Origin of the sequence: Paracoccus lichenicola (assembly GCF_009708075.1) — a bacterium.
Classification (GTDB): Bacteria; Pseudomonadota; Alphaproteobacteria; order Rhodobacterales; family Rhodobacteraceae; genus Paracoccus; species Paracoccus lichenicola.
In genome coordinates, this window is record NZ_WMBT01000007.1 from 112,868 (window position 1) to 167,817 (window position 54,950).

A 54,950-nucleotide genomic window follows, 5' to 3' on the forward strand; every position below is an offset into this window, starting at 1 on the left:
AAGACCCGCTTGACGCCCGGATCATCCTTCGGGTCCTGCTCGCGCGGGTGCGCCGGCCGTCAGTCCCAGGTGGGTACGCCGCTCGCGTAGCGTGCCCCGAACCCGCCGGTGGGCAGGATGTCCTTGATGCGCGCCAGGTCCTCGGCCGTAAGCGAAAGGTCGGCCGCGCCCACGTTCTCCTCGACCCGGACCGGGCTGCGGCTGCCGGGGATCGGCACGATGCGCGGCCCCTGCGCCAGAAGCCAGGCCAAGGCAAGCTGCGCCGCCGTGACGCCCTTTTCGGCCGCAAGCGCGCGAAGCTGCCCGGTGGCCGCAAGGTTCTTCTCGAAGTTGCCCGGCTGCCAGCGGGGATCGGAACTCCTGATGTCGCCGGGGCCGTATTCGCGGGCGGGCTTGGCCGCCCCCGTCAGGAACCCGCGGCCCAGGGGCGAGTAGGCGACAAAGCCCACGTCCAGTTCGTCAAGGGTGGGAAACAGCGCCTCCGCCTCGCGCTCGAAAAGCGAGAACTCGGTCTGCAGGGCCGTCACCGGCTGGACGGCATGGGCGCGGCGCAGGGTGTTGGGACCGGCCTCGGACAGGCCGAAGTGCTTGACCTTGCCGGCCGCGATCAGGTCGCGGACGGTGCCGGCCACGTCCTCGATGGGCACGTTCGGGTCCACGCGGTGCTGGTAAAGCAGGTCGATGATCTCGACGCCCAGATGGCGCAGGCTGTTGTCCACCACCTCGCGGATGTGCGCGGGCCGGCTGTCGGTGCCATAGTCGCGGCGTCCAGAGGCCCGCGAGGAAGAACAAGGGCCGGCTCTTGTCCAAGGCGAACCGGTGCAGCGGCTTGCGCTTCGTCCCCGGGTCCGCCCCGGTGCCGATAACGTTACCCTTGACGTTCTTGGTGGATGGCTGGTCCTGTGAATGGAGCCAGTGCCGCTTGACGGGAATATCGCGGACGCGCTGGCGGTTCGCACGCGCGGGCATCTGGGGAAACAGCCTGGGCGGCACGTTGGCCGCGCTTGCGGCGGCGACCGGCACCTTTTTCGACGCCGTCTGCGCGAACAGCGGATCCGCGCAGCCGTCCGAGGCGGGCGAGAGGTTTCCGCGTTTCCTGGACAAGATCGCCGCCATGATGGGCACGGCGGATCGGGCACGGGGCACGGACATGCTGGCGCGGCTTGATCTTTCGGAAAGGCTGCCGGACCTGTCCTGCCCGCTGCTGGTTCTCCACGGCGGAAACGACACGCTGTTCTCGCAACAAAATGTCCGGAAGATCCACGATCTGGCGGGGTCCCGCGACCGCACGATGCTTGTCTGGGACGATGGCGAACACTGCCTTTATTCCTATGCGGCCGAGCGCAATGCGATCGTGGCCGGCTGGTTCCGAACCAGGCTCGAACGCGAAGGAGGTCTGCAATGAACCTCGAATCCCTTGGCTACGTGGGGATCAGCACCCGGACCCTGGGGGACTGGTCGGATTACGGCATCAGGCCGAGGCCTGCAGGCCGTTGACCGCAGTGGCAAATCCCCGGCATTCCCGATGGACGACCGCAAGCAGCGCCTTCATGTCGAGGAAGACGGGCGCGACGGCTGCCGCTTCTTCGGTCGGGAGGTCGCGGACGCCGCGGCAATGGACCTTTTCGGCGCCCCTCTCGAACAGCACCGCATCCCCTTTGAACGGGGCAGCCGGGATCTTGCCGAAAGGCGCCGGGTGGCGGATCTGCTGATCCTGAAGGATCCTGCCGACAATCGACGGGAAGTCTTTCACGACGGCGAAAGCGCCTCCGATCCCTTCAAGCCCGGCCGTGCCACCACAGCCTCGCCTTTGTCGAAACCGGTCTCAAGGGCGTGCATCACCTGATGATGGAGCTGATGAGCCTTGATGACGTGGGCCAGGGATGGGATCTTGGCCCAAGGCGAGTTCCTGAGCGAAAGGGGCGAGCGTGTGGCTGACCGGAAAATGTCCGCTGCCGCGCCGACACGTCGCGGGCATCCTGCAAAGGCAGAACCCTCGGACATCAACTGCTCTCCGCGAGGAAGGATCGACGGTACGGAAGCGCAAGGCATGTCGCAAGGCTATCGGCACACGGTCCGCCCGATCCTGAGGGAAAAGCGGACCGATGCCCGCCGATCGCGACTTCGTCCATGATCAGTTTGCTGGCAGGCGGCACTTCGGGTCCCGAACGTGGTGGATCATCACCCGGGAATGCGGCGATCCCGACACGTCGATCTCGGGCGTGGCGCGGGGAGAAGGCAAGCGCGTCTGACGCCGCGCTTGCCTCAGAAGGAGCCGACATACGACAGCCCGAGAGCGCAACCGGCGATATGTCTCCGGGATCACCCGAAGCCCCCTTTTTTACGCCAGATCGGTTCTTGAGAAATCATCGCCCTTGTAGAGCAGCGGGGCGTGATAGGTTTTCGCGCAGGCGCAGGCGCAGGCGCAGGCGTAGGCGTAGGACAGCGCATCGCCCATGTTCAGCTGTGCCGGATGGCCGACCACCTTGGCTCTGTTGCACAAATCGCCTGAAGGGCACGCTTCCCCTTTCCCCAAGCGGCTCAGGCGACGGGTTCTGTGACGGGGATGCCAAGGGCGGTGAAGCGGTTCAGGATGGCAATGCGGACTTGAAGTTCGGCGGTCTGGCGATTGAAGTCTCGGGCCATGAGCTTCTGGCCGAGCAGCTTCATGCAGTTCATCTTGGTCTCGACACGGCTGCGGCGGTGATAGCCGCTCCAGCGGTGCCAGATCGTGCGGCCCAACCGTTTGATCGCGCGCAGGGCTTCGTTCCTGCCTTCTGCCCCTGGGCTGTCCTTCTTCCACGGCTTGGCATTGCGCCGGGGTGGAATGACGGCGTCCGCGCCCCGGTTCGCGATGGCGTCCCGGCAGCCGCGGGTGTCGTAGGCGCCGTCCGCGGTGACCGACGCGATCGGCTCGCCCTCAGGGATCTGGGCAAGCAGATCAGGCAACACGGGCGCATCGCCGACGCCGCTGCCGGTGATCTCGACTGCGCGGACCTCGAGCGTGCTCTCATTGACGGCGAGGTGGACTTTGCGCCAGACCCGCCCGCGTGACCCGCCATGCTTGCGCGCGTGCCATTCCCCTTCGCCCCGGACCTTGATGGCGGTGCTGTCTACAAGCAGGTGTAGCGGGCCGCTGCTGCCCCGGCAGGGCAGCTGCACCGCGAGCGTCTTCTGCCGGCGGCACAGGGTCGAGAAGTCCGGCACCGGCCAGTCAAGGCCTGCCAGCTTCAGAAGGCTCGCGACGAACCCCGTTGTCTGGCGAAGCGGCAGGCCAAAGAGCACCTTGATCGTCAAGCAGGCCTGGATGGCGGCGTCGCTGTAGACAGCCTGCCCGCCGCGCTTGCCCGATGGCGCCGCGTGCCAGGGCATCGACAGGTCCAACCAGACGGTCAGCGACCCGCGCTCACGCAACGACGCATTGTAGGAAGACCAGTTCAGGGTGCGGTAGCGGGTCAGGACAGGCTTGGACATGCCGCCCAGCTATGCCGCTGGACCTGCGATGTGAATCCCGGGGAGGCTTCGTGCAACAAGGCCTGGCAGGAGTGTCACGATGGTGATGTTGTCCGGGGTTCCCACGACGCTGCTGCCTGCAAGCAGCGTAATTGTTAGACCACAGCCTTAAAACCCCTTGCGAGGTGAGAACAATACCTGCAACCGCACGCTTGGCGTGTTGGTGAGCGCCGCAAGCCAGTCAAGGGAAACGAGGCCGGGCGACGACCAATGGCCTCGCCTTGGCTTCTGCAATACCCCTTTCTGCTTCAGCGCCGCTTGCGGCCTTTCCGGGAACCCATAGCCGCGGCAAAGGCCATGCGGCCTGCCATTATGGGCATGTATGACATCTCGGCTTTCTGCCGGCCAAGAACGGCCCCTGGCCGCCGGTCGGCCTTTGCAAACTGCGGCACTGCAGTTCCCCAGATCGGACGCTGGCGCAGAGCGCAGCAAGATCGATCATGAGTCGTCCGCACGGGACCGAGCTGCCGTTTGCAGGTGCAGCGCGCCTTGATCAACGATCGTTGCCGAGCTCTGGAAGTCGACAGTGAACTTCGCCTCCAATGATATGACCGCGCCCCTCTCGCGGACCCCCTGTGGCACATCGACGCTGTCTGGCAGTTGAACCATCAGGGATGTTCAAGATCATGTTCGCGATGGTCACTCACCGCGCAACGCGTCGCTCCTTCAACGGAAGCCGACGCGCTGCACGTCGATCCGGGCAACGTGATCCCGGCCGTAGGCGACGACGGCAACCGAGGTCAGGCTGGCGGGTCTGGGCACGCGGCGCAAGAGTGCGCCGGAGGGGGCGCAGGCCTCGAACGGCGGACGGATCTCGCCCACCCCTAGGTCACTTCGAAGCCGGCCTGACAGCATTGCCAGGGCAGGAGGGTACGCCGGTGTGCAGGTGCACGAAACAGCGCCGGTCATTGCCGCGCAGGACAAGCCGCCCGCCGGACGTGCCGTCCGGCGGGCGGCCTGGAAGCGCGATCCGCATCTGGATGAACCCGCCCCGGTTGGCGGTGCTGACGCGACCGGTCAGCCGCCGTATCGTCATGTCCCCGATGGACTCCGGCCGCCTGAGACGCGTGTCGCCTGGCAGCTTACCAATGCCGCGTTCCGGGCGCACCCTTGATCTGGCCCTCCAGATTGGGCGTGACCCATCCGCCGTAGAAGTCGCCCGGTTGCGGCATGACGCGCGACTCACCGACCCAGGCCTCGTCCATCAGCCCGGCGTAGAAGGCGACATGGCCGGCAAGAGCGGCAAACCCCGCGGTGGGGTGGTCATAGGCCCAGGCCGCGCGCGGGGCGGTCTTTGCTCCGGCGATCACGTCGAAGTAGCGCGCCACGCCCTTCCATTCGCAGAAGCTCGTCCCGGAAACCGGGCGAAGGCTGGCCTGCACGTCGCCTTTCGGCAGGTAGTAAGTCGGCGCATGGTGCGTCTCCAGAACCCGAAGGGCGCGGACCGTTTCGGCGACGACGGCGCCGCCCAGAACGACCCTGATCCGATGCTGCACCGGCTCGACCCTCGGCGGGCGCGGGTAGGATTGGACGTTTTCGCGCGGCAGGTCGGTCATGCAAAGGCCCCGCCGACAAAACGAGCGAGCACGGCTCCGGCGAGTCCGATATGGACCAGCGCCACAGAAAGGCCGCGCAGCCGCTTGAACCGGACCTTCGCCCCCGCATCTGTGGCGTAATTGATGACAAGCATCAGTACCTCGCGGGCTGCAAACCCGAAGGAATGGAGCACCATGCCCCCGAACAGCAGCGCCGTGGCCAAAAGGGCAAGGGTCAGCATGGGCAATCTCCGCTAGCGAAGTCAGGCTTGAGACAAAGGTAACGTCCCTTGCCGCGGTTTCAACGCGGCATCGTGGCGCGACGGCAATAGGCTTCCACCATCGGACGCAGGGCGACGCGCGCCTGCAGTTTTGCTGCCATCAGATACATGCCACCGATCTTGCGGTGCAGAAACAGTGTCGCGGCAGGGGGCACATGGGCAAGCTCGCGCTCATTGCCGATGGCAAGCCCCATGTCGCGCAGGCGCACCAGCAGGTCGCTGCGCCCGAAGTCGAACGGTCTCTCCTGTCGCAGGGGTGTCATCGCGATGTCGAACATCGACTGGATCAGCGCCTGATGATGCGGGGCGGTTGCCGGGCCGAAATACCCGATGCGCTCCATCGCGGCCCGAGTCTCCTCTGTCCCGCCATCGAGGGCCACCCGTGCAAGGGCGCGGAAATCGGCGACAAGCGGGGGCGCGATGGCTTGCACGGCCCCGAAATCCAGAAGCACGATGCGGCCCGTCCTGGGATCGTAACGGTAATTGGCCGGATTGGGATCGGTCTGCATGAGCCCGAAGGCAAAGAGCTCGCGCAGGACAAGGTCGATCAGTGCCGCGGCCAGACGGTCGCGCAGATCTTGCGGTGCCCCCGCCAGACTGTCCAGCGGCGCGCTGTCCAGATAGGTCATCGCCAGCACTTGCGGCGTGCAGAGATCTGCCTGCAGTTCCGGCAAGACGAAGATGTCCGAACCTGCAAGCAAGGCGCCGAACCGCCCAAGGTGCCCCGCCTCGGCCACATAGTCCGCCTCGACATGCAACTGGCGCTTCGCCTCGGCCATCAGGGGCGCTAGGTCCATTCCGCGCGGCAGCACCCCTGGAAGCCGCAGGAGGGTTGCCATGTTATCGACATCGCTGTCGATGCTCGCGCGCACGCCGGGATACTGCACCTTGATCACAAGGTCGCGGCCGTCGCGCGTGACCGCCCGGTGGACCTGCCCGATCGAGGCCGCCGCAAACGGGCGCACGTCGAACCGGGCAAAGCGCTTGTGCCAGCCCTCGCCCCATTCGGCGCTCAGCACGGTCTGCAGCTGCTTGGGCGGCATGTGGCGGGCATCGTCCCGCATCCGGCCAAGGATTGCCGTCAACTCGTCGGGCAGGACAAGCCCGGTATCCATCGACAGCATCTGCCCCAGCTTCAGCGCCGCACCCCGCAGATGCGACAGCCCGGCGGTGAGGCGCAGCATGTTGGCCGGCGTCAGCAGAAGCTGCGCTGCGTCGGGCCGTCTGCCCTGTGCCAGCGCCCGCAGCCCGCCCGCCGCGACGCCGCCCGCGATCGCGGTTGCGATGCCGCCGAACTGCAACAGCCGCCCGACACGGCCGGTCGGCACGGCGGCGCCGGCATCATCATGGTCCCGAGGCATGGCGGACCTATCCTTCAGCCCGAGACGGCGGGGGCCTGCCTGCGCAGCCGCCGCAGGTGCCGCCGATAGATGACAGGGGCCAGGACGACGTCGTAGATGCGGTTACGCATCCCGCAGATACCGCGCCGTGGGATCGCAGCCTTTGCATCCGCAAAGTCCGGGTGATCCGACACGATCCGGCTCGCGGCCTCTCCGACGATCATCAGGCTCATCACCATGGCGCGCTGCGTCCGAAGATCTGCCAGGAAATCCTCTTCGGCCATGCCTTCCGTAAAGGTGAGGGCATCGGCTGCTGCCGTCACCATCTGCAGGATGTAGTCTGAGAGTCGATTGTCTGCGCTCAAACCGGGAGCGCCTGCCGCAGGACTTCCGCACGGATGTGCGCAGGCAGGTCCATCGGGGTCTTCACATCGACCCGAACGCCAAGTGCTTCTTCCAGCGCATCCTGCAAGCCCCCAAGATCGAAGAGCGTGGTCTCCGGCAGAGGTTCGACCAGCACATCCAGGTCGCTGTCTGCCCGATCCCTGCCTGTCAGAACGGAACCGAACACCCGGGGATTGGCCGTGCGATGCCGGACCGCAAGTTCACGGATCAGGTTGCGCCCGTATTGCAGGGCTTGGGATGGCGTCTGGCTCTGCATCGCAAGGTTCTCCTGCAACTAATATAGGTGATCTGGGGGCAACAGCCAATCCGTGATCATGCCTCGGGAGGCACCAGGTTGTCAGGCTCTCTGTTCGCTGCGAGTGGCATGAACGACTGTTTGTCCAGGTTGCCGCAATCGCCATGCCGCATCGCCATGGGCTGCACAAAGCGACTCGGAAATCTCGTGATACCATTGAGCTTGTCGGATCATCCGAAGTCAGGGAGGGGGTGGAGGACAGGAGGTCACACCATGTCCATTGATCTTCTTCCTGCGCTCCGGCCTGAACGTCCTGCCTGGAACAAGGGGCGCATCGTCGGCCAGAAACGCCCGCTGCTGCCGAAACACCTCTGGTCGATCCGGGTTCGCCTGGAAATGGCGGACAACAAGCGCGATCTTGCGTTGTTCAACATGGCCGTCGACAGCAAGCTTCGAGGCTGCGACTTGGTCTGCCTGAAGGTCCGGGATGTCTTCGCTGCCGGAAGGGTGAAGGAGCGCGCCTCGGTCACCCAGATCAAGACGGGCAAGCCGGTCCGCTTCGCGCTTACCGAAACCACGCGTCATTCGCTCGAAAGCTGGATCGCCGATCCAGAGATGCTTGGGCTGGAATATCTCTGGCCCAGCCGACTGCACGGCAGCGTGCATCTGTCGACTAGGCAATATGCGCGGATCTTGCGCGGATGGGTTCTCTCGATCGGTCTCGAGCCGAGCGCCTATGGCACGCATTCGATGCGCCGGACCAAGGTGGCGCAGATCTACAGGAAGACGGGCAACCTGCGGGCGGTTCAGCTTCTGTTGGGCCGCACCAAGATGGACAGCACAGTTCGATACCTTGGTGTCGATCTCGACGATGCGCTGACGTTGTCAGAGGGGATCGACCTGTAATTTGGAAGCCGGCCGGCCCATTCCTGCCGCTCGGCCTCCGTCCACTCCTGCGGTGCCGCATCCCCAAACCAGCCGCTCGTGCTACTGCAGCATCTCGGGAACTGCTCCACGGACGGCTCCGATCCCTAGGATGACCGACGAGCCCGTAGCCCATGCTTCCCGATATCGAGCCGCTGCGCATCTTGCGCTTCGAGCTTGCCCGGCCGGTAGGAGGCTTCGTGGCACTCCTGCCCGATCTCATTGCTGCCCTGGTCGTTTTGGTTCTGACATGGTTGGTGGCGCGCTACGCTAAGGCGGGGCGAGGCCCGGCTTCTCCGGCCTTGGCACCAGCGCCCGGCGCTCATCGCGGAGGAAGGAACAAGATGCCTATGGCGAGTGTTCCAAAACAGACGGTACCAAAGCATGGGAGAGGTCTGGAATGAAGATGCGTATATGGATAGGCGCCTCGGCGCTGGTTGTGGGAGCGCTCTTCTTTGGACCGGCGGCTCAGGCCGATGATCTGGCCAGGATCCGGGAGGACGGCAAGATGAGCGTAGCGCTGTCCGGTGCCTTTCCGCCCATGAGCTTTGTCGACGAGAACAACGATGTCGTGGGCTTCGACGTCGATATCGGCTCCGAGCTTGCGCGCCGCATCGGAGTGGAGCCAGAGATTGTCACCACCGCCTGGGAGGGCATCATCGCCGGTCTGGTGACCGGGCGGTTCGACACCATCGTTGGATCGATGGGCATAACCGAGGAGCGCAAGCAGGCGGTCGATTTCGTGGGCCCTTACTACCGCTCGGGCCTGGCGGTTTTTGTCATGCCGGATTCGCCGGCCCGGTCCTTGGCCGATCTTTCGGACAGGACGATTGGCGTCAGCATCGGCACCTTGTCCGAACAATGGGCCAACGACCGCGGCGGCTGGACCGTGCGCACCTACAAGGGCTTGCCGGAACTGTACCTGGAACTGAAGGCAGGCCGGATCGACGCCTTCATAGACGATGACGTGCCGGTGCTGGCAGCGATCAAGGGCGGCGAGAACTTTCGCCAGATCGAGGACGACACTCTCCCTGTGTCGGACATAGGCATCGCTATCCGTAAGGACAGTCCTGAGCTAAAGGCCGCGCTGCAAAAGGCCTTGGACGACATGATGGCCGATGGCACCTATATGGAGATTTCCAATAAGTGGCTGGGCGCGGACATGCGTTGAGCATTGGTCGGACTGGCTGCCACTCGCGCGGTGACAGGCGGCGTGCCTGCTGGAGATTGGCAGGATGGATCTGGATCTGATCATGCGGACCACCCAATTTCTCGGGGAGGCCGCGCTGATGACCCTGGCATTAACGGCCGGTTCGCTGGTGCTTGGCATCTTGGCAGCCGGTGCCATTGTCGTCGCCCGCCTTTCCCGCTGGACGGCAGTCCGGGCGCTGGTGGCTGCTTATGTCAGCGTGATGCGGGGAACACCGCTTCTGGTGCAGCTGTTCGTCCTTTATTTCGGCGGGCCGCAGATTGGGCTGACCCTGTCGCCCTTTGCCGCCGGCGTCGTCACCTTCGGGCTGAACATCGCGGCCTACATGTCCGAAGGGTTACGCGGCGCGATCCTGTCCGTCGACAAGGGCCAGACAGAGGCCGCTCGAACACTCGGATTCGGCCGACTGGCGACGATGTTCCACTTCATCCTACCGCAATGTGCAGCGCTGATGATCCGGTCCTTGGGCGTCAACGCGGTGATCCTGATCAAGGGCACGGCGCTGATCTCTACCATCGGGGTCGTGGACCTGACCTATTCGGCGCAGCGGATCATGACATCCAGCAGCCAGCCCTTCGAGGTGTTTGGAATCGCCGCCGCCTACTACATGCTGATCGTTTTCGGCCTGACACGGATCATGCGGCTGGCGGAACGGCGCTTTGCCCTGCCGGACGAGGCGCGGGCATGAACCTCGATTTCTCGGTCGTGCCACCCTTTGCCGGAGCGCTGGCCATCGGCGCCCTTTGGACGATCCTAATCACCGCACTGGCCGGGGCAATCAGCCTGATCGTCGGGATCGGTCTAGCACTTGCCCGGATTTATGCCCCGGGCTGGATTCGGGCGCTGCTGGCGGTGCCAGTCTTCATCATCCTGGGCACGCCCTTGCTGCTTCAGCTCTTTCTGGTCTATTATGGCCTGTCGCAGCTGGGCCTCCGTCTACCCGCCTTCTTTACCGGGGTGGTGGGCCTGGGCCTGCACTATGCGGTCTACAACGCCGATATCCTGCGTGCGGCGATCCTTTCGGTCGAACAAGGCCAGTACGAGGCGGGCCGAGCGCTCGGTTTCGGCCGTGGGGCGACGCTGCGACATTTCGTGCTGCCGCAGGCGCTATATCGGGCGCTGCCGCAAATCGGGAACAACATCCTCGTGCTGCTAAAGGACTCGGTGCTCGTCTCGGCCATCGGGATTATGGAGTTGGTGCTGTCGGCGCAACTGGCGATCAGCCGCACCTTCCGCCCGTTCGAGTTCTACATTTCCGTGGCGGCAATCTTCTACCTCATCAACCTGGCGTTGGAATGGGCGCTGGCCCGGATCACCCGCAGAACCGAGGCGATGCGATGATGACACCAATGGTGGAACTGAAGGGCCTGCGGAAAGTGTTCGGTAGGCTGGAAGTGCTGAGGGGCATCGACATGTCGGTGGACAAGGGGCAGATCCTGTCGCTGATCGGTCCCAGCGGGTCGGGCAAGAGCACGCTTCTGCGGTCGGTCAACCTGCTGGAAACGCCGACCGGTGGCGAAGTCTGGCTGGACGGGACACGGGTCAATGCGGACCTCAAGGGCCTCGCCTATGAACGTCATGTGAATGGGCTTCGCCGCGAGATGCAAATGGTGTTCCAACAGTTCAACCTCTTTCCACATCTGACCGTCATGCAGAACCTGACCATCGGGCCTATGAAGCTTCTGGGCTTGTCCAAGGCCGAGGCCGAGGCCCGCGGCGAGGAATTGCTGTGCAAGGTCGGGCTGGCGGAAAAGGCCTTGGCCTATCCGGCAAGGCTCTCCGGCGGGCAAAAACAGCGGGTGGCGATCGCCCGGGCACTGGCGATGCGTCCCAAGGTGATGCTTTTCGACGAGGTCACGTCGGCCCTTGACCCGGAATTGGTGGACGAGGTCAACGCGGTGATGAAGGATCTGGCTGCCGAGCATATCACCATGCTGATTGTGACCCATGAGATGCGCTTCGCGGCAGAGGTGACTGACTGGGCCGTCTTCATGGACGAGGGCATGGTGGTCGAGGAAGGCCCGCCCGACCGGCTGTTCAGCGACCCCGAGCATCCGCGTACCCGCAGCTTCCTGCGCAAACATCTGGGTGCCTGACGCCCATCCGCCGGAGGTCCAGAGCCCGCTGCCTTGGTCAGATTTTCATGCGAAAGCGTTCGCGGCGGCGCTGGAAGCGGTGGTCATCTCGACCGAGGCATCCGCCACATCACCACGGTCGAGGCCTTGGGCTTTCGCCGCGAGCGCCATGCGGACCGGTATCTGAAGCCGCCTGCCGAGATGCACCGGCTGTTTTCCCGCTACCCCGAAGCCCTGGCCCGGACGGTGGAGATCATGGACCGCTGCCGGTTTTGCTTGGATGAACTTCGTCACCAGTATCCCGAGGAGCGCGCCGACCCGAGCCTTTCCCCGCAGGAGACTTTGGAGCAGTTGACCTGGGAGGGAGCCGCGTCCCGTTATCCCGAAGGCGTGCCGGAGGAGGTCAGGACATCGCTCGGCCACGAACTGCGCCTGATTGGCAAGCTGTCCTACGCTCCCTACTTCCTGACCGTCCATTCCATCGTCCGCTTCGCGCGCTCCTGTGGCATCCTCTGCCAGGGCCGTGGATCGGCGGCTAATTCCGCTGTCTGCTTTGTGCTGGGCATCACCGCCATTGACCCGAGCCGCGGTGATCTCCTGTTCGAGCGCTTCATCTCCGAAGAACGCCACGAACCGCCCGACATCGACGTGGACTTCGAGCACGAGCGCCGCGAGGAGGTGATCCAGTGGGTCTACCAGACCTACGGCCGCGACCACTCCGCGCTTTGCGCCACAGTGATCCGCTACCGGGCCAAAGGCGCCCTGCGCGACGTGGGCCGTGCCATGGGCCTGCCCGAGGACTTGATCCAGACCCTTTCCGGCCAGATCTGGGCCTGGTCCGAGGAGGGCGTCAGCGACGCGCAGATCCGCGAGCTGAACCTCGACCCCTCTGACCGGCGCCTGCGGCTGACGCTGGACTTGGCCCGCCAGCTCATGGGCTTTCCCCGGCATCTGTCGCAGCATCCGGGCGGGTTCGTGCTGACCCAGGACCGCCTGGACAACCTGGTGCCGATCGAGCCTGCCGCCATGGAGGACCGGCAGATCATCGAATGGGACAAGGACGACATCGACGCGCTGCGCTTCATGAAGGTCGACGTCTTGGCCTTGGGAATGTTGACCTGCATGGCCAAGGGGCTGGCCTTGATCGAAGAGCACAAGGGCATCACCCATGACCTCGCCTCCATCCCGTCCGAAGACCCGCGCACCTATGCGATGATCCGGAAGGCCGATACCTTGGGAACCTTCCAGATCGAGAGCCGGGCGCAAATGGCCATGCTGCCGCGCCTGAAGCCGCGCACCTACTACGACCTGGTGGTGCAGGTGGCGATCGTTCGGCCTGGTCCCATCCAGGGCGACATGGTCCATCCCTATCTGCGCCGCCGCGAAGGCAAGGAGCCGGTCGCGTATTCGACACCGGAACTTGAGAAGGTGCTGGGCAAGACCCTGGGCGTGCCCTTGTTCCAGGAACAGGCCATGCGGGTGGCGATCGACTGCGCGGGCTTTACCCCTGGCGAGGCCGACCTGCTCCGCAAAAGCATGGCCACCTTCAAGTTCACCGGCGGGGTCAGCGCCTTCAAGGACAAGCTCGTCACCGGCATGGTGGCGCGAGAGTATGATCCCGACTTCGCCGAGCGGACCTTTCGCCAGTTGGAAGGATTTGGCAGCTATGGTTTTCCGGAAAGCCATGCGGCCTCCTTTGCGCTGGTGGCTTATGCCTCGGCCTGGCTGAAGTGCTGGCATCCCGATGCCTTCTGTGCGGCGCTGCTGAACAGCCAGGCCAATGATGCTTTCGGCGAGAGCGTTGTCATAGGAGTCGCCGACGCTGCCGACCGAGGTGTCGATGCCTGCCTCGGTCAGCCTCTCGGTGTATTGGATCGACAGATACTGGCTGCCTCGGACGCCCTTCTGTTTGTCAAGCGGCAATTCCGGTCTGATTGATCTCATCCGACAAAACTTGTGCAGTCGGCGGCTTCCTGCCATACAACATTAGGCAATGAGCATTGAATTTTTACAAGAGTAAATATTTTACCTCTTAGTTAAAAATTTATATTGACGAACCTTAGAACAAATTTAATAATGTTTTTAGCTTGTGTAAACACAGGCTGAATATCGCAAGGTTTATCGATGGCAATGAATATTAATAAATGTTCTTGCCACAATTCTAACTTGGATCAAAGGTGCATAATGGCTCAAGAACTCGATCCTATTGTTGAAGCCCTTGCTCAGGCAAGGCTCAATCTGAATGCCGCGGTCGAAGGCATGACCACTGGCGCTGCGGCCTCCAAATTGTCCGACGCGCAACTCAGCCGCCTGAAGGCCCTGTCAGACCAGAACACGGGCTGTCAGAACAGCGGCTGCGGCGGTGCCGAAGCGGCCCTTCGCGACAAGACGGGCATCATCAAATAAGGCCCTTCCGGCTTCTTGTTCGGCGGTTCGCTTGCGGTCCGCCGAACATCCGCCGCCCTCACGGGCAGATTGCCGTGAAGGTTCATTATCCAGAGGCGCGGAATAATCATGCAGAAACTTTCCAGATATGTCATTGCATCGCCGGTCTTCGCGGAAGGCAGGGAAAATCGCCATGTCCTTTTCTCGACCCGGACAGGGCAGATGTTCGAAGTGCCGCAGGCGATCTGGGCCGTCCTGCGCGAAGGCGGGTTCGACAAGCTGAACAGCGATGTCCTTGCCCAGCTTTCCCAAGCCGAAATCCTGGTACCCGAGAGCGAGGCAGAGCTGTCCACCATGCTGGACCGGAACCGCGACGGCATCCGGGTCAATCCGCATCTCAATTACGTCATTCAGCCGACGGCGCATTGCCAATTGGGCTGCGGCTATTGCGGCCAGACCCATGAGCGCACCAATCTGAGCCGCGCGAACGAGGCCGACATCCTGCGTGACGTGCAGGCGCGGCTGGACCGGGGACCCTTCACCGAACTCAACCTGTGCTGGTTCGGCGCCGAGCCGCTGTCTGGCATCCAGCAGATGCGTTCGCTGACGCCGCGATTGCGCGCGCTGTGCGAGGAACGCGGCGTCGAGTATCGCGCCAGCATCATCACCAACGGACTGGCCATGTCGAAGAAGATCGGGTCCGAGTTGGTCGGGCCGCTTGGGGTCGTCTCGGTCACCGTCTCGCTGGACGGGACCGCGCCTCATCACGACCGTCGGCGCCACACGAAGTCCGGCAAGCCGACCTTCGACCGGATCCTCGCCAATCTGGTCCAGCTTGTGGGAACGGCGGGGGATGCGCCGATCGAGATCAAGGTGCGTTGCAATGTCGATCGGGAAAACGCCTCGGACGTGCTGCCGCTGCTGCGCAGGCTGCGTGACGAGGGATTGGCGCAGGCGATCCAGTTCTATACCGCGCCGATCCATTCCTGGGGCAATGACGCGCAACGCCGCAGCCTTGAACCCGACGATTACGCGGCGCAGGAATTGTCCTGGTTCGTCGAGATGAAGCGCATGGGCTTTTCGGTGCCGCTGGTTCCCAAGCGGCAACCCGTGGTCTGTCTGGCGGTGCAGCCCGACGCGGCGCTGGTCGATGCCCACGGCACGTTGTTCAACTGCACCGAGGTTTCCTATGTGCCCAGCTATAGCACACCCAACCGCTTTGCCATCGGGGATCTAGTCACGGGCGAACGGCAGGCCGAGGTGCGCGACATCCTGGGCAGTTTCAACGATCAGGTCGAGGCCGGCGCCTTCGGGTGCAGCCATTGTCCCCTGCTGCCGGTCTGCGGCGGCGCCTGCCCCAAAGAATGGATCGAAGGCCGTGCCCCCTGCCCCAGTTCGAAACGCAACATGGCGGAAAGATTGCTTCTGGCCGCTGCCTTCGAGCGGATCGACAGGGCCGCCGCCGATCCCGCCCTGCCCGAGATGGCCTGAGGGAGGCGGTTATGCTGCTGCGGCGGGACCGGATACACCTTCAGCCGGACGGGGTGCTGACCCTGACCGACGCCGGTCCTGTCCTGCTGCGCGGCAGGGCGGTCCGGGACCTTGTGGAAACGCTTCTGTCTGGCGGGACCGACACCGTCCAGGGCGGATCAACGGCCGCCTTCCGCGACCTGGCCGCGTTTCTCGGGACCGCGGGCTTGACGGGAGCGAGCGACGGGACGCCGGACCCGGTGCCTGCGCGAACGGGGCACGTGCTGCTTGCCGGCGACGCCGAGTGGGTTCCTGGGCTGGCCCGGGAACTCGTCTCGGGCGGCCTCTCACGCCTGTCGGTCTGGAGTCCCCCTGCGGAAGACGGCGCCGCATCGACCATCACGCCCGGCGGCGAGGCACCGCTTTCGGCGGATATGGACCTGGTCATCGGCGCGCTGGCTCCGCAACGACCGGGCCTTCAGGTCCAGTTGGAGCAATCCTGCCGCCATGCAGGCATCCCCTTTCTGGGGGCAGAGATGATCGGCGCGAGGGGCTTCGTCGGTCCCGTCTCGCGCGCCGGGGTGGCCGGTTGCTGGCTTTGCGCCCGGCAGCGCCGCTGCGCCCACGAGCCCGACCCCGAGGCCCGCGCGCGCGCCGACCGGCTGGCCGGGCCGCATCACCACCGACCCGACCCGGAAGCCGCGCGATTCTTCGCCCGCTCGCTCGCCACCGAGATCCGGCGCTGTCTGGACGCAGGCGCGGCGGGCCCCTTGGAAGGACGGATCAGGATCCTCGACATCCGCGGTCAGGCGTCAAGCCTGCACGACATCATTCCCATGCCCTTCTGCGAAACCTGCGGGAACGATCCGGTCGCGGCCGACCCCGTGGCCGCCGGACCTTGCGCGGATCCGCGGCAACGGTTCCGCAGCTGGCTGGACCCCCAGACCGGGGTGATCGTCGGGCCGGTCCTGCGCGACAGACCCCGCGCGCTGCCGGGCACCTTCGTCGCCGTGGCCGAGGCCACACCGTTTTGCGGCTTCCGCGACGATCCCGCCCCGGCCGAGCCTGCCTGCGGCAAGGGGGTGACGGAAGACCGGGCGATGCTGGGCGCGATCGGGGAAGCCATTGAACGCTATGCCGCATCCCGCTGCGACACGCGGGCGCTGATCCGGGCGCGGATGCGGGATCTGGACGGCCCGGTCCTGGACCCCCGCCGGATCGGCCTTTACGGCAAGGATCAGTATGCCGCGCCGGGCTTTCCCTTCCGCCCCTTCGATCCCGAGGCGCAGGCCTTCTGGACCGCCGCCATCAATCCACGCAGCGGGGCGCGGACATGGGTGCTTGCCGAGCAGGTGTATTACCGGCTTCCGGCCGGACATTCGAACCATCTTCAGCAGATGACCTCGAACGGGCTGGCGGCAGGCGCCGATCGGGAAAGCGCGGCGATGCGCGCGATCCTCGAGGTGATCGAACGCGACGCGATCCTGACCGCATGGCTGCGGCGGGACGCCGGGCGCCTGCTGCCGCCGCATGGGTGCGACGCCGCGACGCGCACCATCCTGTCGGGGCTGCGCCGAGCCGGCGCCTCGGTCGCGCTGCATCTGCTGGACGGCGCGGGGGGCGTGCCGGTGGTCATGTGCATGGCGACCGGAGACGGCATCCGCTGGCCCGGGCTGACGGCGACATCGGCCGCGGATCCCGATATCCGGCGGGCGGCGGCAAAGGCGGTACTGGAGCAGGCCTCGTCCGGACTCGGGTTGGCAAGGATGCTGCACGAGGGCAAGGGCCCTCGTCCGCGCCTGGCCCGCGACGTGCGGCAAGGGCAGTTCATCGACCACGCCTGCTACTACCTGCCGCCCCGACCGCAGCAGCTTGCCTTTTTGCAACAAGCCGCACGGCACGACCCCGCTGCCGCCCCCCCGTCACCCATGGCTGGGCTGGAGGATCTGGTGGATCGGCTTTACCGGCAAGGGCTGACGGTGCTGATCGCGGACGTGACGCCCCGGGACGTGGCCGCCGCGTCGCTGCGGGTGGTGCGCGCCCTGGTGACCGGCCTGCTGCCGCTGTCCTGTGGCTTCGGGATGCTGCATCTGGGTTCTGCCCGGCTGCGCGACGTGCCGCCGGGCGCGTTGAACCCCGCCCCGCACCCCTTCTGCTGATTGCCGCGCGAGAAGCGAGCCGCTAGGGCGTGCCGACCTGTCCGGTGCGGATTGGCACCTGTATCTAAAGCGGAGTGTGTTCATATCAACGACGGCGTGATGACCGGTAACGACACGATCAGGGGGTCACGGCGATGCCGATTTGCTAGGAACGTCTGCCCTCGATCAGCCATCCCCTGCACCCAACAGGCATGATCATTTTCGATCCATTCATCGTGGGAAGCCACGCGATCACCACTGGCATCACGAATTGCCTTTGCGGCGTCTCTCTAAGCAGTGGATGCACTTCTTCCTGATGTGGAATCAGTTGCTGCAGGTCCCAAGAGGCTAGAATTTGTGGCACGTTACAAGACTGAGAAGTTGCCAAATACTAAAGATTTATTAAATTATTAAACTTATTTAAGTCAGCGTTTCGACCAGCATCATTACAATGGCAACTCCTGTTGATGAGTGGGTGGTATGCATCTTGTTACGCTAAGCAGTCTGTTTCTTTCTTGGACACGATCTCCCAGTTGAGACCATAAGATAGTGTTTAAATTATTAATATGATTTTACTAGTTTTTCCCTACTAGAAACGATCTCAATCTGCTGAATATTGACCTGTGATGTCGGGTTTGGCGGGTCGGCTCACATTCAAGGGAAAACACCCCTGAACGCGCAAGTCTGACGAGCGCGCCGCCGTGGAAAGTTACAGTGGGCGGATCGTCATGGAAATCACAGCATCGGGGCAGATAAGCCAAACCATAAACAGCAGCCACTTCGGAGGCAATGCGCTCTGGCATGTTGATTATGAGATATCGAAACTGACTCAAAAAGTCACAATGCTGGGGATCGGCAATCTACGCTGGCCTGGTGGGGCAATCACCGAGCTTTTCTTCGATCCAGCAAATCCAGATCAGCCGCTTGCCGTAGGTCGAAATGAAACCATGACCCTTGATCCCAAGGAGATCCTGTCTTTTACCGAGGCGATGACGCTGGCCAAGACAACTGGCCACGCGCTTGACCTGGTCATACCCACCCGGCATCTCCTTGGTGAACCGGATGCGAACGGCTACCGCGCTATAGACCTGAAGGCCGTTGCCGAAATCACCGAGTTTGCGAAATTGGCACTTCAGCTGAACGGGCAATATCCTGATGCAACAATTGCATCGTTTGAGATTGGAAACGAATACTGGGGTTCTGGCATGATGACTGCCAAGGATTACGGCAGGCTAGCCAACATTCTAGTTAAGGCTGTGCAAGCTGGCATCGATGCTGCAGGATCAAGCCAAAGTCCCAAAATCCTTATTCAGATGGGTGATGCTTGGGGTCCTGATTTCGAACCTGGAGGCGAATACTACGACAAGAACCTGACCTGGAAGCAAATACTTGAACAGGCAAACAAGGATGTCATCGAAGGGCTCGACGCGACAACCCGAAAGATGATTGACGGCCTTATCGACCACCACTATCCCCGAACTGATAATGAGTTGAGTTATAACGGCTGGAGCCATGAGAAGAAGCTGTCTGTATGGGAGGCCGCAGGCCTCAAGCTGCCAACGCATATCACCGAATGGAACCTCAACAACTATGGACTCAAGGACGGCCAAGATCGTTTTGCCGCTGGCATGGGCCTTCTTGAGTCCTTTGAATACATGATCCGCATGGGTGCCGGTACGGCCCATGTGTGGCCTATCACACAAAGCACTCCGACCGATCTGACTGGCAAGGCCGGTGGCGAAGCCAGCAATCTCTCCGTAAGCGGAGCGGTCTTCAAGCTCCTGTCGGAAAATGTGCGGGGTCTGTCCTGGCAGAACACCAGCATCGAGGATGTTTCGGAGATCGAAAGTTCCTACTATGTGGGCGCTGATAAGGCTGTCCTGTTCCTGACCGCCGATGATGACAAGGCCCTCCAGCAAACCTTTGATTTGTCGTCCCTTGTGCCGGGAGGCGGGGGAGCCGGCGTTTCGATCAAGGTCACCCAGACCTGGGTGGTGCGCAATGCAGAGATGGACCGCTGGGTCGGCAAGGACCAGGGAGCGCAGATCATATCAGGGCCAGTGAGCGCGAACGCTTCGGTCTCGGTTGATTTGGAACCCTATGAAACCGTGATGATAACAATCGAGCGGCTATCCCCCGTGCTGCCGCCAAAGCCCCTCGACAAAATAGAGGGAACGGCTGGTGCCGACATTATCAAGTGCGGGAGCATCTCGGAGACCATCAAGAGTCTTGCCGGACACGACAATGTTCAGGGCAATGCAGGGAATGACACGATACTCGGGCAAGAGGGCGATGATATTCTTTTTGGGGATGCTGGACAGGATGTTCTCCAGGGAGACAGAGGTAACGACCACCTTTATGGCGGCACCGGCAATGATGTCCTTTATGGCTTGGCTAATGAGGATCGGCTCTACGGCAACGGCGGGAACGACAGGCTCGTGGGCGCTGATGGCAACGACTTCTTTGACGGCGGCGCTGGCAACGACGATCTTATCGGCGGAGACCGGAACGATGACATGATGGGAGGTGTCGGCAATGATCGTCTCTGGGGTGATGCTGGTAACGACACCCTGAATGGCGGAGGCGGAAATGACGTCCTGTGGGGTGGCAACGGAGACGACCGGATCACCGACCTTTTGGGTAATGCCAACATCAATGGAGACAGTGGTAATGACAGGATCCAGGTTGGAGCCGGGAGCGACACAGTCCATGGTGCCGCAGGAAACGACCATGTCAACAGTGGCGCTGGAAACGACCATGTCAATGGAGGCGCTGGAAACGATAGGCTCTATGCCAATAGCGGTAACGACACCCTGCTTGGGGGTGACGGATTCGATTGCATGATCGGAGGCGCAGGGAATGACCTTATCCATGGCGGAGGCGGCATCGACATTATTGTCGGTGGCCATGGCGATGATCGGCTTTTTGGCAATGCTGGGAATGATAGGTTTTATTTTGGAGCATCGGTACATGGTGAAGGCGAAGGTAGCTTCGATATCGTGACCGGCGGCACCGGTGCAGATATGTTCATCTTTGGAGAGATGTCGGGCTATACGGAAATTCTGGATTATCGGGATGGAATTGATCGGATACTTTTCCATGATGCATCGGTTCGAAGCATGGCAGATTTGACCCTCCAAGCGAGCGGCGACGATGTGGTGATCACCTACGACGGCGGGACGGTAAGACTGAGCAATATCGCCTTCTCGGAAATGACTGCGGACGATTTCGTCTTCTGAGTTGGAAAAGAGAGGGGCTGCAAAGACGGTTACGCCTGGAACTTGCCCGATTGACCAAGCTTTTCTCCCTGCCAATGCACGCCATTGCGGCTGCACCTGCCCAGAAGAAAAAGGAATTTCGTATGGACTCCCTCTGAATGCACAAGTCTTGCAGAGCAGGGATCAACTTTCGCCGCCCTTGGGGTAGGAGGCGGGACAGTTTTAATAACTGTTCACGGCAGATTAGACACCGTGTTAGATCATCTCATGACAGAGCCTGTGCAAGGCACCAGGGATGCTGTTCCTGAGCGTGGTGTAGGTTCTGGCTGAGGTGGTCACTGGCGATGTTCGGTTAGGGTCTGGTTGCTGACGCCAACCTAGGACCGAGAGGACCACCGACATGATGACCTTCCGCGACCTCGTGGAGAAGGCCCCCGACGCGGACCTGCTGCGCAAGATGATTGGCTTTGCCGCGGAGCGGCTGATGGAGTTGGAGGTCGGCGCCGTGACGAGCGCGGCCTACGGCGAGAAGGACCCCGCGCGGCGGTTGCAGTGCAACGGCTATCGTGACAGGGACTGGGAGACGCGCGCCGGGACTGTCGAGCTGCGCATGGCCGAAAAGGCGCTGACGGCGGTGATCCAGGAGGCCTATGTTCACGGCATCTTGACGCGATCCGTGGATGATCTGATCAAGGCGATAGGTATGTCGGGGATCAGCAAGAGCCAAGTCTCGCGGCTTTGCGAGGAGATCGACGGCAAGGTGAAGGCGTTTCTCACCCTTCCCCTCGAAGGCGACTGGCCCTACCTCTGGACCGACGCGACCTACCTCAAGGTCCGGTGGGGCGGTCGGATCGTCCCGGCCGTCGTCATTATTGCGATTGGCGTGAACACCGACGGGCGGCGCGAGGTTCTGGGGCTGGAAATCGGCGCCTCCGAGGCCGAGCCGATCTGGACGGAGTTCCTGCGCAAGCTGACGCGGCGCGGCCTGCGGGGCGTGAAGCTGGTCATCAGCGACGCCCTCGAGGGGCATCAAGGCTGCCGTCTCCAAGGTCCTCAGCGCCACCTGGAAGAGATGCATTGTTTACTTCCAGCGCAACCCCCTTGCCCACGCCGGAAAGAGCGGGCGACGCGTTGTCTCGGCTTTCATTGCCACAGCGTGCGCACAGGACACAGCCGAAGCCGCCAGCACCCAGTGGCGCGCCGTAGCCAACCAGATCCGACCCAAGGTGCCAAAGCTCGCCACGCTGATGGACGACGCTGAACACGACGTGCTGGCCTACATGGCCTTCCCCAAGGAACACCGGGCCAAGTTGCACTCAACCAACCCGATCGAGCGGCTGAACGACGAGATCAAGCGCCGCACCGACGTTGTATGCGCTAGCTCAAATGCGACTGTGGTTGCCGAGATAGTTGCACGCGGCAGTACTCGCTTCAGAGCAAGTTGGCCTTGAAGACTTTGGCTGTGGTTCGGAACCCCGCCGGAAGCGTGATGTTTATAGCTCTGGTTGCCCGCCCTGGATCATCTTGAACAATGTCAGTTCACAGCCATGCACCAGACCGAGGTGCCATTGAGCGCCTGCGTGGGGTCACACAGGTTCATAAGGTGGAGCGGACAGACACCAAGCTAGGCTGTCAGCATCCTCCATCGAGGTTTACAGTTTTTTCACCCCTTACGTGCATTCTTCTTGCGGGTAATACATGTAGATGATTCCAGAGGATACGCGATGCAACGAACGATGAACGCCAGGACGCTGAACGACTATCTAATTTCAGCTCATACTGCTGTTATGCTTTGCCGAGCTCATGCAGACAATTTTTCCTTGTCACCCGCAGATATTGCAGATGCACAATTGCGGATCGAGCTGCATATTGCAGACCTTGAAACCCTCTGCAGTGATATCCAAGAAAAGAATGTCATCTCCCCGAAAGCCAAAAACGTCATTCAAATTGCCCCGGCCCGAGAGGCGGAACTCAACCAGTCTTGATCTTGGGTGTCACACGTCTTGTGCGGCTGCTCTTAACCTCTCTTCGTCGGTCACCCGGAATGGTTAGGTTGTCGCGCTCCTTAAGCAAGGTCGCGATATGCCAGCATCGTGGTGTTGATGATCCAAATTGCCGAATGAACTACTGCCGGTTTTGTGGACAGCAGGTTTAGTCAGCATGGCGCGTGCCTCGAACTCCATTGAGCTGAGGTAGCCTAGTTTCAAATGTCGCCGCTGCGGGTTGTAGTAGCGCTCAATGTAGTCGAAGATATCGGCACTGGCGTTATTTCTGGTGCGATACACTTTGCGGGCGGTCCGTTCGGTCTTCAGCGTTAAGAAGAAGCTTCCCATTGCCGAATTGTCCCAGACATTGTCGGCCCTGCTCATTGAACATGTGATCCCATTGTTCGCCAGCAGGCGCTGAAGCTGCTCACTCTTCTATTGGGCGGGTTCAACCGGTTGTCACAACACCCTCGATCATATCCCGCTCGAGAAACTGGTCGAGAACTCCGCAGGCGTGTGCCAACCCAGAGTTTTACGAGGCCTGGCATTCAGAACATGCCCCACAGCGTTGAGTTCATCGGCACAATGCTTGCTGAGATCTGTGCTTTTGAAGATACTGGCGCAGCAAGCCGTTGGTGTTTTCATTGCTTTTGCGCTGTCAGGGACCTTCAGGATCGCAGAGATTGATCTCGAGCCATGTCGATCCGGAGTTGTGCATGTTGGGCAATCTCCGCGCCTTGATTCCATGTCAAGGATCGGCGCAGATGCGCCGGGACTTCCATGATCGTGCCAGTGACGGCGTCACGAAGGGCCTCCGCAACATGCCTCGCCAAGGCCGGGCCATTCTTGACAGATGCGATTCTCTCATGGCCGTCCATGCGCAAGGGCATCGGAGGTTTGGCGGCACTGGCGCAGGATCAGTTGCGCCAGAAGAAGGCAGGCGGTGCTGTGTTTGCGTTCCGCGGTCGACGTGTAGGTCTGACAAAGGTCATCTGGTAGGATGGGTAAGGTGCCTGCTTGTTCATGAAGCGGCTGGAGAAGAACCGGTTCGTCTGGCCTGCAGCCAAGAAGGGCGAGATAGCTTTCTCGCCTGCGCAGCTATCGATGCTCCTGGAAGGGATCGACTGGTGGGCGCCGGGAAAGAACATGGCGGCCGCTGGCGGCAGGATAATCCGCAGGAGCTGCGAGCAAAGGATTCTTACAAAGGATCCAGCAGCATAAGCTGTCTGCATGCTGGATCAGGACGCAATGATTGCCCATTGCCTGTCGGTCCGAGTCACGCGGATCAAGGTTGCCTCCTGTTTGGCAACCTTCAATCACTGAGCAGACCCGTTGGGAAATCCTCAAACTGGTCTTGCCCCCGTTTCACCGGACACTCAGGCGGTTGCTGTTTGAGCTGCAATGAACTCGCGGGGCGAGCGCATCTTCAGCCCTGAGTGCGGGTGGTGGTCGTTGTAATCCTCGAACCAGCTTCCGATCAATCCAAGGACTGTCTGGGCATCCGGCAGCGGCGTCACCTGGACCTAGTCGCGCTTCAGCGTCTTCAAGAAGGCCTCGGAGATGCCGTTGCTCTGCGGACTGCGGATCGATGTGAAGCAGGGCTTCAGCCCGAGCTGGCGGGCGAAGATCTGCGTTTCCTTGGCAATATAAGCCGAGCCGTTGTCGGAAAGCATCTCCATGACCGAAGGTGCGCGACATGTGCCGAAGCGGCGTTCGACAGCTTCGAGCATGATGTCGCGGATGTCGGACCCGCTGATGCCGGCACTGACCACAGCCCTCCACGCGATGATCTCCCGATCGTGGGCATCGATGATGAACGCACCCCGGACGATGTCGCCGTTCCGAGCCGGGTGAACTCGAAGCCGTCGCTGCACCAGCGGAGGTTCGAGCGCATCACGATGACCTTGCCGTCGTGAACATGCTCCAGCCGCTCGGAGTATTTCCGCGCCAGCAGCAGGCTGTGTGCTTTCATGATCCTGTAGGTGCGCTTCTGGTTTACCGATGCCAGGCCTTGCGAGCGCAGTTGGCGGTTCAGGATCGCCGTGATCCTCCGGTAGCCACAGGTCGGCCGTGCCGCGACAAGCGCTGTGATCAGCGGCACCATCGCCGCGTGCTTCACGCCTTATGGTAGCGCCGCCGCGGCTTCGCTTTGCCTTGCAGCCGGTCGATCAGGTTGGAGCGGGAAACCCCTAACGTCTCGGCCACCGCCTTCACTGGAAACCGCCCTCTCTCGCGGCGATCGCGCGAGCAAGGTCGGTTTTTTTAAGCGTGACTTGTCCAAAGCTTCCCGCAGGATCTCGGCCTCGAGCGTCTTGCGGCCAAGCTGGCGCTCAAGTTCACGAATGCGGTTTTCCATCTCCCGGACCACGCGATTGCTGGTCACATCGTCGTCCTCGGTCACCGCGACGCTTCCTTCCTCAAGCATCAGACGCCGCCAACGATACAACAGGTTTGGCACTACGCCATTGCGGCGCGCCACGACCGAGATGCTGGCCTGGCCATCCAGTGTCTCCTCGACGATCCGCAGCTTCTCGGCGGCAGTCCAGCGGCGCCGGCGGCCGCCATCGGTGGTGATTTCGATTTCTGACATAAGCACGTGCTTAGGCTATGCCTAAGCCTCCATGGTTATGCCCAAGTGTCCCGTCGAAATGGGGGCCAGTTCACAAACGTCAACGCGCCCTCGTATCAAGGAAATTTTTGTCTATTGTTCCTGAAAGCTACACTTTCTTAATAATTCGCATTTAAGGACAAGTTGACTGGTCCAATAAACTTATCAATTTGCTCAACCTCTTAAAACCTTATCTCTCATCCGTGTGTGGATACTGTCATGGCGCAGGCTTAGGCCTGTCGCCATAAGACTACTTGAGAGTTAGAAAGGCGAGAACGCCGTTCGCTAAAGTTCTATACAATTCATGTTCGAGCTTTAAAGTAGTATTAGCAGTGTTGCGACCATCCTCTAGCCGTCATCAACAGGTGGGAGGTCGCCATGGGAGCTGTTCATCAAGGGCACTTTGGGGGCAATATTGTTTTGACCAATGATTCCGCCCAGACCGACTCACCGTTTCGCGAAATGCTTGAGGAAATCACGTTTACCAATCTGCGTTATCCTGGGGGCGGAATAACGGAAGGACAGACATGGGAAAACGACGGCCTATCCAAGATATTCGGGGCGCCCATGGAGGCTGGTTCGGACGGTTATCTCATGACTCTCCGAGAAGCCTTGCATCTGTGCGAAGATAACGGCAGCAGCATCTCGATCGTTATCCCCACCTTCCAGTTCTACAACTCGGCTGATCAAAGCTTCGACTCTGCCGGGTTCCAAAAATACATCGGCGAACTTGAAAAAGCGATCCTTGAAGTTCCTGATGTGACCATATCTGGATTTGAGATCGGGAACGAATATTGGGCGGAAATCACTGCGACAGACTACGGCATTATTGCAAACCATCAGATCCCTGTTCTTGACCGGTTGAGTGATCGATTGGCAAGCCAGTTGGGTGATGATTGGGATCGCCCCGATATCGGGCTTCAAGCAGGCACAGCGTGGCGTGCCAGTGGTGTTCGCGAAAGCAAACAGATTGCCGAACAGATTTCACCGGAAAACCGTGAATTGGTCGATATCATCCATCAGCACGCTTATCCTAACCCTCACAAGGACTTCGAACTTCAGAAAGATGGCGCGATCGAACCTGCCAATGTATTCGAGACGATTAACGGTTTTCGGACTGATCTGAAAATTTCGTTGTCAGAATTCAACGTCGGGATTCATGAGGGCGACGGTGAGGTCTATGGTGTAAACCAAGGCGCCATCTGGATCGAAGAGTTCGGTCGTTACGTGGATAGCGGTGTAGACTCTATGGATCACTGGGGCTTGGCCTACAAGTGGCTAACCACCAAATTCTATGACACCAAATTTCCGCCTGGAGAAAGCAATAATGGAGAGATCGCTGCAATCGCCACCCCCATGGGGCAGGTTTATGACTTGGCATCCTCTCACCTGATCGGCAAGTCCACGATGACCGATCAGGCGGCGATCGAAGGTTTCGAAATTCGTGGCCAGTTAGGAATTACCGGGTTCGAAGAGGCTGGGGAGCGGGTCGTCTTTCTCTCCAACATGTCGGGCAAGGACACCATGGTCGATCTTTCCACGCTTTCCGGCAAGGCCGTCTTTGCCCATCACATCGTGCCGGCAGACTCGCCGGAAAGCCCGTGGTACGACGAGTCCGCAGTTTCCCTGCCGACAGACGACAAGATCGTGGATGCGCGCGGCGACATGAAGGTGGTTTCCGGCAGCGCCCTCAATGACGAGTTTACGCTCGGCAACAACGAAATGCTTGTCGTCGTCATTGGAGATCCCGACAGGGACTATGTTATTGAGGGTGCGCATAATGCCACTGACCCAATCACAGGGCAGGTCGATGATCTAATCATCGGAGCTAATGGCAGGGATATTCTGCGTGGTCATGTCGGCGACGACACCTTGGAGGGCGGAAAGGGCAATGATGTCCTTCTCGGCGGTCGCGGTGATGATGCTCTCTCGGGTAGTGAAGGGCACGATGTTCTCTTTTCCGGTGACGGTGCTGACACTTTGTCTGGAGGGATGGGCAATGACGTGCTGGCCGTCGGAGGTGAGTCCTCAACCGACACCGTAACAGCGGCCACTGGAGGAGGCTCCGACTTGGTCGTAATGGATGGAAGCCGTGACGTGATCATCGAGGACTTTTCCGCAGATGACACACTTGGCTTTGGAGGACTGTTCGCCGATCGCGAAGCTCTTGAAGCTTCGCTGCATGTTGATGGAGATGATCTGTCGATCACCTTGCCAACGGGCAAGATCGTGTCCCTGACCGATGGTGCGCAGTATGCATCCGGGCTGGCAGATCAGATCTTCGACTTCACGCCGAGCTCCAAGGCGGCCGACCAGATCGACGGGATTTTCGAGGAATTGACGGCTGACCAGTACGACGAGATTGGGTCGTCTCTGGCAGAGATTGCCTGGGCTGATGGTCATGACGACACAGTCTGGCGCGACAGGGCAGAAATTTACGACGAACTGGGTCCGAACATTCCGGATGAAACGCCAGATCCTGACGACCCGACAGAGTCTCCGGACACCGACCCGGATGAAGATGAGGACCCAGAAGAACCAGGCGAGTACCCACCTGAGGAGCCAGAGGTGGATAATCCTGACGATGGTTGGGAAATCCCGGGCACGGATGAGGAACCGGTTCTTCCGCCTCCGGAGGAGGAAGAGGTAGAGAATCATGCCGGAGGAGCATGTTTTGTTGCAACGGCTGCCTACGGAGATCCCTTGCATCCAGATGTCGTCGCCTTGCGAGCTTTTCGCGACAACCATCTTGTTCGCTTCAGACTGGGCCGCCGATTCATACGCTTTTACTGGAAAATCGGCCCAAAACTCGCACGTGTCACGACGCCAACCAACTGCCTGGGACGAGCGGCACGATATTTGTTGTCCCAATTGGTCAAATTTGGAATGACATGCTCCTCGAAACGTGACTCGATCTGAAGTGTAGCTGTTTCATCGCAGGTGATCACATGGACCTTCGCCGGTCTGTCCTGTTCGTGGCAAGGTTGATCTTGAGCGAGGTTCGGGACGGGGTGGGAGCATGCTGATTTGCACAAGCAGGCCACCACGACACCGAAGGTGCGGGCTGCGATCCAGGCGAGCAGCGAACCGGTCTGGCTGGTGGCGGAGCGCTGCGGTATCTCCGAGCAGACCGTCTGGAAGTGGCGCAAGCGGAGCGACGTCCGAGACCGGAGCCACACGTCGTACCGGTTGCACACGAGGCTGACGCCTGCCCGGGAAGCCGATGCGGTGGCGCTGTGCAAGGTGCTTCTGCTGCCGCTCGAGGATCTGCTTGCCGTAGTGCGCGAGTTCCCAACCCAAGCGTCTCGCGCTCGGGTCGGGACTGTCTGAAGCTTCGTGAATCTGATCGGACCCATGCGGTTTTCAGATACGGTCAGGCGTCGAAGCGTCCTGCAAACATCATGGCCAGTTGATTGCGGGCGGCAACCCATTCCCGGACGGCGCGGCTGCGCTTCTCGAAGTTGCAGATGGCCAGGAAGATCAGCTTGGTGGCGGCCTCCTCTGTCGGAAAGAGCCCATGGTCTTGAGGGTTTTCCGCAGCACCCGGTTCAGCGACTCCACGGCGTTGGTGGTATAGATGATCTTCCGGATCGCGGCACTAAAGGCAAAGAACGGGATCACCTCCGCCCATGCCCGGCGCCATGCCGGGGCGATCGACAGATATTTGCCGCCCCATTTCTCCTCGAACGCGTCCAGCTGGCGGGCGGCCTTATCGGCTGTCGGGGCCTCGTAGATCGGGCGCAGGTCGGCTGCGACCGCCTTGCAATCCTTCCAGCTGCAGAAGTTCATCGAATGCCGGATCAGGTGAACGATGCAGGTCTGGACCGTGGTGTCTGGAAAGGCCGCGGTGATCGCCTCGGGGAAGCCTTCAGCCCGTCCACGACCGCGATCAGGATGTCCTGCACCCCGCGGTTGCGCAGCTCGTTCATCACCGACAGCCAGAACTTGGCGCCGTCGTTATCAGCGATCCAGAGGCCCAGAACCTCGCGTTCGCCGTCCCGGGTGACGCCGAGTGCGATGTAGACCGCCTTGTTCCGCACCATCCGGCTGTCAGCGTCGCGGATCTTTGTGCGCATCTATCCGGCGCAGGCCGCGGCGAATGCACGGAAGTTGCCTTACGCGACTTGGAACGCGTGGCTCCGATGAAGATCATTCCCCTCGACGACCACCTTGGATGGCGCCAGCAGCACCCACGAAATGACACCACATGCGTGGACACCAACTCAGCCAGCCTTCGCATACCCCATCGATTAACCTTCTCTTAACCTTGCTGTCTTACTGTTCATGAACAAACCGAGGGAATGATGAGCTACCGTTTAACGACCTATGAGGCCATACAGGATAACCTGTCAGCTGCTACAATCACCGTAATGCTTTGCCGTGCAAACCTGGAGCAAGTGGATCTTTCAGAGCAGGACAAAGCAGACATGCTGTGGCGGATCGAGTGCCAAATTTCTGAACTGGAGGGGATGCGCACCGAGTTAGCCCGGCTTGCCGGTTGCAGAAAAAATTTATCAACCAAAAGGAAATTTCACTTGCGACCCGTGGAGTGATCCTCTCCCGGCGGTTATCAGTCGGCCTGTCCTTGCCGGGCATCTCTTCGTATCTCGGGAGCGGTCGTGCGATCACGTTTCTTGATCCTGTGTTGGAGCCTGAGAACATTGTTGACCACACCAATGCTGTCAGCCTTGCAGATCCACGCCGGCATCTACCCAACGTTCGATTGGCAGGCGGGTGGACGATTGCCTGTGTCGCTGGCTCAGCTCGGCCTTGACGAAGCCAGCTGGACCAACGTGTTGAAAAGGCATCTGCCATGCAGGACCACGATAGCCTGGCGTCGCGGATCACTTTGACCTGGCAGTGGCCGTGCCGCAGCGGCGACCACCCAGAATGCAGGGCAGTCTTCATCGAACAGCCCACACGAGGAAAAGCTTCCGGAGCGGAAGCTTACCAGAAATCCACACGCGATTGCAGAAGCTCGCTCAGCGTCTCCGCGTCATGACCAAGGAAGATCATGCCGTAGCCGTTACCAAGATCGAGGAAAGTTGCGTCGCCCAGATCTTGCAACCGCTCTCCCAATGATGCTGGGTCAACGGGCTGGCCGTTGATGTTTTGCGTGATGATCAGGCGGTCCTCCTCCGAGAAGTCAGTGATGATGTCAACGCCGTGAGCACTCCGGAATTGGAACAGGTCCGCTCCACTTCCGCCGATCAGGAAGTCGTCGCCCGCACCGCCGTTCAGAACATCACTTCCCTCTCCGCCGTCGATCAGGTCGCTGCCCCGACCACCGTGGAGCGTGTCATTTCCTGCCTTGCCAAAGACCGAGTCGTCTCCACGGCCGAAGTCCTCGATGGCCGCAACGAAATCGTTTCCGCTGCCAAGATCGATGTTGTCGTCGCCCCCGCCAGCATCCACCCAGTCATTATCGACGCCGCCTTCAATGCTGTCATCACCGAACCCGCCATGGATCGTGTCATGTCCGGCGCCACCAGCCAGCAAGTCTTGGCCGTTCTCTCCGTCCAAACGATCGTTGCCGTCATTGCCAAGAAGTCGGTCGTCGTTGAGGCCGCCCGACAGCGTGTCGCGCCCTTCGCCACCAAAGAGAGTGTCACGCCCGTTGCCGCCGTCCAAAAGGTCATTTCCTGCGGCGCCGACAAGAATGTCGTTCCCATCCAGACCGTCGAGCGTGTCGTCGCCGGTGCCGCCATGGAACACATCCGATCCGAAAGAGCCGAGAAGCGTATCGTTTCCCGATCCGCCCGATAGCCAATCGCCAGAGGCGCGCTTTGCCTCGGACCAATCGGCATAGGAGAGACCGCCCCGGTCAGGATCACTTGTCCACCGCACATCCAGCAGATCATCGCCGGTGCCCCCAACAAGCAGATTTGAGCCTGCGCCACCGTGCATGGAATCATTGCCTGCACCGCCGACGAGGAGATCGCTGCCCGGGCCGCCCGAAAGCGTGTCGGAGCCACTTCCCCCGATCAGACTTTCTTTCATGGTTTCTACGAAGGCGCCCAAGACAGTGCTTTCGAAATGCGACTGATCGGTCGTCCCCTCCACCAGGTCAGGGCCGATTGACAGCAAGCGGGAAACGTTGCCGAACGAAATGCTGAATTCCTGATCCGAATATGTCGCCATGGGTGCTTTTCCAGTTTTGAAAGGGTCCGGATGCCTTCTGTCCGGAAAACCAGCCTGGGGTCAGGCTATCGGCCAATCGTAACGCGGCTGAATTCTCTTAGGCGACACAGGAATAAGCGCAATTTTATGTAATTATCTGTCGGCCATTAACAGGCTTTTGCGTAGGTTGGCCACATAAGGACAACAGCAAAGAAAGAGGTCACTATGGCCACAATACCAGGGGGCGCTTTCAGCGACTTCTTGTTCGGGACGTCGCTCTCGGACTTCATCGCAGCCGGCGCGGGGCATGATACCGTCATGTCTGGCTCGGGCGAGGACGTTGTTTATGGCGGCTCGGGCAATGATCTTCTGAATGGCGGTTCAGGCGATGATCGCCTGATGGGCGAGGAGGGGGACGACCAGCTCCTCGGGGGATCGGGGAACGACGCGCTTCATGGCGGAGACGGGGAGGATACCCTGTCCGGCGGCGCGGGCGACGATCTGATGGAAGGGGGCACGGAAGAGGATCTTCTGGTCGGCGGTGCCGGGGATGACACGCTGAACGGCGGGGCGGGCGACGATGCCTTGTCGGGGGAGGCCGGGGATGATTTGCTCTCTGGCGATACAGGCGATGATGCCCTCTCGGCTGGCGCAGGGGACGACACCCTTTCGGGCGATGCTGGGGATGACCAGCTGTTCGGCGGGGCCGGGGACGATCTTCTGCTTGGTGGCAACGGTGACGACCTCCTGCTCGGTGACGCTGGTCGCGACACGCTGGATGGCGGTGCGGGGGACGACAACCTTTATGGCGGCGCGGGGGATGACCTGTTCGTCTTCTCGGGCGGAGGGGATGTGGTCATGGATTTCACGGATGGCGATATCGTCCAGATTTCCTCGCGCCTTGACGGGGTCACGCTGGGCTCGGCCGAGGATGTCGCCGATTTCGCCGTGGACCTTGGCGATGCCGGTACGCTGATCGATTTCGGTCAGGGTGACAGCGTTCTGCTGCACGGTGCCGCTTATGACGATGTGACCTCAGACCCGGGACGCTTCTTTACCGTGGTCTGACAGGATGGTCCGGGCGCCGCGTTGCGCCCGGACCATGCCAGCCGATTTTCCCTTAACCCTGTGCAGGCACCAGGCGGCATGAACATCTCTCTTGATCGAAGGCTTTGTCTTCCAGCCCCGCACGTGCCCGCCCGAGTCGGAGAAGCAACAGCGGTTGCGATGGGCGCCTCGCTGAGCGCGATCTTCTTCGACCGTCCGGCGGGCCACCGCGAACGAATCCAGGCAGAACAGGACGGCCAACCGATCCCGCGCCCCTTCATCGCTGCCGAACTTGCTCTTCGGTCTGGCGGTGTGCGGCACGTCATGCTTGTTCCGCAGAGCATCGAAACCGTGCTGTCGCGCCGGCTCGTGCTGCGCCTCGGCAAGGTGCCGGTGGCGGAGATCGACCCCGACTGGCTCCAGTTGCCGCAGGAAGAGTTCCCGGCGCTGGTTGCGCAGTTGTCAGGTCAAGGTCTGCGCAAGTTGCTTCGGGTGATGCTGACCACGGGAGCATCTCTCTTTGCCGGAAGGGTGCAGACAGGCCTTGGCGATGTGATCCCCAACCTGATGGACATCTGTGGGATCGCGGCGCTCAAGCCTGTTGCTGGAACCCAGATTGCCGGGCGGATGCTTCTCACCTACTCCGCTCCGGGCGTCACCGGCCTGCGCGACCGAACCGAAGCGATCGCCCTTCTGGAGGGACGCCTGATCCACTTCAAGGGTATCGACTGCCTTGTCGAAGGCGAACTGCTGCACGTGCTGCTCCCTCCCGGTCTTCGTCCGGCGCAAATCGTCCTCGCTCCCGACGCACCGCTGCGCCTGGCCAAAGCAGACGCTTCGCTGCGGCAGTTGTCGGCTCGGGCGTGGACCCAAGCACGCGGCAAGGCTTGCCGGGATTGGCTGTTCGCCTGCGGGGGAAGCGGCGCAGCGGCCAGCCTTGAGGGCGAATGTTCCACCGGGCTGATCAAACCAGGGATCACGATCCGGCATCTTTCGCTGGCACCTGCCGGAATGCTTTATGCAATGATTTTAGATGATCCCGGGCGCGTGGTCCGCAAGGTGCTTCTCGAATGGCGGGGGCAACATCTCGAACTGACCTTGTCGCATGGGGTGGACGGAACGGCGAGACTGACCGGCCTTGCCGCTTTGCCGGGCGAGGTTGCGGGGGGCGAGCCATGCCGGATCCGTGTTCTGGACCGCTCGGGCCGGCTGGACATTCTGGCCGAAGCGCCGGTTGCGGCCTATGACGGCAGCATTCCCGACGGCTTCGAGGATGCATGGACGCTGGGTGTGGATGCCCTTCGACCGCTTGCGCGTGCCCGTTCCGGAGTTCACCGCGCTGCGCCGCCTTCCATCACACAGTATTTCGGGCCGACACAGAGATGCGGCTTCAGGATTCTCACATCAATCGGCAGCTCCGCCGACCTGATCCGTGCCCGCGCCGCCATGATCCTGGCCGAGGGTCATGGCACTCCGGTCGAAATTGTCTGCACTATGGCCGAAGGCCCGTTGGCCTTGGGCGCACGTCAGGCGCTGGCCCAGGCCGCTGCGATCCATGGTATCCCGCATCGGCTGGTGCTGCTGCCTGGCGCCACGACCGCGGGTGAGCGCCTTCGCGCCGCACTGGTCGATGCAGGGGACGCCCCCGCCCTGGTGCTTGGTGCCGATGTTCTGCCCGAGAACACGGGCTGGCTGGCATTCTGGGTGCGGCGCCTGCGCAGGCAGGGCGCCCTTGCTCCGGTGCTGCTGGCAAGCGATGGTTCGATCGCCGCCACGCGCGAGGGCGAAGACCCTTGGCAGGGATTGCCGGCTGCCCATCTGCCTGCCTCAACGCGCGTTACCGACAGGCCGCTCGCAAATTGCCTGGCCCTTGGTCGTGCGGGCATCGCGCAGCTTCTTCATGCCGACGCGCCCCATCCCGATCCCGCAGTCTGGATCGCCTCGGCGTTACGGGGCAGTGCCCGCGCCGAGACGCGCTTTCCGTTCCGCCGCTTTGGCCCTGCCCCTACGCAAGGCGCCTTTGCTGCCGCCCTTGCCGACACCGAATTCGCCATGATCGAAAAGAATTGCGAATGACCCTTCAAATCCTGCAAATCGCCCATGACCACCCCGCTTATACAAGCGGCGGGACCGAGATCTTCGCCCATGACCTGACGTCGGCGCTTGATGCGACCGAAAGGGTCAGCGCAAGGTTTCTTGCCGCGACGACCTCGCTTCAACGGCCTGACGACGCACCGGGCGCTTTGGGAATGGAGGGGGGTGATCACCTGTTACGTACCGGGCGCTACGATCGGTTCTCCATGTTGCGTCAGGATGGCACGGACTGGATCGCATCGCTGGGGCGGCTTCTGGGCAGCTTTCGCCCGGACGTGGTGCATCTGCATGGGCTGGACCGGATCGGGGCCGAGGTTCTGGCGGTCCTTCGCCGCCTTGCCCCGCAGGCGCGCATCGTGCTGACGCTGCATGACTATCAAATCCTGTGTCCCAATGATGGCCTCATGCTGACCGTGCCGGAGGGGGCACGCTGCGACAAGGCCGGACAGGATCGCTGCCGACGCTGCTATCCTGCGACGCCCGCGGCGGCGCATCTGCTGCGCAAGGCACATCTGACGGCGCTTCTGTCGCTGGTCGACAGGTTCGTCGCGCCCTCGCGCTTTCTGGCCGAGCGATTTGTCGAATGGGGCGTCGAGGCCAAGCGCATGACGGTCCTGCCCAATCAGGTTCCCAGGATGGTCCAGGCCGAACGGGTTCCCCGCGCCCGGCCTGACCGCTTTGCCTTCTTCGGCAACATCGCCCCGCACAAGGGCGTGCTGCCGCTTCTTGCCGCGACTCGCCTTGCGGGCAAGAAGGTGACGCTGGATCTTCACGGCGGGCTTGGCCATGCCGGGGACGCGTTTCGGCACAGCTTTGCCAAGGCCCTTGCGGCGGCCCCCAATGCCACACACCACGGTTCCTATGCGCGCGAGGACCTGCCCGCGCTGATGAGCCGTGCCGATTGGGTGGTCATGCCCTCAATCTGGTGGGAGAACGCCCCCCTCGTGCTGCTGGAAGCACGGGCGGCCGGTCTGCCCGTGATCTGTTCAGGGATCGGCGGCATGGCCGAGATGGTGGAACACGGACTGACCGGCGTTCACGTTTCCCCTGGCGATCCCCGGGCCTTGGCCGAAGCGATGCGCATGGCGGCAGACGATCCGACCGGTCATGCGTGCATGGCCGCGGCTCAGCGCAGCCGGCAGGACGATGATGCATATCGCGGCTTTGTCGAGGCCCATCTGGATATCTATCGCAACCTTCTGGGGAGGGTTTCCGCATGAGCCCGGCCGACGGAGGCTTTTTCGGACTTGCCGGGGATGTTGCGCTGACACCGGACCTGGCCATCATCCTGCCGGGGGGGCGAACGCTTCTGGCGCTGTCGCAGCTGAGGGATGCCTTGCCCCGTCGCGGCTTTTGCAACGACGCACCCTGGCAGGCGCTCTGCTGGCCGGTCCAGGACGGGCGCGCCGGGCTTGCGCTTGTCGAGGCGCCCCTTGTCGCGGCCGGGTGGCTTCGCGGCCCCGCCGGGGAAGAACTGGAGATCGCGCCGCCGCGCAACATCGACGTTGCTCCTGCGCCGCTCGCCGAATTCGTCAGGCGCATTGGGCTGAGCCGCCGCCAGGTATCGGATTTTCTGATCGACACGCTGATCGGACCCAGAGACGGCAGGACGCAGCCCGGCCATCGCGATTTCGTGGCCAGCTTCCTGTCGCTCGCCTGCGAAACCGACGGTTTTGTCGAAATCCTTGCCTGCCCTGACACAGGGGGGCTTTTCGCGCAAGGCTGGGCACTGTCCCTTGCTGCCGGACGCCACAGTCTGGGGCGTTTGACGGCAAGGCTGGAGTTTCACGACTCCGACGTCGCCGTGTTCGCGCGGCAGGATATTCCGGCGCCAGGCATGGGGTTCTGCCTGTTCAGCCTTGGCTGCCGCGGGGCCGATCTGGATGCACTCGATTGCCTGTTCTATGAACAGGACGGCACGCTCAAGCGGCTTGAGATCGTGCGCGGGACCGTTCTGAAGCTGCGCGGGGAAGCAGCGGCGGACCACGTCCGCCAGATGCTGCCGCGGCTGGCTGGTGACGGAAAGGTCATGGGGATCCACCGGCGCATCTGCCGGCCCCGCTATGGGGGAATCGACACGCTGTCCTTGACGCCGTTGCCGGTGGCCGCCGCCTTTGACACGGTGTTCGAGGCGCCCTCTGGCGGGCTTCTGGCGACGGGTTGGCTGCTGGATCCGCTGCGCCGCGTCGGACGGGTGATCGTCAAAAGCACGGCCGGTCTTTACGCGCCGCTTCATGATCGCTGGAACCCGCTCCCGCGTCCCGACCTGAATGACGGCTTTGCGAATGACCCGCGCTTCGCCCGGTTGCTGGATGCGGCCGACAGCATGCACGGCTTCATGGCCTTTGCCCCGGGCAAGCCCCGGCAGGGCGACGAGGAATTCTATCTGGAGCTTGTCCTGGACGACGGCACCTGCCTGTTCCGCCCGCTGACGATCACGCGGCTGGATGGCCGCGACCTGCTGCCGCAAATCCTTGCTGCGATGCCTCTGCACGATCCGGCACTTGACCTGATCGTCAAGAACACACTGGCACCTTTTCTTGCGGCCTTGCCCGCACGGCCGAAGAACTCCCGTGCCGCACAAAGGCCGCTCGAACTGTCGGCCGATGCGGGAGAGATCACCGCAGTGATCCCGCTGACCCGCATGGACCACCTTCAACCGATGATGGCCTTGCTGGCGGGAACCTCCGAGGCAGACCGCCTTGACCTGGTGATCGTGATGGCACGGGCCGAGGCAGGGCGCGCTGCTACGCGCCTGAAGGATCTGTTCGCCTTTTACGGCATCCGGGGACGCTTGCTGCTGGTTGCTGACCAGACCAGCCTTTGCGACCGGATCGAGGCGGGCCTGTCCTTGGCCGCGGGGGCTCGCGTCCTGATCTGGTCGCCCTTGGCGCTTCCCGCAACGCCCGGCTGGCTTGGCCTGCTGGAGGCCGAGCTTGCCGGGCTCGGCACGCCTGGCTTGATCTCGCCGACGCTGGTCTATGAGGACGGTTCGATCTTTTATGGCGGGGATGGCGCCGCTGACGGCGGCAATCCGATGCTGGGATATCCCCGGGGCTGGCTGACCCAGGGCGCGCCATGCCCCATGCCCGCCGGCGCGGCGCAGCTTGCGCTGATCGACCGCGAGGCCATGGCAGAGGCAGGGGGCTTTGCCGGAGCTCTTTATTCGGACGCGTTGCTCCATCGCGACCTTGCCCGCCGCCTGCACGCGGCAGGCTTCGGAACTTGGTCGTCGCGCAATGTCGATTTCTGGACGCTCGAAGATCCGCAAGGCAGCCCGGATGCGAAAACTCATCTTCTGGAAACGGTTGATTCAGCATTGCTGGTCCATACTGCGGCAATCGAGGCCGGAGAACGATTTTGATGAAAGCGCTTGTGTTGAGCCATGCCCATCCCGCCTTTTCCATTGGTGGCGCGCAGGTCGCATCCTATAACCTGTTCCAGGGCATGAAGCAGCAGCAGGGGTGGAATGCCCATTACATGGCGGGTGTCGGTCCCCTTGTGGCGCGCCACGCTGCGACGCCGCTGATGTCGCTGGGCCAAGCCCCGGACGAGACGCTGTTCTGGACCAACGACTACGACTGGTTTCATTTGGGCTTGAACGACACGAACGCCATCATCAAGCATTTCGAACGTTTCCTGTCCGACCTGCGGCCCGCTGTCGTGAACTTCCACCATGTCATGGGGTTCGGAATCCAGGCGATCCGGGCCACGCGCCGCGCTTTGGGCGATGTGCCGATCGTCTATACCCTGCACGAATACCTGCCGATCTGTGCCCATCACGGGCAGATGATCAAGGCAAAGAGCGCTGCCCTGTGCGTGAAGGCCTCGGCGTCGGATTGCGGCATGTGCTTCCCCGAGATCGGGGCCGCGAACATGCTGCGGCGCGAGTTGTTCATCAAGTCCTTCTTCGCCGAAGTGGACGCCTTTGTCTCGCCTTCGCGGTTTCTGTTGAAGCGCTTCCAGGATTGGGGCCTGCCACGCGAAAAGCTGGTGATGATCGAGAACGGGCTGGAGGGCGGTCCTGTCGCACCGGTGCGTGCCCTGCCGGCGGGCGGGCGGCGCAACCGCTTTGCCTATTTCGGACAGCTGAACCCGTTCAAGGGCATCAAGGTGCTGGTCGAGGCTGTCGCGCGCATCCCGGAAAAGACCTGGGGGGACGGTATCCTGTATATCTTCGGCGGCAACCTGGAACACCAGCCCGAGGATTTCCAGGCCCAGGTAAAGGAACTGTTCCGCCTTTCCGGCCGTCGCCTGCGGTTCATGGGCTCCTATAAAAGTGCCGACTTGCCGCATTTGATGCGCGAGGTGGACTGGACCATCGTGCCGTCAACCTGGTGGGAAAACGCACCGGTCGTCATCCAGGAGGCGTTTCATCATCGCCGCCCGATCATCGCCTCCGACATCGGCGGAATGGCTGAAAAGGTGCGCGATGGCATCGACGGGCTGCATTTCCGCGTCTCCAACCCCGAGAGTCTGGCCGAGACGATGACGCGCGCGATGGAGCCGGCTGTCTGGAACCGCCTGTATGGAGGCATCCGGCCCCCGACCACGGCAAACGAGGCCGCCCGCCTGCACGCTGCTCTGTTCGAGAAGATCCTGGCCCGCAGGTCCAACCCAGCCTTGGCGGTGGATCATGTCTAACGGCAGGCCAGTTCGAGGTCCTTGGCAGGCAGCGCTGATCGATCTTGCCAAGGGTGTGGCGGCGGCAGGCTTTGTCGGCTTTTTTGTCAATCTTCTTTACCTGTCCTTGCCGCTTTATCAGTCGCAGATCTTCGACCGGGTCATCTCATCGGGCAATTTCGATACGCTGGTGGCCTTGACGCTGATCGTGGCGTTCCTGTTCACCTTCCAGTTCACGCTGGATTTCCTGCGCTCACGGCTGCTTCTTGTCATCGCGGCACGGATGTCGACCGTGCTTGGCCGCCCTGTTTTCGAGGCCGCTGTCGAAACCGCGCTGAAATCCGGCACGACAACGGCCGCCACGGCGATGCGGGATCTGAACGGGCTTCGCGGCTTTGTTGCAGGCGGCGCGATCACCTTGCCGATGGACATGGCCTTCACACCGATCCTGCTGGTCGTGCTGTCATTGCTGCATCCGCTTTACGGAACTGTCGGACTTTGCGGCGCCAGTCTCTTGACGCTGATTGCCGTTGCGACCGAGATGCTGGCGCGGCGTCCGGCAGCACAGGCCGTGCAGACAAATGTCCTGCTTCAGGCGGAAACCGCCAATGCCATCCGCAATTCCGAAGTGATTGCAGCCATGGGGATGCTGCCTGACCTGTCGCAACGCTGGCAGCGCGGACAGGCCATGTCGCTCGATAGTATCGAGGCGGGGGGAACGACGGCAAAGTTCCTTGCTGCGCTTGCGCGCGGGTCGCGGATCGGTCTTCAGATCGCGGTGATCTGCACCGGAGCCACGCTGGTCATCCGGCAGGAGGCAAGCCCGGGAACCATCCTGGCTGCGGCAGTGATCACCTCGCGCATGCTGGCGCCGTTCGAGCATCTGATCGACGGCTGGCGGCAATGGGTCAACGCCCTTGCCATCGCCCGGCGGTTGCGCGAGCTCTTGCAAGCCGGGGGGCGGACCCGTTCGGCGGTTAAGGTGCCGGTGGGGCGGGCCGAAGTCCTGGTGGACCGGCTCAGCTATGTCCCTCCGGGGCAGGACGCCCCGCTGCTGCGAAACATCAGCTTCTCGATCGCTCCCGGAGAAATGGTGGGCGTGATCGGCCCGTCCGGCGCCGGAAAATCGACGCTGGCGCGCCTGGTGGTCGGATTGTGGGCGCCGACGACAGGGGGGATTTTCCTGGATGGGCAATCCGCCTTCCTGCACGAGCGGGCCAGCTTCGGCGAGGCGGTCGGCTACCTTCCCCAAGAACCGCTTCTGCTTGACGGAACAGTTCGGGAGAATATCGCCAGGTTCCGCAATGCACCCATTGACGATGTGGTCGCCGCCGCGCGTCAGGCGGGGGTCCATGACATGATCGGCCGTTTGCCCAGAGGGTATGAAACGCTGCTGGCCGATGGCGGGGCACGCCTGTCTGGCGGACAGCGGCAGCGCATTGCCTTGGCGCGCGCGGTCTTTGGGACGCCAAAGCTGCTTGTGCTGGATGAACCGAACTCCTCGCTGGATGCCGATGGCGAGGCGGCCCTGATCGAGGCGGTGGAACGCGCCCGCGCAGCCGGCGCCGCGGTGCTGGTGGTGGCGCAGCGCATGTCGATCCTGAACAAGGCCGACCGCCTTCTGCTGCTGCGCGAGGGCGCGGTGGCGCAATACGGCAACAAGGCCGAGGTGCTGGCGACGCTGGGTCCCCGGCGGCGCGACGCCACAACCGCAGCAGAGGCGCGCATATCATGACTGTGATGACCGATGACGAGGGTCTTCCTGCCTATCGGCCCGTCTTCCTCACGGCATTGGCGATGATCCTGTTTCTGGTCTGTACCGTGGGTGGATGGGCAAGCTATGCGCGGCTCGACGGCGCCGTGGTCACACAGGGGGTTGTTCTTGCGGAAAGCAGACGCAAGACGGTCGAGAACCTGGAGGGCGGCATCCTGTCCAGCCTTTTGGTGGCGCCGGGAGACCGCGTCCGGGCGGGCCAGCCGGTCGCGCAGCTTGACACCACCCAGGATCGAGAACGCTTGGCACAGATGGAATCCGAACGCCTGGCGCTTGTCTTCGACATCTGGCGGCTGGACGCCGAGGCACAGGGGCGTCCGCTCGACCCTGCCCAAGCGCCCGAGTCCGATCCGGCGCGGATCGCCGCGCAGACAAGCCTTTACGAGGCACGCCGGGCTCTGCATCAGGGACAGATCGTGTCAATGATACGTCAGGCGGATCATCTTTCGGCCCAAGCCCGCGCCAATCGCGCCCAAGCCCGCGCCTCCGAACGTCAGATCGAAAGCTGGAAGCAGGAACTGGCCAATACCGAAGCCTTGGTCGAACGCGGGGCTGCAACCCGCCAGAAGGTTCGCGAGATCGAACGGAACCTGTCGATCCTAGAAGGCGAGCGCGATGAATATGCTGCCTTGGCCGAGGCGAACGAGCGGGATGGCGCGCGCGTCGCAGCCGATATTTCCACCTTGCGTCAGCAGCGCGTGGCCGAGGCTGCGGAACTGCTGGCCCAGTCCCGCCGCGCCCTTCCGGCCCTCCAGGCGCAGATGCGGGCGAGCAAGGATATTCTTGATCGTCGGACGCTGCGTGCGCCGCAGGATGGGCTCGTGGTCGATATTCCGACCGTAACGCCCGGCGCGGTGATCGGATCCGGCGTCATTGTGATGGAAATCGTGCCCGATACCGACGCCCTGGTCATCCAGGCGCGGCTTCCGCCTGAGTCCATCGACACGGTCCATGTCGGCCGCACGGCGCGGGTCAGGTTGACCGCCTATCGGCGCGCAGTCGCCCCCACCATCGACGGCAAGGTGACCTATGTGTCCGCAGACCTGCTGGAGGAACCCCGTGACGGCAGCCGCTATTTCGAAGCCCGCATTGTGCTGGATGCCGCCGAACTGAAAGACAATCCGGATATCGCGCTGACCGCGGGGATGCCCGTCGAGGTGGCAATCCAGACCGGAGAACGGCGGGCAGGGGACTATCTGCTGGAACCGATCCTGCGGCATCTGCGCAAAGCGATGCGCGATGAGTGAATATCTTAACCATTTCGCGCGACAATGGCTGACGGCAACAGGGAGGAAAGAATGAGCGAAGGTCATTTCACGCTGAAGAATGCGGATTTTCCAGCACTTGAGCGAGCGGGTTTGCGCATTCCGGGTCTTCTTCACACAGGCAGGCTTGCCGCCGGGTCGCGGATCGAAGGCCCGACCTCGATCATCTGCTCGGTTTCGCAAGGCGCGTTTATCGATATTGGCGCATTTTGCAACCTGAGCGGCGGAACGATCAACAATGTCCGCTTCGGGCGCTACTGCTCGATCGCATCCGGTGTGGTCATCGGGATGCACGAGCATCCAACCGATTGGCTGACAACCTCGCGCACAGCGTATTTCCCGCAGGTGAATGGCTGGCGCGAACTGGTTGCCTCCCATCGCATCGACGAGATCCGACAAGGCCAGCGCCCCTTCAGGGACAGCTGCCCGATCACCGAAATCGGCCATGACGTCTGGATCGGGCAGGGTGCTTTCATCAAGTCGGGCGTGACGATCGGGACAGGGTCGATCATTGGCGCAAGGGCGATCGTGCTGCGTGATGTGCCGCCTTATTCCATTGTTGTCGGAACGCCGGGGCGGGTCATGCGCTTGCGCTTCCCCGAGGCGACGGTCGCGCGTCTGCTGGCTCTGCAATGGTGGCGCTATTCGATCTTTGATCTGTTCTCGGCTCCGCTTGATGACATCAATGCAGCATTGGATCGGATCGAGGCCATGATCAACGCAGGGCAGCTCGTGCCCTATGAAGGGCCCGTCGTCACGGCAGGGGACCTGCGCGATCTGCAAGGCCTGGCCGCTGATCTCGCGGCCCGCTTCACTCCGCCGGTGGCACAAGCCAGCTGACTGGAAACCTGACAAGGGTGCGTTCTGGCCCTGTCTTTCAGTCACCGTCCAGAGGGATGCGGACAAGATAAAGCCATGAATTCCGATCAACGGGTTCAACGTTCGCTGTAGAACTGTCGAGGTCCAGCAAGGACGGGTTGGCCGCCGCCGCATCCGTGTCGCAATCGCGAGGCCAGAGCAAGGAAACGTCAAGCAGCAGGCGCAGACTGCTCGAGTGGATCAGGTCGGGGGACGTCGTTCACCAGATACCTAGGCGCATCACGCCATCTGGGGCGCGCAGGGTTGCCGGGGCTACTGCCAGATGGACGTCCTCTTCAGACAGCTGCACGATCGATGATATCGTGCTTGCGATGCCGGAGATGGGGACACAGGCATGCCGCGACGGCTTGGAAGGGGTGTCCCCGTAGATTCTGCGGAAGCAATGCCGAACGTCTCGCTATTCCAAGCCCGCCAGTCCCGAGCGGTGGCGCCTGTCGGACGACGGATTAGGCAGGCGCCACGGCGCTGAGGCGGTGCGTCCTCGGTAAAGATGACGGCGTGAAGAAATTTTGTGCGATGAATGATGGTGCTGGAGTTGGAATGCCCTTGGTGGCGGCTCTGCGTGGGTGGATAGGGGACCGGCGACGTCGCGACAGGCGAGGCGCCTGCGGAAGCGTGACGGAATAAGGCAATGCGGAAAACTCGACGATGCTGTTCCACCAGCGGGACGCGTGGGCACTGGCGACATTAGCCGGGCCTTGCATGGCCATGACACTCTCCATGCGCGAGTGCCGCCAGCCTGCCGGACGGTTCGATACAGGAGGAGGCGATCCAGGTTCGGTCATCGAAGGCGGAAGGTGCATCGTCATGGCACCTTCATGGACGATCCGGCAGTTGCGGCGCATTGTGTCAATAGGTTGTCCCGCGGCCGGGTCGAGTCCGCCCAGTTCCTGCCAGAAGATTGATCCCACTCCTGTCGCGCCAAGCCCGGGCGGCGCTGTCGGGAGCGTCCCATCGGCGGCATTGATCGGTTGCCCTGTCCAAACTGGTTGAAAAGTGCCAACAATGACCGATTTAGCGGTCGCCGAAAATGGCGAGAGGCAAAGCAGGAAGAAGGCGCATCCCGAATCTTTGGAATGGCGTAAACCCGATCTTAAAGATCTGCTTTTATCACATTGCCAAGCCGCATTGTCGCAGGGTTGGCCAGATGAATAACCAGACACCTCTCTCCCAAGTCTCCAAAGAGCCCCGGCTTCATGGCGTGATCGACATTCTGCGCACTGATCGCGTGGCAGGTTGGGTAATTGATCGGACTGATGCTGCCCGGTGCGCCAGTGTCGATGTGCGCCGCGAGGGCCGGTTGATCGGAACCGTGACAGCCAACCGGCCGCGCAAGGACCTAGAGCGTCAGGCCGTCGGCACTGGCTCCTACGGCTTCGCATTCACCTTCGATCCACCGCTGGAGGAGGGAATGGAGTTTACGGTCGTGGTCACAGCCCGCTCGCATGACGGAGTCGAGTTGCCTCTTCAGCCGGCGGCAGGCGCGGCAAAAGCAGTCACGGCCGAGAAGAAAGTGCTTGGCCGCATTCTGTCCGAACTGGTGGCGTTGCGGGCCGAGGTCGACAATCTGCGACTGGAGGAAGCATCAGCCGAGAAGGCGCGCGCATGTTTTCAGGAACGCCTGGAACTTGTCCAACTTCGTCTCGAAAGCAGCATTCCGGCCAAGGATCTGCCGCAGCGCAGTTCGCCCGGATGGCTTGTTGGGATCGGGGTGGCAGGCGCCATCCTGGCTACCGGATCGCTGATCGCCGGGCTTTATTCGCTGTGGGCCGCGTAGCGTGGCGGGCGCGCCGAGCATCCTGATCATCCACGACCATTTTCCCGGCCAGTTCGGGGCCCTTGCACTTCATCTTGCTGCGAATGGCTGGGACGTGACATTTGCGACACGCACGATGCCCGTCATCAATCCCGGATATCGTGTTGTTTCCTTCACCCCGCACCGCGGCCCGTCCAGCAAGACGCATCCTTATGCGCAGCCGATGGACCGCGCGGTGTTGACGGGACAGGCCTTTGCCCGCACGGGCATTGCGCTCCGGAACGAAGGTTACAGGCCGCATGTGATCGTTTGCCATTCAGGCTGGGGAGCAGGGCTTTTTGCAAAGGATATTTTCCCGGAAGCCAGGTTGGTCTCGTATGCGGAGTGGTGGTACAATTCGCCTGGGGCGGATATCGCGTTTCTGGCAGGATCCTATCCAGACGTGATCGATTCAGGGCCAGACGCGCGAATGATGGAGCGTGCGCGCAATGCGCACCTGGCACTCGACCTGTCCTCTGCCGATGCGTGTCTATGTCCGACACATTTTCAAGCGGCGCAGTTTCCTGCCTCTATCAAGCGTGACCTGATTGTGGGTCATGACGGAATTGATACCAGCTTCTTCTCGCCGGGGCCGCCCGAGGATCCAACGCTGGGTGGCCGCGTTCCTGATGACGCGCGGGTCGTGACCTTCGCAACGCGCGGCATGGAGCCGCATCGCGGCTTTCCGGAATTCATGAAAGCTGTCCCATCAATCATTGCGGCGGATCGTCGCATTCATGTCGTCATCGCCGGGCAGAACAAAGTCGTTTATGGACCTCGTTCCATACGCGTGCGCGACTGGAAGGCAGAAGCTCTTTCGACGTTGAACTTGGATCCAGCGCGCGTTGTCTTTACGGGAGCGCTGCGGGTGAACGAGTATCGCAATCTCCTGCGCCGCTCCGATGCGCATGTCTATCTGACCGTTCCGTTTGTTTTGTCTTGGTCGATGTTGGAGGCGATGAGCGCTGCAAGGCGGCTCGTGCTGTCAGATACCTCGCCGGTTCGGGAATTTGCCGGAACCGGCCAAGCGATACTTTCCGCGATTTCCCCTCCGTCCATCGCTGATGCGGTGCTAGAGGCACTGGACGACGTTTCCGACAGATCCCAAAGAGCGCGTGATCTTATCAAGGATAGAATTCCGCTTCATGACTGCTTGTCTTTCCGGCAGGAGGTGCTTTCACAATTCTTGTGACCTTGATCGGGCTGTAAGTCTATCCATGCATCCACGGAGATGCTGTGAGTGGAATAAACACGTAGCAGTGACAGGCGAGTAGGATACATCGGTTCACATGTCCCCAAGGCTATTCGCGCGGCGGATTTCGTGCCAGTTGCCTTTGAGAATTTTTTGCCGGCTGCCGCGATGCCGTGCGCTTCGGCCCGCTGGTTCAAGGCGATCTTCCGAACCGAAGTAAAATCAAGGCTGCCTTGACTGAATACGGGCCGATAGCGGTGTTGCATTTCGCCGCCTTATCGCTTGTGCCTCGATGAGGAACCCCGGTCCTTATTGGCGCTTGAACGTGAACGGCGCGCTGAACCTCCTTCAGGGAACGGTGGCGGCAGACATCCGCAATCTTGTCTTCTCGTCCATGTGCGCGACCTATGGTGACCAAGATGGGGTGATCCTGGATGAGGCCACCCTGCGGCGTCCAATCAATGCCTTCGGACGATCAGAAGCTCTCCTTTTAGATGGAAATCGCCTGTAGAGGCAGACAAGCGCGGTCAATCTGCGGCTAGTCCGACCTTGGCGAGAACTCCTCTTCCGAGAAAAAGCTAGGCATCGTACCTGTATCTGCGGCAACGACCATGATCCCCTCGCCTGTTAACCCATCCTTAACCCTGTTCCCGTATGCAAATTGGGCATAAGGAGGACGCGCATGAGCTACCGTATCGCGACCTACGGCGCCCTGCAGGCCAATCTCTCGGCGGCGAATACGTCTGTGATGCTATGCCGGGCTAGTATCGGCCGGTTGCCCCTGACAAGCGCAGAGCGCGACGAGACCATCGAGCGGATCAGCAAGCAGATTCGTGAGCTGGAGGCGATGCTCCTGGAGTTAAGCGGGCCTGGTAGAAAGAAGGGTACCCCGTTCATCAGGACGCGCCGCCGGAAATCGCCTGCGCCGCGCCGCACTGGTGCCCTGTCCGACGGTGTGCCTTAACGGCGTAATCCAGGAGATCTGACCAGGAAGGGGCGTCACAACACAGCCTTAGGGTCCAAGGGCAGTGACCTGCCCCCCGGTCGTCCCTCGTTCATAACGAGAGTCCTTGGGGTTGTGCGCTGCTCCCCAACCTTGGACCGCCGGATGCTGGAGTTTTCCGGCTCGGTCATGGCGACGGGCTGGCTGCGTCGCCGGGATAATGCAGCGTGAACGGGACCTTGTACCCGATCGCACTATGGGGCCGGTCTTCGTTGTAGTGCCTACGCCAATCCTCCAGCTTTTCTCGAGCATCTGCAAGGCTCATGAACCAGTGCGCGTTCAGGCACTCTGAGCGGAGCTTGCTGTTGAACGCCTCAATGAAGCCGTTGTCCGTGGGCTTGCCGGGTCGTGAGAAGTCGAGGGTGACGTCATTGGCATAGGCCCACAGATCGAGATCGCGGGAGATGAATTCGCTGCCGTTGTCCACCCTGATTGTCTTTGGGTAGCCGAACTGCGCACAGACCTGTTCCAGTGTCCGAACCACATCTTCCCCGCGATACGTCAGGCGGGGATCGGCGGCCGGGCAAAAGCGGGAATGGATATCGACAATGGTCAGGATGCGAAGCTTCGTGCCCAGGGCAAGTTGGTCATGCACAAAGTCCATGGCCCAGATGTCGTTAGGGCCAACTGCCTCCTGACGGTCATCACGCAGCTTCGCCTTCACCCGCCGCTGAGGTTCGCGCGCGCCTGCGCCACCTGATCGGTGACGATGCGAGCCTGGTGACGATCTCGACCTGCCATGCGTTGGCCATGCGGCTGGTGGGTGCCAGCTTTGCTGGGACCTCGGCGGAGGTCCATGACTTCGACGGCATTGTGAGAGAGGCCGTCCGACAGTTGAACGGGGAGGGCCTGAGCAAGGCCGAGGCGGAGGCGCAGCGCGAGACGCTGATCCAGGGCTATCGCTGGATCCTGGTGGACGAATACCAGGACATCGGCCCGGAGGAATACGCCCTCATCGCCGCGGTGGCGGGCCGGTCGATGGAGGATCCCGACCTGCGGCTCAGCCTGTTTGCGGTCGGCGACGACGACCAGAACATCTATGCTTTCGCGGGCGCCTCCATCCGCTTCATCCGGCAGTTCGAGGCGGATTACCGGGCGGGGCCAGAGTTCCTGATCGAGAACTACCGCTCCACCCGCCACATCATCGAGGCCGCGAATGCCGTCATCGCCCCGGCCAGGGACCGGATGAAGGCCGATCACGCCATCATCGTGGATCGCAAGCGCCGGAAGGACCCGCCCGGTGGTGAGATGGCAGCACTTGATCCCGTCGCGCAAGGCCGTGTCCAGGTGCTGGATTGTTCAGGCGGCGATGTGGTGCAGGCCATCGCGGCGGTGGATGAACTCGTGCGCCTGTCGCGTCTGGACCCGGACTGGAGCTGGTCGCGGGCGGCGATCATCTCGCGCGACTGGCGACGTCTCGCCCCGGTGCGAGCCTATGCCGAAGCTCTGGGACTGCCGGTGGAGATAGCCAACGAAAGCCCGCCCAGCGTCTGGCGCCTGCGCGAGACGCAACGCTTTATCGAGACCTTGCGGCGCGATCCCGCGCGCCTTCTCGGTACTCGCGATCTGGTCGAGGCCGTGAACCTACTGCCATCCAATCGCTGGACCGACCTGATCGCCGAAGGGATCGCCGCACTGGCGCGCGAACTCGCCGACAAGACCATGCCCGTGCCCGACCTTGTCGAGTGGTTTGCCGAATGGGCACGTGACACCCGCAGCGAGCAGCGGGGCCTGCTGCTGCTGACGGCGCACCGCTCGAAGGGGTTGCAGTTCGACGACGTCGTCATCCTGAACGGGGGCTGGGATGCTCCCTCCCGAGGCGAGGATGCCGATGCGCCAAGGCGTCTGCTCTACGTCGCCATGACACGGGCGCGGCGCAGCCTCTGCATCATGGCGAGCGGCATGCATCCTTTCCTGGCGCAGGGCGGAGAGCCTGTGCTCCGGCGGGAGGCTCCGCCCCAGGCGGGAGACGTGATGCTGGCCACGGTGCAGTATCAGATGCCCAACCTTAAAGCGGTGGACTTGTCCTGGGCAGGGCGGCTACCTGCGGATCATCACTCGCTGCGGGCGATCGCGGAAGCCCAGGTTGGCGATCCCGTGCGCCTGGCGAACGAGGCGGGAGCCTGGCTGATCCAAGATGCCCGTGGACGTGCCCTTGGCCGCATGGCGCGGACATGGTCGCCGCCGCGGGTGTGAAGTTCCTCAAGGGAGAGATCGGCGCCGTGGTGCGGTGGCGCAAGGCTGACAGCAGGGAGGAATTCCGCGCGCGCATACATCGGGATGTCTGGGAAGCGGTGCTGCCGGAACTCGTGTATGGTCCGCCGCCGCAGCCGAAGCAATAAGGGCGTGGACACTACCGTGGTCGGCGTGGTGGCGCGATCGGGATGGCAGCGTCCAGATCGTCCCTGTCATTGGGAGATCATGTGAACAAGAACGTGCGACGTGCAGGCTTTAGTCGATGGCGAGGATCTCGGGAGCTTCAGCGTTGGACTCCTGCGATAACGTCGTTCTCCCGCAACGTCATTGGGCTGTTGGACCATTAGACCAACTGGATGGCCAGGTTGAAATGGACGGTGCCGACACCGCAAACTTTCCTTGAAATGCTTGAAATTCGGTCGAACGGAAGTCCACTGGTGGCACCAAGGGGACTTCTCCGCACGGATGAAACCGCCGCGAGATGCCGGTGACAGGAAGATGCATCAACAGCACATATGGGTGTCGGCCGCCTCATCCTGACGTTTCGGAAACCTGGGGGCGCCGCTTACCCTTGGCTTTATCAGAAAAGATCAGCAGTGATCACAGATGACGAAGTCCGAACAAGCGGCAAGCTGGAGACCTCGGCGATGGTAAGATGCCAGTCTGGCTGTAAAGGAGCGGTCCGCAAGCCGAGGTGTGTCAGAAGCCTGATGCGCCGCTCCATTGCGGGAGTAGCGGACCCGGGTTCAGGCAACAGCAACTGACCGAGCCAGCCGGGCTTTGATCCCCTTGTTCAAGAGTTTTTCGACGTCAGCAACGATCTCGTTCCTGATCAGTCGGTCGAGGGCGAGGCATACCCGCCGCACATTTGACACATCGTCGGCCTGGTGGATCTCTGCACAGTGCCCTGCGGTCCGCGCAGCCAGCAGCTGTGGGTAGGGCCAGCGGCGCGTGGGCACAGAGGACTTGGTCGCCGTGGTATACTCGCTTGCGTAAAATTTCTTGTCGACGAACCTGCCCGGAGGATTGGTCCGGCGTGACTTGCGGTCACTGAATGCGATGCCTGCCTGGATTTCTGCGTCCGTGTAGTGCGCATCGCGCGCCAGGGCTTTCAAAGCGAGCTTTGTGACTTCGACTTTCTGGCGGCGCTCGTCAGCTTCTGTGCGGGTCCGGTTCGCCTTTGAGCTGGCGATCGGCGTGGGCGACGCGACAGCAGCTTCCACGTCTCCGATCTGGTGGGTCATAGTTTCCTCGTCTGGTATTCAATCAACTCGCGGCCAAGGTATTTATCGCCGCTATAGTTCTACATTATCAAATCAGAGACCTATCTCGCAACAGCGACAAGCGATAGAGATCTGTGGATTGCGTAAATAAAATCCTTGGAGTTTTCACAACTTCATGGTTTCCGCAGTCGCCTGTATCGATCGATCATATGGTTAATATTTTCCATAGTTGATAGGAAAGCATCGTTTAAAGCGGTGAAAAGATTATCAGCCGGAAATTTTATGAGGCGTTCATCCCCAGGATTGATGGTCCGTTCTCTTTTCGGCAATGAAAGCAAATGTTATAAGCCAAGTCCGTCCCGGTATTCCGTGACAGTCCGGTGCGCCGCAATCTTGCGGATCGATAGGTTTTCCGCAGATGCATGCGCCAAATGATGTTCAAAGGTCCCATGTGGATCACTCCGTTGCCCTGTCGCTCACCGCTGGGGAAGGTTCACATGGCTTAATTCCCAGTGGAAATTACCCGCCTATCCGGCGCACTTCTGGGTGGAAATCAACAACCCTTGTCACCTTCTCCCGACCGGTCCTTGCGGTTCATGACGCGCCAAACACGGCTAGCCTCCTCGCAAAATATATCTCTGCAGGTATTCTTGAAAGCCGGGCGGTGAAAGGTCAGACGCTCCAGGTCGCCCGTAAGCGTCTTCGCCAAGCTTCACCGAACAAGCGCATTTCCGTGAGGCCGAACCCACGTCCCTCTCACCCGGAGCTTTGGAAGTGGTGATCGCCACCGAGACCCAGGCCGTTGTCTCTGATAGCCAAGCACGACCTTGGACTCTGGCATCAGGTGGATGAGGATAGAGGAGGTCTCAGCACGTTAGTCCTGTTTCTCGTCTGAAACGTGTCCTAGCTGCTGAGGCTAGTGGCGCCCCACATCAGTTCATGGCAACGGGCAGTAGAAATTGCGAAAAGGCCTGCGCGACATGGTTCCAGACTTGAGCCCCTGTCATTCCTTGACCAGCTTTGTTAATCTTCTCGATTGCATGAGCGCTCAGCAGCACATGGACCGGCACATAGCGCATGTCCAACTCGCCTGTTCGAACCTGACGGCCAGGGAAATCCTGGTTGAACTCCTTGAGCGTCGGAACGAGTCGATGGTGAAGTTGCTGGTCGACCCGTCCGTCCGCTCGCGCGTATTCCCTCCGGAGTTCAACACTGACAATGTCATTGATCCCAGGCTTGATCGGTGGTGCATTATCCGTTGCAATGATGGGCGGTAAAAATTCGTTCATTGCATCGCCGTCAGGATTCTGAAGACGGATTGTCGGATCGACAATGACGAAAGGCGGGACGACAACCCAAGCATGACCGGGCTCCCGATCTGGAAAGTCCGCAGTGTCGCAGATGCATTGATCCCGCCGCAGGCTTTTGCTCGCAACTTCCATAATCGTGGAGCCAGCAAGGCCATAGCTCCAGATCCCCATTCGATCAAGGATCCCCTGCATCATCAACGAGGCATGAAAACAACTGTGCCGCATGGCATTCTGCTCGAACAAATCGGCTATGTAGCGGGCCAGGCGCGGGACGACGGTCCGAACCCGCTCATCATATTCAGCTGTTCGCGGACGCGACTGCACCCAATGCGCATAAAGCTTTGCGACCTCGTGGTCACCATATTCGTCTGCCAGCAGGGCGAGATGTGTGGTAAAGCCAAGCTTGGAGGTATCTACCCCAAGATCACGCAGTCTGCCGTCCAGGATCTCATGCATCGTGTCCTTGGTCGCCGCCCGCCGCTTAGCCTCACCCATCCTTTTATCTCCTTTGCTTTATCCAAGGCCAACTAAACAACCGGGAAGAGCGTCAACACGCATTCAAGCAACCTCTACGCAGAGGGCGCTGGTGACGGAAGCTAACGGCGAGTGCATTTCAATCGCCTCACCTGACGGTTTAATTCGCACTTCATGTGCCTTCTTAAGCTTCGGCACTTGTTCCGGGACCAAAGTCCCGCCGTGTGGCATCCTGCTCACACCGCGGGAAGGGGGATCAGCGTTCTGCCGCCCGGCTGTCCAGATTGCCGTAGAAGCCGGTTCCATAGAGGACGCATCAATACCGTTGTCGACCTTTCTGGGCTGACCCGTGAAGGTGATGCCCCGCACGGCCTCCGTCTCGCCTGCAGCCCGGCACGGAGCCTCTGGCCGGTTGGCAGGCTCATCCATCCCAGCCTCGTGCCGGATCCGTTCCCCGGCGGCGTAGAGCGCCACGATCTCGCGGTGGGCGAGCAAAGGCTGCACGGCCCGTGCGGCAGCGGCCGCCAGGGGCAGCCTGTCCAGCCGGTCACGCAGTTCCTCGGGGCTGCAGCCCTTGGCACGGATGAAGTGATTCGAACTGGTGGAGTAGCCCCGGGGCGTCACTCCGGCAGCAAGGGCGGCTGCATCGGGGCAGGGGAGGATAACGCCCGCGCGGTTGCCCACCCGGCGGATGACCAGGTCAGCTTGCGCCAGGTCGGCCACGAACGCGAAATCAGGATGGGCATCTGGCGTGCGGGTGATGAGGCGTGCTTCAGGCCGCCGCTCCCAAATCTGGAAGACGCAGTTGACCCGGTGCAGTCCGTCTGCGGTGTGGAAGGGTTCGTTAGGGAGATCAATCTGGCGGCGCAGATGAAACCGCGGATCGATGCCGCGCTGCATGGAGGCCTTGGAGAAGGAGGCGGGCAGGATGAAGGCGATGACATCGGCAAACAAAGCCGCGCGTTGGATGAAGCGTTTCGCGAGATGGCCGCCGCGCCCGAAGGGGGGATTGCCCAGCACGATGATGCGGCCATCATGACGAGGCGCCGGGAGGGTGAAAAAGTCCCGTTCCTCGATGCCAGGCGCATCAGGAGCGAGATCGACCGCGATCAGCCGTTCCTGGGGCAGAAGGCGGGAGAATGCTCCCGCGCCGGCAGCGGGCTCGATGAAAAGATCGTCTGTCCGAAAGCGCACTTCGCGCCAGGCCGTGCCGATGCACCGACGTGCAGTGGCGTCCGTCGTATAGAACTTGTCCAAGGCCAAACGCATTGAGGTTTCTTCGTTTTTCACATTGAAATTGCGCATCTTCATCCTGGTTTTTTCACATCACGCGGTCTCCGTGCTGTTGGGATTGAAGATAAATCTCGGCTGTGAAAATCGCCAGTTCTGCGGCTCGTCATCGAACGCCAAACCTGTGGACAACGGGACGAAGAGAGAACATCGGAACCGCAACCTCAGTGGTGATCCATCGGCGGGGACATCCTACCGCACCGCCAGGCCTCGGTGCAGGAGGGCAGAGAGGACGCCTGACTGCCGATCTTAGGAGGCCCTGCCTGTTACGCTGTTACGCCCTGTTTCAGGCTCTGTAACAGGTAAGCCATTGAAAATTAATGTTGTTACAGCGTTACGCCAAAAAAGGGGCCTGAGTGTCTTCCTGTGCGGGCGTGCGTGCGGGGGCGCGCGTGCGCATACGGGCATTAGTATATATATCTTCCAGAACATGTAACAATGAAACACTTGCCCTATTCTTCAATGAAATCAATTGGTTAACCTGTTACGCTCTCCGTTACGGTTTGTAACGGGTGTAACATATTGATTTTAAACGAAATATCTGTTACATCAGCCTGAGAAGCCGCGTTCTGAGGCTGTTGGACCGGCTTTCTCGGCCTCTTTGGAGGGTTATCCAGAGGATTTTTTGCCTCCCGGCGGTCGTCCGGCTCTCCCCAGGGCGCCGGACTGGGCAGGTCAGCCGCCCAAGCTTGATCCGGTGCGGTCAGGATCCTCTTCCCTCTGAGACCGTCCTGGCCACCAGGGATCGAATGGCATCCGTCTGAGAGCCAGCCGAAACGACAAGGAACGGCCGAAGCTTGCAACGCCACGGTCTTCGTTATGGCCATGGTCGGCATGACATCAACCTCCTGTTCGAATTCCGCGGTCATCGATCAGCCCCCGAAGCAGACGTTCGGCCTCCTGGCCCGGTTCGACTTCGTCGGGATAGCCGAGCGAGGTGTTGGTTACCGGCACGCCGTGGACCGTGGCGTCCAGAAGCCGGTGAGTATGGCCAAACAACCAGCCATCGGGGCGGTGCTTGCCGATCCAAGTGTCGAGATCGGATGCAAAAGCGGCGGAGAGCCCGTTGATCGTCCCGGCCACGGCAGGGCTCGGGGCGTGGTGGGTGACGACGATGCGCTGTCCCGCCCAGGGCTCGGCCATGGCGCGGGTGAGCCAGTCGAGGTGATCGCGATGCGCGGCCACCGTGTCCTCGGGGCGGATCGGACCCTGCGCGAGGTTGGCGCTTTTGCGGATGCGGATGTAGTCGGGCATCACCATCCTGGCCCTGTGCAGAGTAATGAGCGAAAGTTGGTGATGCCCTGAGGGGCGGCATATCATGGCGGTGTTCACGCGCCGTCAAT

General features: G+C 61.6%; 41 protein-coding genes and 11 pseudogenes. 31 read left to right on the top strand and 21 right to left on the bottom strand.

All coding sequences use genetic code 11. The annotated features are described in order from the left end of the window. Nucleotides 1–59 precede the first annotated feature (59 nt). Nucleotides 60–959: an aldo/keto reductase gene (locus tag GIY56_RS12475; RefSeq protein WP_328288537.1), complete on the bottom strand. Its 900-nt coding sequence runs from the start codon at nucleotides 957–959 to the stop codon at nucleotides 60–62. Between GIY56_RS12475 and GIY56_RS12480 the strand changes: the two genes are divergently transcribed. Beyond that, a complete protein-coding gene (locus GIY56_RS12480; RefSeq protein ID WP_196053618.1) occupies nucleotides 923–1,405 on the top strand; it encodes an alpha/beta hydrolase family protein in 483 nt (160 codons plus the stop codon). The genes GIY56_RS12475 and GIY56_RS12480 overlap by 37 nt on opposite strands. 66 nt (nucleotides 1,406–1,471) lie before the next feature. On the opposite strand, the gene GIY56_RS12485 is transcribed toward GIY56_RS12480, so the two are convergent. After that, nucleotides 1,472–1,753 carry a hypothetical protein gene (locus tag GIY56_RS12485; RefSeq protein WP_154765176.1) on the bottom strand — a complete coding sequence of 94 codons (282 nt, stop codon included), beginning with the start codon at nucleotides 1,751–1,753 and terminating at the stop codon, nucleotides 1,472–1,474. Nucleotides 1,754–2,105: 352 nt separating this feature from the next. Between GIY56_RS12485 and GIY56_RS12490 the strand changes: the two genes are divergently transcribed. Further along, complete coding sequence (locus tag GIY56_RS12490) at nucleotides 2,106–2,252, top strand: hypothetical protein (RefSeq protein WP_154765177.1); 147 nt, start codon at nucleotides 2,106–2,108, stop codon at nucleotides 2,250–2,252. Between the two features lie 89 nt (nucleotides 2,253–2,341). Here the strand turns inward: GIY56_RS12490 and GIY56_RS18390 are convergent, their stop codons facing one another. The 8 genes from GIY56_RS18390 to GIY56_RS12525 form a co-directional block, all read right to left on the bottom strand. Further along, nucleotides 2,342–2,485, bottom strand: a complete 144-nt coding sequence (locus tag GIY56_RS18390) for a type II toxin-antitoxin system VapC family toxin (RefSeq protein WP_230312482.1) — start codon at nucleotides 2,483–2,485, stop codon at nucleotides 2,342–2,344. A gap of 56 nt (nucleotides 2,486–2,541) precedes the next feature. Further along, a complete protein-coding gene (locus GIY56_RS12495; RefSeq protein ID WP_154765178.1) occupies nucleotides 2,542–3,474 on the bottom strand; it encodes an IS5 family transposase in 933 nt (310 codons plus the stop codon). Nucleotides 3,475–4,179: 705 nt separating this feature from the next. Next, entirely contained in the window at nucleotides 4,180–4,335 is a 156-nt protein-coding gene (locus GIY56_RS12500; protein WP_154765179.1) for a hypothetical protein, read from the bottom strand. A 260-nt stretch (nucleotides 4,336–4,595) separates the two neighbouring features. Continuing rightward, on the bottom strand, nucleotides 4,596–5,069 hold the full coding sequence (locus GIY56_RS12505; protein WP_154765180.1) for a DUF427 domain-containing protein: 474 nt from the start codon (nucleotides 5,067–5,069) through the stop codon (nucleotides 4,596–4,598). Further along, entirely contained in the window at nucleotides 5,066–5,290 is a 225-nt protein-coding gene (locus GIY56_RS12510; protein WP_154765181.1) for a hypothetical protein, read from the bottom strand. Before GIY56_RS12510 ends, GIY56_RS12505 begins: the two co-directional genes overlap by 4 nt. Before the next feature lie 59 nt (nucleotides 5,291–5,349). Continuing rightward, a complete protein-coding gene (locus GIY56_RS12515) occupies nucleotides 5,350–6,690 on the bottom strand; it encodes an ABC1 kinase family protein (RefSeq protein ID WP_154765182.1) in 1,341 nt (446 codons plus the stop codon). Between the two features lie 14 nt (nucleotides 6,691–6,704). Further along, entirely contained in the window at nucleotides 6,705–7,034 is a 330-nt protein-coding gene (locus GIY56_RS12520) for a HepT-like ribonuclease domain-containing protein (protein WP_154765183.1), read from the bottom strand. Next, entirely contained in the window at nucleotides 7,031–7,330 is a 300-nt protein-coding gene (locus GIY56_RS12525) for a nucleotidyltransferase family protein (protein WP_154765184.1), read from the bottom strand. The genes GIY56_RS12520 and GIY56_RS12525 overlap by 4 nt, the downstream gene beginning before the upstream one ends. 252 nt (nucleotides 7,331–7,582) lie before the next feature. On the opposite strand from GIY56_RS12525, the gene GIY56_RS12530 reads away from it, so the two are divergent. From GIY56_RS12530 to GIY56_RS12555, 6 genes and pseudogenes are all read left to right on the top strand, one after another. Beyond that, the gene (locus GIY56_RS12530) at nucleotides 7,583–8,215 is read left to right on the top strand and encodes a tyrosine-type recombinase/integrase (RefSeq protein WP_154765185.1); all 633 of its coding nucleotides are present in this window, start codon (nucleotides 7,583–7,585) and stop codon (nucleotides 8,213–8,215) included. A 418-nt stretch (nucleotides 8,216–8,633) separates the two neighbouring features. Then, a complete protein-coding gene (locus GIY56_RS12535; protein ID WP_154765186.1) occupies nucleotides 8,634–9,404 on the top strand; it encodes a transporter substrate-binding domain-containing protein in 771 nt (256 codons plus the stop codon). 64 nt (nucleotides 9,405–9,468) lie between these two features. Beyond that, entirely contained in the window at nucleotides 9,469–10,131 is a 663-nt protein-coding gene (locus GIY56_RS12540; RefSeq protein ID WP_154765187.1) for an amino acid ABC transporter permease, read from the top strand. Continuing rightward, on the top strand, nucleotides 10,128–10,784 hold the full coding sequence (locus GIY56_RS12545; RefSeq protein WP_154765188.1) for an amino acid ABC transporter permease: 657 nt from the start codon (nucleotides 10,128–10,130) through the stop codon (nucleotides 10,782–10,784). Before GIY56_RS12540 ends, GIY56_RS12545 begins: the two co-directional genes overlap by 4 nt. Continuing rightward, nucleotides 10,781–11,539: an amino acid ABC transporter ATP-binding protein gene (locus tag GIY56_RS12550; RefSeq protein ID WP_407946971.1), complete on the top strand. Its 759-nt coding sequence runs from the start codon at nucleotides 10,781–10,783 to the stop codon at nucleotides 11,537–11,539. Before GIY56_RS12545 ends, GIY56_RS12550 begins: the two co-directional genes overlap by 4 nt. A 180-nt stretch (nucleotides 11,540–11,719) precedes the next feature. After that, nucleotides 11,720–13,246: pseudogene (locus GIY56_RS12555) on the top strand (error-prone DNA polymerase); the annotation flags it as partial. Between the two features lie 45 nt (nucleotides 13,247–13,291). On the opposite strand, the pseudogene GIY56_RS12560 reads toward GIY56_RS12555, so the two are convergent. Next, nucleotides 13,292–13,414: pseudogene (locus GIY56_RS12560) on the bottom strand (IS3 family transposase); the annotation flags it as partial. A 288-nt stretch (nucleotides 13,415–13,702) separates the two neighbouring features. On the opposite strand from GIY56_RS12560, the gene GIY56_RS12565 reads away from it, so the two are divergent. The 6 genes and pseudogenes from GIY56_RS12565 (at nucleotide 13,703) to GIY56_RS12590 (ending at nucleotide 22,714) form a co-directional block, all read left to right on the top strand. Next, the gene (locus tag GIY56_RS12565; protein WP_154765189.1) at nucleotides 13,703–13,924 is read left to right on the top strand and encodes a hypothetical protein; all 222 of its coding nucleotides are present in this window, start codon (nucleotides 13,703–13,705) and stop codon (nucleotides 13,922–13,924) included. A 201-nt stretch (nucleotides 13,925–14,125) separates the two neighbouring features. Next, nucleotides 14,126–15,394, top strand: a complete 1,269-nt coding sequence (locus GIY56_RS12570; protein ID WP_196053619.1) for a radical SAM/SPASM domain-containing protein — start codon at nucleotides 14,126–14,128, stop codon at nucleotides 15,392–15,394. An 11-nt stretch (nucleotides 15,395–15,405) separates the two neighbouring features. Further along, nucleotides 15,406–17,532, top strand: a complete 2,127-nt coding sequence (locus tag GIY56_RS12575) for a TOMM precursor leader peptide-binding protein (protein ID WP_196053620.1) — start codon at nucleotides 15,406–15,408, stop codon at nucleotides 17,530–17,532. Between the two features lie 707 nt (nucleotides 17,533–18,239). Then, nucleotides 18,240–20,750 (top strand): calcium-binding protein, encoded by a 2,511-nt coding sequence (locus tag GIY56_RS12580; RefSeq protein WP_154765192.1) that lies wholly within the window; start codon nucleotides 18,240–18,242, stop codon nucleotides 20,748–20,750. A gap of 379 nt (nucleotides 20,751–21,129) precedes the next feature. Continuing rightward, nucleotides 21,130–22,141 (top strand): annotated as a pseudogene (locus GIY56_RS12585) (IS256 family transposase); the annotation flags it as partial. Nucleotides 22,142–22,453: 312 nt separating this feature from the next. After that, the gene (locus GIY56_RS12590; RefSeq protein ID WP_154765193.1) at nucleotides 22,454–22,714 is read left to right on the top strand and encodes a hypothetical protein; all 261 of its coding nucleotides are present in this window, start codon (nucleotides 22,454–22,456) and stop codon (nucleotides 22,712–22,714) included. Nucleotides 22,715–22,885: 171 nt separating this feature from the next. On the opposite strand, the pseudogene GIY56_RS12595 reads toward GIY56_RS12590, so the two are convergent. Further along, a pseudogene (locus GIY56_RS12595) lies at nucleotides 22,886–23,146 on the bottom strand (IS3 family transposase); the annotation flags it as partial. Nucleotides 23,147–23,162: 16 nt separating this feature from the next. Beyond that, nucleotides 23,163–23,592 (bottom strand): annotated as a pseudogene (locus tag GIY56_RS18555) (IS30 family transposase); the annotation flags it as partial. Between GIY56_RS18555 and tnpB the strand changes: the two are divergent. After that, a pseudogene (tnpB, locus tag GIY56_RS12600) lies at nucleotides 23,591–23,885 on the top strand (IS66 family insertion sequence element accessory protein TnpB). The pseudogenes GIY56_RS18555 and tnpB overlap by 2 nt on opposite strands. 205 nt (nucleotides 23,886–24,090) lie before the next feature. Here the strand turns inward: tnpB and GIY56_RS12605 are convergent. After that, a pseudogene (locus GIY56_RS12605) lies at nucleotides 24,091–25,304 on the bottom strand (IS3 family transposase). A 396-nt stretch (nucleotides 25,305–25,700) separates the two neighbouring features. Here GIY56_RS12605 and GIY56_RS12610 point away from each other — a divergent pair. Both GIY56_RS12610 and GIY56_RS12615 read left to right on the top strand, forming a co-directional pair. Further along, the gene (locus GIY56_RS12610; RefSeq protein ID WP_154765194.1) at nucleotides 25,701–28,241 is read left to right on the top strand and encodes a calcium-binding protein; all 2,541 of its coding nucleotides are present in this window, start codon (nucleotides 25,701–25,703) and stop codon (nucleotides 28,239–28,241) included. Between the two features lie 108 nt (nucleotides 28,242–28,349). Further along, nucleotides 28,350–28,654: pseudogene (locus GIY56_RS12615) on the top strand (IS481 family transposase); the annotation flags it as partial. A 41-nt stretch (nucleotides 28,655–28,695) separates the two neighbouring features. On the opposite strand, the pseudogene GIY56_RS12620 reads toward GIY56_RS12615, so the two are convergent. Then, a pseudogene (locus GIY56_RS12620) lies at nucleotides 28,696–29,398 on the bottom strand (IS256 family transposase); the annotation flags it as partial. A gap of 228 nt (nucleotides 29,399–29,626) precedes the next feature. Between GIY56_RS12620 and GIY56_RS12625 the strand changes: the two are divergent. Beyond that, nucleotides 29,627–29,875: a hypothetical protein gene (locus GIY56_RS12625; protein WP_154765195.1), complete on the top strand. Its 249-nt coding sequence runs from the start codon at nucleotides 29,627–29,629 to the stop codon at nucleotides 29,873–29,875. A gap of 394 nt (nucleotides 29,876–30,269) precedes the next feature. Here GIY56_RS12625 and GIY56_RS12630 read toward each other — a convergent pair whose 3' ends face one another. Then, on the bottom strand, nucleotides 30,270–31,463 hold the full coding sequence (locus tag GIY56_RS12630; RefSeq protein ID WP_154765196.1) for a calcium-binding protein: 1,194 nt from the start codon (nucleotides 31,461–31,463) through the stop codon (nucleotides 30,270–30,272). 204 nt (nucleotides 31,464–31,667) lie between these two features. Here GIY56_RS12630 and GIY56_RS12635 point away from each other — a divergent pair, with 204 nt between their 5' ends. The 12 genes from GIY56_RS12635 to GIY56_RS12690 all read left to right on the top strand — a co-directional run bounded on the left by GIY56_RS12635 (nucleotide 31,668) and on the right by GIY56_RS12690 (nucleotide 47,075). Beyond that, nucleotides 31,668–32,510 (top strand): calcium-binding protein, encoded by an 843-nt coding sequence (locus GIY56_RS12635; RefSeq protein WP_154765197.1) that lies wholly within the window; start codon nucleotides 31,668–31,670, stop codon nucleotides 32,508–32,510. Between the two features lie 159 nt (nucleotides 32,511–32,669). Further along, a complete protein-coding gene (locus GIY56_RS12640) occupies nucleotides 32,670–34,565 on the top strand; it encodes a hypothetical protein (RefSeq protein WP_154765198.1) in 1,896 nt (631 codons plus the stop codon). Next, complete coding sequence (locus GIY56_RS12645) at nucleotides 34,562–35,803, top strand: glycosyltransferase family 4 protein (RefSeq protein WP_154765199.1); 1,242 nt, start codon at nucleotides 34,562–34,564, stop codon at nucleotides 35,801–35,803. Before GIY56_RS12640 ends, GIY56_RS12645 begins: the two co-directional genes overlap by 4 nt. Further along, nucleotides 35,800–37,947: a hypothetical protein gene (locus tag GIY56_RS12650; RefSeq protein ID WP_154765200.1), complete on the top strand. Its 2,148-nt coding sequence runs from the start codon at nucleotides 35,800–35,802 to the stop codon at nucleotides 37,945–37,947. The genes GIY56_RS12645 and GIY56_RS12650 overlap by 4 nt, the downstream gene beginning before the upstream one ends. Next, the gene (locus tag GIY56_RS12655) at nucleotides 37,947–39,227 is read left to right on the top strand and encodes a glycosyltransferase family 4 protein (protein WP_154765201.1); all 1,281 of its coding nucleotides are present in this window, start codon (nucleotides 37,947–37,949) and stop codon (nucleotides 39,225–39,227) included. Before GIY56_RS12650 ends, GIY56_RS12655 begins: the two co-directional genes overlap by 1 nt. After that, complete coding sequence (locus tag GIY56_RS12660) at nucleotides 39,112–40,941, top strand: type I secretion system permease/ATPase (protein WP_230312485.1); 1,830 nt, start codon at nucleotides 39,112–39,114, stop codon at nucleotides 40,939–40,941. The genes GIY56_RS12655 and GIY56_RS12660 overlap by 116 nt, the downstream gene beginning before the upstream one ends. Then, on the top strand, nucleotides 40,938–42,227 hold the full coding sequence (locus GIY56_RS12665; RefSeq protein WP_154765203.1) for an HlyD family type I secretion periplasmic adaptor subunit: 1,290 nt from the start codon (nucleotides 40,938–40,940) through the stop codon (nucleotides 42,225–42,227). Before GIY56_RS12660 ends, GIY56_RS12665 begins: the two co-directional genes overlap by 4 nt. Nucleotides 42,228–42,278: 51 nt before the next feature. Continuing rightward, nucleotides 42,279–43,085, top strand: a complete 807-nt coding sequence (locus GIY56_RS18885; protein ID WP_154765204.1) for a CatB-related O-acetyltransferase — start codon at nucleotides 42,279–42,281, stop codon at nucleotides 43,083–43,085. Nucleotides 43,086–44,271: 1,186 nt separating this feature from the next. Continuing rightward, the gene (locus GIY56_RS12675; RefSeq protein WP_154765205.1) at nucleotides 44,272–44,901 is read left to right on the top strand and encodes a hypothetical protein; all 630 of its coding nucleotides are present in this window, start codon (nucleotides 44,272–44,274) and stop codon (nucleotides 44,899–44,901) included. Between the two features lies 1 nt (nucleotide 44,902). After that, nucleotides 44,903–46,111, top strand: a complete 1,209-nt coding sequence (locus tag GIY56_RS12680; RefSeq protein ID WP_154765206.1) for a glycosyltransferase — start codon at nucleotides 44,903–44,905, stop codon at nucleotides 46,109–46,111. A 325-nt stretch (nucleotides 46,112–46,436) separates the two neighbouring features. Then, complete coding sequence (locus GIY56_RS18565) at nucleotides 46,437–46,622, top strand: hypothetical protein (RefSeq protein WP_328288539.1); 186 nt, start codon at nucleotides 46,437–46,439, stop codon at nucleotides 46,620–46,622. 171 nt (nucleotides 46,623–46,793) lie between these two features. Continuing rightward, the gene (locus GIY56_RS12690) at nucleotides 46,794–47,075 is read left to right on the top strand and encodes a hypothetical protein (protein ID WP_154765207.1); all 282 of its coding nucleotides are present in this window, start codon (nucleotides 46,794–46,796) and stop codon (nucleotides 47,073–47,075) included. A 166-nt stretch (nucleotides 47,076–47,241) separates the two neighbouring features. Here the strand turns inward: GIY56_RS12690 and GIY56_RS12695 are convergent. Then, a pseudogene (locus tag GIY56_RS12695) lies at nucleotides 47,242–47,796 on the bottom strand (integrase core domain-containing protein); the annotation flags it as partial. Here GIY56_RS12695 and GIY56_RS12700 point away from each other — a divergent pair. After that, nucleotides 47,781–49,456: pseudogene (locus GIY56_RS12700) on the top strand (UvrD-helicase domain-containing protein); the annotation flags it as partial. The pseudogenes GIY56_RS12695 and GIY56_RS12700 overlap by 16 nt on opposite strands. A gap of 600 nt (nucleotides 49,457–50,056) precedes the next feature. On the opposite strand, the gene GIY56_RS12705 reads toward GIY56_RS12700, so the two are convergent. From GIY56_RS12705 to GIY56_RS12720, 4 genes are all read right to left on the bottom strand, one after another. Next, nucleotides 50,057–50,554: a hypothetical protein gene (locus GIY56_RS12705; RefSeq protein WP_154765208.1), complete on the bottom strand. Its 498-nt coding sequence runs from the start codon at nucleotides 50,552–50,554 to the stop codon at nucleotides 50,057–50,059. 911 nt (nucleotides 50,555–51,465) lie between these two features. Next, nucleotides 51,466–52,299, bottom strand: coding sequence for a hypothetical protein (locus GIY56_RS12710; protein ID WP_154765209.1), 834 nt, complete (start codon nucleotides 52,297–52,299; stop codon nucleotides 51,466–51,468). A 102-nt stretch (nucleotides 52,300–52,401) separates the two neighbouring features. After that, nucleotides 52,402–53,622: a hypothetical protein gene (locus GIY56_RS12715; RefSeq protein WP_154765210.1), complete on the bottom strand. Its 1,221-nt coding sequence runs from the start codon at nucleotides 53,620–53,622 to the stop codon at nucleotides 52,402–52,404. Between the two features lie 825 nt (nucleotides 53,623–54,447). Then, entirely contained in the window at nucleotides 54,448–54,861 is a 414-nt protein-coding gene (locus GIY56_RS12720) for a metallophosphoesterase family protein (RefSeq protein ID WP_154765211.1), read from the bottom strand. Nucleotides 54,862–54,950: the final 89 nt, after the last annotated feature.

Bases quoted from the DNA above. Each gene is read 5' to 3' on its own strand.
- GIY56_RS12650 (WP_154765200.1), top strand. From the start codon at position 35,800: ATGAGCCCGGCCGACGGAGGCTTTTTCGGACTTGCCGGGGATGTTGCG.
- GIY56_RS12705 (WP_154765208.1), bottom strand. From the start codon at position 50,554: ATGACCCACCAGATCGGAGACGTGGAAGCTGCTGTCGCGTCGCCCACG.
- GIY56_RS18885 (WP_154765204.1), top strand. From the start codon at position 42,279: ATGAGCGAAGGTCATTTCACGCTGAAGAATGCGGATTTTCCAGCACTT.
- GIY56_RS12675 (WP_154765205.1), top strand. From the start codon at position 44,272: ATGAATAACCAGACACCTCTCTCCCAAGTCTCCAAAGAGCCCCGGCTT.
- GIY56_RS12665 (WP_154765203.1), top strand. From the start codon at position 40,938: ATGACTGTGATGACCGATGACGAGGGTCTTCCTGCCTATCGGCCCGTC.
- GIY56_RS12510 (WP_154765181.1), bottom strand. From the start codon at position 5,290: ATGCTGACCCTTGCCCTTTTGGCCACGGCGCTGCTGTTCGGGGGCATG.
- GIY56_RS12570 (WP_196053619.1), top strand. From the start codon at position 14,126: ATGTTCGAAGTGCCGCAGGCGATCTGGGCCGTCCTGCGCGAAGGCGGG.
- GIY56_RS12635 (WP_154765197.1), top strand. From the start codon at position 31,668: ATGGCCACAATACCAGGGGGCGCTTTCAGCGACTTCTTGTTCGGGACG.
- GIY56_RS12655 (WP_154765201.1), top strand. From the start codon at position 37,947: ATGAAAGCGCTTGTGTTGAGCCATGCCCATCCCGCCTTTTCCATTGGT.
- GIY56_RS12625 (WP_154765195.1), top strand. From the start codon at position 29,627: ATGAGCTACCGTTTAACGACCTATGAGGCCATACAGGATAACCTGTCA.
- GIY56_RS12495 (WP_154765178.1), bottom strand. From the start codon at position 3,474: ATGTCCAAGCCTGTCCTGACCCGCTACCGCACCCTGAACTGGTCTTCC.
- GIY56_RS12690 (WP_154765207.1), top strand. From the start codon at position 46,794: ATGAGCTACCGTATCGCGACCTACGGCGCCCTGCAGGCCAATCTCTCG.
- GIY56_RS12530 (WP_154765185.1), top strand. From the start codon at position 7,583: ATGTCCATTGATCTTCTTCCTGCGCTCCGGCCTGAACGTCCTGCCTGG.
- GIY56_RS12535 (WP_154765186.1), top strand. From the start codon at position 8,634: ATGAAGATGCGTATATGGATAGGCGCCTCGGCGCTGGTTGTGGGAGCG.
- GIY56_RS12720 (WP_154765211.1), bottom strand. From the start codon at position 54,861: ATGCCCGACTACATCCGCATCCGCAAAAGCGCCAACCTCGCGCAGGGT.
- GIY56_RS12660 (WP_230312485.1), top strand. From the start codon at position 39,112: ATGGAGGCATCCGGCCCCCGACCACGGCAAACGAGGCCGCCCGCCTGC.
- GIY56_RS12580 (WP_154765192.1), top strand. From the start codon at position 18,240: ATGGAAATCACAGCATCGGGGCAGATAAGCCAAACCATAAACAGCAGC.
- GIY56_RS12540 (WP_154765187.1), top strand. From the start codon at position 9,469: ATGGATCTGGATCTGATCATGCGGACCACCCAATTTCTCGGGGAGGCC.
- GIY56_RS12525 (WP_154765184.1), bottom strand. From the start codon at position 7,330: ATGCAGAGCCAGACGCCATCCCAAGCCCTGCAATACGGGCGCAACCTG.
- GIY56_RS12515 (WP_154765182.1), bottom strand. From the start codon at position 6,690: ATGCCTCGGGACCATGATGATGCCGGCGCCGCCGTGCCGACCGGCCGT.
- GIY56_RS12550 (WP_407946971.1), top strand. From the start codon at position 10,781: ATGATGACACCAATGGTGGAACTGAAGGGCCTGCGGAAAGTGTTCGGT.
- GIY56_RS12565 (WP_154765189.1), top strand. From the start codon at position 13,703: ATGGCTCAAGAACTCGATCCTATTGTTGAAGCCCTTGCTCAGGCAAGG.
- GIY56_RS12715 (WP_154765210.1), bottom strand. From the start codon at position 53,622: ATGCGCAATTTCAATGTGAAAAACGAAGAAACCTCAATGCGTTTGGCC.
- GIY56_RS12575 (WP_196053620.1), top strand. From the start codon at position 15,406: ATGCTGCTGCGGCGGGACCGGATACACCTTCAGCCGGACGGGGTGCTG.
- GIY56_RS12545 (WP_154765188.1), top strand. From the start codon at position 10,128: ATGAACCTCGATTTCTCGGTCGTGCCACCCTTTGCCGGAGCGCTGGCC.
- GIY56_RS12610 (WP_154765194.1), top strand. From the start codon at position 25,701: ATGGGAGCTGTTCATCAAGGGCACTTTGGGGGCAATATTGTTTTGACC.
- GIY56_RS12630 (WP_154765196.1), bottom strand. From the start codon at position 31,463: ATGGCGACATATTCGGATCAGGAATTCAGCATTTCGTTCGGCAACGTT.
- GIY56_RS12645 (WP_154765199.1), top strand. From the start codon at position 34,562: ATGACCCTTCAAATCCTGCAAATCGCCCATGACCACCCCGCTTATACA.
- GIY56_RS12490 (WP_154765177.1), top strand. From the start codon at position 2,106: ATGCCCGCCGATCGCGACTTCGTCCATGATCAGTTTGCTGGCAGGCGG.
- GIY56_RS12505 (WP_154765180.1), bottom strand. From the start codon at position 5,069: ATGACCGACCTGCCGCGCGAAAACGTCCAATCCTACCCGCGCCCGCCG.
- GIY56_RS12640 (WP_154765198.1), top strand. From the start codon at position 32,670: ATGGGCGCCTCGCTGAGCGCGATCTTCTTCGACCGTCCGGCGGGCCAC.
- GIY56_RS12710 (WP_154765209.1), bottom strand. From the start codon at position 52,299: ATGCATGAGATCCTGGACGGCAGACTGCGTGATCTTGGGGTAGATACC.
- GIY56_RS12590 (WP_154765193.1), top strand. From the start codon at position 22,454: ATGCAACGAACGATGAACGCCAGGACGCTGAACGACTATCTAATTTCA.